Raw genomic sequence first — 56,695 nt, 5'->3', positions numbered from 1 at the left:
ATATAGATCATGTAATTGCCCTGGCTGAGCGGCGCGACAACAAGCGCCGCAAGGCCAGCCAGAATAGCGATTATGCGAAGCGCCTTCATACCGTTCTTCCTTCGGAATCGCCGACCAGTCCTTGCGGGCGCAGCATGATGATGAGGATCAGCAGGATGAGAGGAATTGCCGCGCGATATTGCGCCGACACATACACCGCCGACAGATTGTCGATCACGCCTATGAGAAGGCCGCCGACAAGAGCGCCGCGAATCTGGTTGAAGCCGCCGACGATCGCTGCGGTGAACGCGACAAGGCCGAGCGTTTCACCGTTGGAGAATTTGGCCAGATAGATCGGCGAAATGAGAATCGATGCAATGGCGGCCAGCGCGCCATTGATCAGAAAAGTGTAGAGAACCATGCGCTTGACATCGACGCCGAGAACCTCGGCCACGCGGGGGTCCTGCGCGGCGGCCTGCATCGACCGGCCAGTCCGTGTCCGTTGCAGAAAGAGCTGTAGCGCGATGATCGTGGCAAAAGCGACGACCAGATTTCCGATATCCTGAAGCGAAACCACCGCTCCGAATATTTGAAATGTGTCGCTTGGAAAGAGCGAAGGGAATGGCTGGCCTTGCGAGGAATAGAATTCCTTCACGCTCTCCTTCATCAGGAGGCCGAGCGCGATGGTCGCAATCACTAGGGGTAGTACGCCGTTCGGCAGCATCGGCTCGACGATCAACTTCTTGAAAAACGCGCCAAGCAAAAGGATCGAAAGCAGAAAAGCGACGATAATGGCAAGCCATAGCGGCAGGCCGAACACCGTCATGCCAGCCAGTACGAAGAAGGCGGGAAGCATGACGAATTCGCCCTGCGCGAAGTTGATCGTCTGCGAAGCCTGCCAAAGCAAGGTGAAGCCGACTGCCGCCAGCGCATAGATCGCCCCGGCCGACAGGCCCGAAATTACCAGTTGAAGAAATTCAGCCATTATGACGTCTTCCCTTTTGGGATACACCGGCCCGAAATCGACCCGACCTGCCGCAAGCTGTAAGTCGCGCTGCGCAGCCACAACGAGGCATGCCGGTTCGAAGAGCGGCGGAGCGCTGCCTATTTTGCGTCAATCGTTTGCGGCCGCCACTGATATTTGAATTCGCGGCGGCCGCATCCGGGGAGTATCAGTTGGCTGGCAGAGTTTTGGACACGACCTGCTTGCCGTCCTTTACTTCAACAATGAAGCTTTCGCGGCTCACCTCGCCATTCTCGTCCCAGCAGATCTTCATCAGAACGCCCGGATATTCGGCGGGGTCGAGGCAGAGGCCATGCATCTTGTCGGTCAGCGCCTGGCTGTCGACTTCGCCGACCATTTCAGTGCCGTATTTGATCGAGTACGCGCCGATATAACCCTTGATCGCGTTGTGGTCCGGCAGGTAGCCAAAGCGTTCTTCGAACTTCTTGGCCATTTCCTGCATGGCGGGGATCGGCGCTTCGGCCGTGATGCCCACATGGCTCATCGCGCCATCGGCCGCGCCGCCAGCCAGATCGATCACTTTTTGCGATCCGAGCACCGTATCGCCGACCGTCGGAATATTCAGGTTCTGCTTTTTCGCCTCGATCAGGAAACGAGCGCTTTCCTCTTCCGTCAGATAGACAAAGACGGCTTCCGCCCCGGCATTCTTGATGCGTAGAACATCGGCAGAGAAGTCTGCCTGTCCCTGCTCGGAAGGCACGTCTGCGACGACCTCGATACCTTGTTCTTCCATGACCACGACAAATGCGTCGTGGCCGCCTTTGCCGTATTCGGTGTTGGCCCAAGCAATAGCAACTTTGCTGACGCCGAGTTCGTCCTTCAGAAACGTGCCGATCTTCGGCATGCCTTTTTGGGCGCCGTAGGTTGTGCGGAAAATGTATGGATTGCCCTTGGACGTGATGGACGGAGCTTCCGAGCCAGTGAACTGCGGGATGCCGTTTTGCTGGGCGACCAGCATATTGACCACTGTCGAGGACGAATAGACGGTGCCGAGCAACGCGTAGGCTCCCTCGTCGATCGCTTTCTGCACCAAGGCGCGCGATGTCTGCGGATCTGTCTGGCTGTCATACTCGGAGAACTGGATTTTCTGGCCCAGAATACCGCCATTCTCGTTGATCTCGTCAATCGCCAGATGTACGCCGTCGGCCCAGACGGAACCGGCCGCCGCGCCTGCGCCTGAAAGTTCGGCGATATTTGCAATCCTCACCTCTTGGGCAAGTGCCGGTGAGATGGCGAGAAGCGTTGTGAGGGCCGTACCGGCCATTATCGTTTTCAGCATGATGTTCCTCCCTGTGCTGTATTCGATAGAGCGTGCTCTAATTCAGGTTCTGTCCTGTAAGGACATCCACCAGAAGCTCCGCCTGAGCATCCAGCATGCCTATGCCAGGCATGACCGCGCAGCCTTTCTGCCTGGCGATTTGCAGATGCGGTGTGACTTCCGGTTTGGTGATGCTGTCTGCTACGAATTGGCTGGCCACGTATTTTTCAGCATCGATTGGCATGGGATCGCCGTTCTTCATGCCGACTGGCGTGGCATTGCCGACGAAATCGAAGCCGGTCGGGTCGGGCGATCCGATTCCGACACGCCCTGGAAAGCGTTGTTCAAGACGGGCTATCATTTCGTCGCGGCGCACCTCATCGACATCGTGAATGGCAAGGTGCGCCGCACCGCGGTCCAAAATTTCAAAGGCGATTGCCGACCCTGCTCCACCGACGCCGACAAGCAGAGCGCGCTTGTCCCGTATATCGAACCCACGCTCGGCAACCCCCTGCATGTAACCATGCCCGTCGGTATTGTCGCCGATCCAGCGGCCATCGGCCGTTTTACGCATCACATTGACTGATCCGGCAAAACTGGCGCGCTCGCTTGGCTCGTCGCATGCCTCCAGCGCGGCCCGCTTGTGAGGCACGGTGGCAATCAGACCGCCGACATTGCCGATCCTCGCCATCAGGGCAACGAACGCCGCGAAATCTGCCGGTGCGACATGCATTGGCACCACCATCGCGTTGAGGCCACGGCTTGTCAGAATGTTGGTCAGGATAGGAGGCGATTTCACCTGTGCGATAGGGTCGCCCGCTATCGGAAAGAGAACCGTCTCTCCATCCAGCTGTGCTTTCAGCATGTAGCTGTTCCTCTTACGGTTGAATGGCGGCTGCGCTGACATTCAGTCGTCAGAGTGGGGGCTGTGCTCATCTGTGCGAATGGATTGCAGGACGGTTCGATTGGACAATTTCGTGCAAAGGCAAACGGTTTCATGCGACGCTTTCCCGTGCTTGGGCGACGTCTGGTCGCTCTATCGACAAGCTATTTTTCCATGCTGAAAGGGTGCGGGATATCCCCTCTCTAAGTCCCGTTACAGGCAGGGCATTCAACCAGGGCGCATTGTCTCCGCCACAAAGTTCCTGGGGTATTTTCAGAGGCTTATCGGCTATAGCGACCGCAGCGTCAGGCGCTTGGCCGCGCAACTCTTCAACAAACTCATGAACACTGGCGCCAACCCCATTCAGATCGTAGACCGGGCTGCCGCTGGACAATGCTTCAAGCGCTTGGACGAATGCGCGCGAAACATCTTCCACATGGACAAATCCCACCCTGCCACTGAAGCCGATTTCGGACTTTTGGCCCGATACCGCTGCTCGAATGGCGCGCGAAGGTCCTGAAGCAATCCCGGAACTTATGCCGGCGCCGTAGACAATAGCTGGCCGAAAGCCGACGGAGGCCAGGCCGTGATCGAGCCACGCACAACGCGCCATGCCTTCCAGCGCGAGCTTATGGACGCCGTAAAGGCTTGCCGGTTTCGGCGATATGCCATCGCCGTCACCATAGACACTCGACGATGAAGCGTAGGCGATACGCTTCACACCCTCGGCGATAGCCGCGTTCAGTAGAGTCTGGCCGCCGATCAGGTTGACGCGAAGCGCCGCGAGCGGATCATTGGCGCAGTCGATCGTCATAAGGCCGACCAGATGAACAATGGCGTCGGCGCCTTCCATGGCTCGCTGAAGGGCGTCGCCGTCACAAATGTCACCGGAGATTATGGTGCAGCGCTTGGACAGTCCCGGCTGGACGAAATCGAGCCGATCCCGATTGGGGTGAAGGTCGAATGCGCGCACATTCGATCCCTTCGCCATGAGGTCTCGCACGATATACGCACCGAGAAATCCGGTCGCGCCCGTCACCAGAACCGTTTTGTCGCGAAGATCGCTCATTACGCGACCTGCCGTGCCACCGATATGGCGCTTTTCGCTGCGTGATTGGCGGCAATATATCCAAAGACGATACCCGGACCGATAGTAATGCCCGGACCGGGATAAACGCCGCCCATGATGGAGTTCATATCTGCGCCGCAGGCATAGAGCCCGTCGATGGCGGTTCCGTCCTCCCGCAGAAGTCGGGCGTGTTCGTCGACGACAAGCCCGGTCGCTGCGCCGATATCGCCGGGCCACAGACTGACGGCGTAGAACGGACCTCTGTCGAGCGACCCCAGCGTTGGGTTGGGGCCGTGCGATGCATCTCCATTGGCCCGCTCGTAGATCGTCTCCCCTCGGTGAAAATCCTTGTCGACGCCCTTTGCGACGAAGCCGTTGTAGCGATCCACAGTCGCCTCGAGGGCATCTCCATCGATATCGAGCGCCGCCGCCAGCTCGGCGAGGCTGCCGCCTCTGTTCAGATAGCCATCCGCCAAAAAGGGTTTCAGATTGGTCGTGCCCGGGCGCACCATGCCGAGACCGTATTTTTGAATGGCCCTGGCATCGGCGATGAGAAAGACCGGCATATGCGATCCGTCGTTGTTGGCCGCATACATTGCCGAAACGAACTCGTGATAGCTTCGCGTTTCGTTCGTAAAGCGCTTTCCGTCGCGCCCGACAGCAATAATGCCCGGCTTGGAGCGGTCGAGCACGAAATGAGGAAAAACGGCCTCGCTTCCATCCGCTCTGCGGCGGACAGATACCGGCGCCCAGAAGGCCGGCTGCGCGTTGGTCTCGCCGTAATGAGCGCCTTGGCGAAGGGCGATGTCATGCAGTTCGCCGGTATGTCCTGGAGCTGCTGGCGAATAAGGCGCGGTAGGCTGAGGCAGCATGGCCTCACGCTTCTGCGGATTGCGCCCGTATCCGCCCGTCGCCAAGATGACGCCCTGACGAGCGATAATCTCGCTGCTCGATCCGCGCTGAGATACCTTTAGCCGCCATGAACCGGAGCCGACTGGCTGAAGGTCTTCAGTCTTCGCTTCGACTGCCAGTGCAACGTCGCGTTTTTTCAACTCGCACAGAAAGCGGCCGATCAGCGCATTGCCCATCAATAGGCGCGTGCTGCGTCCGTGGCGTAGCCTCTGCAGATAATATTTTGCGACAAGGCGCATCGAATAGGTGAACGATCCGAATTTCTTCTTCATCGCCAGAAGATGCGGAATATCGTCACGGTCGATCTGCAGGCCGTTAAGGATGGTGAATTCCGGAATAGGCGGTCGTATCAGAGCAAGATCGTCGCCCAACTCCAATCCATCGAATGGCTCAGGCTCCAGCGCCCGTCCAAACGATGTCGATCCTTCAAGCTCATGAAGATAGTCTGGATGGAAGGGCCGCCCTCGAAATTTGACCGACGTCTCGTCATGCAGGGCGTGAATGGCGGACGGGCCGTTTTCAACGAACGCTTCTCGTAGCGCCCGTGGCGCCCGGTTCCCGACCGCGCGATCCAGAAACGCCAGGACATTCTCTTTGCTGTCCTCCGCGCCGAGCATGTCGCGGAAGCGCGTGTTGGGAACCCACGTCGTGGCGGCCGAATAGGCGGATGTGCCGCCGACAAATTTCGTTCTTTCAAGAAGAAGGACGGAAGATCCGGCCATCGCCCCGAAGGTGGCGGCAGCCATGCCCGCTGCGCCCGAGCCGATGACGACGAGGTCGTACTCGGCCTTCTTCGGCAGTCGGATGCTTATCGATCCTGGCACTCGGTTCCTCCCAAATCATGCCGTCAACCATCGGGCACCGGGGTCATATCGCATAAAATAGAATAATATTCAATAATAGAATGCTATTCCATTTTAATTTTTATCGGCTATGTTGATGCTCACGACGGTGAGTTGGGAGGTTTTCGTCATGCAAAAGCGGATTGCCCTGTTCGGTGGAGGTGCGATCGGTCGCACTCATGCCGCGGCAATCGAACGTGCCGCGAATGCGGTTTTGCATGCGATCGTCGATCCCGACCCGGCAGCTGGGCAGCTTGCTGAGCGGCACGGATGCCGTCACGTTTGCCGAACCGAAGATCTGGATGTCACGGCCGTCGATGGCGCGATCATCGCGGCGCCTAACGCTCTTCATGTCCCGCTCGGCGCGAGAATGTTGGAACGCGGCATTCCGCTCCTGATCGAAAAGCCTCTCGCGCACAGTTGTGAAGAGGCTGAAATCATCGCCGCTCAATCGGAGAAAGCCGGTGTGCCGGTGCTTGTCGGCCATCAGCGCCGGCATAACCCAATCATCGAGGCGGCAAGGACCGCCATTGACGAGATGCTGATCGGCGATCTCGTAACCGGCTCCATCAGTTGCACGCTGCTTAAGCCAGACAGCTACTTCGACTTGAAATGGCGCACCGAACCCCAATCCGGCGGGCCGATCCTCATCAACCTTATCCACGAGATCGATCTCATTCGCTTTCTTTTTGGAGAGGTCGAATCGGTTGTGGCGCAGGTGTCGCCGTCACGGCGTGGGCATCTGGTCGAGGACGGCGCAATTATCGGGTTGCGAATGGCCGGTGGTGGCCTGATCTCGATTATCGTGACGGACGCGGGCGTCGGGCCTTGGGCATGGGATCTGACGGCTGGCGAAAATCCAGAACGCTTTCCGTCGATAAACGCCGCCTCGCATATCTTTGCAGGAACCGAAGGCGGGCTCTCTCTGCCCGATCTTTCGTTATGGACCCATGATGGCGCGAGGCAATGGACGACATCCATGTCTGCCAGAGCGCTCCCTCACGCTTCTGCCGACCCCTACATTCGCCAGATCGAACATTTTCTCGACGTCATAGACAATAAGACGCCGCCCATCGCCACTGCGCGTGACGGGGTCATGAATCTTCTTGTTCTCCAAGCCATTCAGCAGAGCGCGCAGTCCCAGCGTACCGTGACATTGCGTGGCGGTTCAGCCACATGATCGATTGGAAACCTTCATTTTTGAGAGGAGACGATCATGGCTAACGTGATGGAGAGGGCTCTTGCGATCCTGGAATATTTGTCGACGCGTCCAGATGGCGCCAGTGTCAGCGTCATTGCCAACGATATCGGCATTCCGGCCTCTGCCGCGCATCGCATGCTGAGAGAGCTGTCGGAACATGGCTATGTGCGGCAGCTTCGTTCGCAGGGTGACTACGGCCTGACTCTCAAGCTGGCGAGCCTGGGCCTCACATATCTCGGAAAGAACGGGATCACTGAGATTGTCCAGCCGATTTTGGATTGGCTTGCTAGCGAAACCAGAGAATTGGTGCGGCTCTCCGTCATCGATGGAGACGATCTCGTATGGGTCGCGGTGGCCCAGGGCGCGCTCGCTGGCCTGCGCTACGACCCCGGCCGCGAGCAGGGTGTAGGTGTCCATCTCGCGACGACGTCCGGCGGTAGGGCTTGGCTTTCCACCATGAGCGACGAAGAAGCGCTCATGCGGGTGTCTGCCCAGAACGCCGCAAACAAGGTCGTCGTCGGCGTACGTGGTGAAATCAAAATCGCGGAATTGTTGGAGGCGCTGGATACGGCGAGGCGGCGCGGCTACGCGACGGCTGTCAGCAGCTACATCGAAGGGATGGCGGCAATGGCTGTGCCTGTAAGGCGTAGTAAGGACGCCAAGGTCATCGGCTGTCTTTCAATTGCCGGCCCAGCCGTCCGCCTCGACGATGAGACCATGGAGACAAAACTGCCAGCCTTGCAGCGCGCCGCCGACGAGATTGGCGCCGCGGCTGAAGGGTCGCGTCTTTTCGCGTCACACTGCGCGGAAGCAGTCGCATCGAGGGCGGTCGCCCAGTGAAGCAGGCCGTTAATACTTCGATTGGCATGGCAACGCGCACCATTGGCGAAAGGGGAGCTTAGAATCGTGAAGTCCTGGCCGTCGGAAGCGGAATATTGCGATGTGCTTGTGGTCGGCTCGGGAGCGTCAGGATTGACCGCTGCCATCACGGCTGCGCATGGCGGTCTTGATGTCGTGGTGGCGGAAAAAGCCAATGTGTTCGGGGGCACATCCGCTTGGTCCGGCGGCTGGCTCTGGATACCGCGAAACTCTTTGGCCAGGGAAGCGCAGATTATCGAGGACAATGGCGAGGCACGCCAATATCTCGATACGCTTCTTGGCAATCGGGCCGATCACGACCGGCTGAACGTATTTCTCGAGAACGGCCCGAAGATGGTCGATTTCCTGTCTCGCATCGGCGCGATGCGCTGGCTCGATGGCAATGGCGTGCCCGACTTCTATGAGCATGAAGGTGCCCGTGCGGGCGGGCGGTCGGTCACGGCGGAACCGATGGACGGTCGCGATCTTGGCACTCTGATCGACAAACTCCGAAAACCTCTCCAACCGCTCACCGTCGCCGGCATGGCGATCAATAGCGGGTCCGACATGGCGCATTTCTTCAAGGCCACGCGCTCTTTTCGTTCGATGATTTATGTGGCCGGCAGACTGGCGAGACACGGCTTCGATCTGGCAACCAAGGGCCGTTCCATGCAACTGGTCGGCGGTAATGCCCTGGTCGCACGACTGCTTAAAAAAGCCAATTCGCTCGGTGTGCGCCTCTGGTCAGACTCTCCGCTGTGCGAACTCATATGCGAAGAAAATCGCGTAATCGGCGCAAAGCTGTGTCGCGGCGGAACAACGCTTCATGTGCGAACACGACAGGGGGTTATTCTGGCGGGTGGCGGTTTCCCTCATGACGGCAAAAGGCAAGGGGACCTGTTTCCCGCCCATGGTCCTACCGGTCATCAGTCGGCCGCGCCGCGGGCCAATACCGGTGAGACGTTGCGGATTGCTGAGGCGGTTGGCGCGCGAACAGATACAACGGTAGCGGAGATGGCGGCCTGGGCTCCGGTTTCGCAATTGCCGTCTGCAGGCGACGAGGCGATTAATTTTCCGCATCTCGTAGACCGCGCCAAGCCGGGTTTCATTGCAGTCAATCGCCGGGGCCATCGGTTCGTCAACGAGGCGGACAGCTATTACGATTTCATGGTCGCCTTGTTCGAAGATACGCCGTCAGGCGAAGACCCCTCATGCTGGCTTATCTGCGACCATCGCGCGCAGCGCCAGTTTGGAATAGGCGCGGCCAAGCCTTTCCCGTTTCCGCTTAAGGCGCACCTGAAGAGCGGATATCTAAAACGGGGCCGCAGTCTGCGCGCCCTGGCAAACCAGATCGAACTGCCTGCCGGTGCGCTTGAGCAAACTGTCGAGACTTTCAACCGCTTCGCCAAAGACGGCCTCGATCCGGAATTTAAAAGGGGCTCGTCGGCTTATAACCGCGTGCAGGGTTGGCCCGACAATCCCTATCCCAATCCGTCCTTGCGCCCGCTTGATAAGGGGCCGTTCTACGCCGTCAAACTCGTGCCCGGCAGTCTTGGCACGTTCGCGGGACTCAGCGTCGACGCGGTAGGCCGCGTTTTAGACGAGGAGCAGCAGCCCATTGATGGCCTCTACGCTGTTGGCAACGACGCTGTTTCAGTGATGGCCGGGCATTATCCTTCCGGCGGTATCACGCTCGGACCGGGCATGACGTTTGGCTACGTCACCGGACGTCTCCTCAGCGGGGAGCCCGTCCTCAGCATTTCCAACCATGAATCCATTTCCAAAGAAAGGATGCATTCCAATGACCTATTATGAGATCGCCACGCTGAAGACGGTCATCTTCGGAGCAGGAAAGGCGGCGCCCGGAATAGAGAGATGGCTGGGCGAGGGAGCGGGAACACTTCTTGGTGCCTTCGCAACGGATATCGGTCCGCTGAACGAGGTGCTGCTGCTGCGCAGCTTCGATTCTCTCGATGAAATGATGGCTGAGCGAGAACGTGCGATCATGGCTGACGATCCGATGGGTTGCATGGAGCATCTCGTCGATCTTCGCTTTGAAAGTTACAAGCCCTTCGATTTTATTCCGGCTGTCGAGGCCGGAGAATTTGGCCCGTATTACGAGTTCCGGACCTACGATGCCAAACTCAACGGCATCAAAACTACCCAGGATCTATGGCGGGGCGCGATCCCTGATCGTTCGGAGTATTCACCTTTGACGGTAGCCATGTGGGGTCTCGATGGCGCGCCCCGCGTTACCCAAATCTGGCCCTACAAATCGCTGGCGGATCGTGAAAAGGCGCGCGCGCAATCGGTTGCAGACGGCAAATGGCCTGCGAAAGGCGGACCCGACTGGCTGACGCCGACCATGACGAGTGCGATCGCCAAGCCATTGCCCTTCTCGCCGCTGAAGTAATCAGAAGATGACCAGAGAGTACTCGCTGGCGTTTCTGACGTGTTGGAGCGTTGCGCCCGATGTTGCGGTCGAGATTGCGGCGGAGGCGGGATACGATGCAGTCGGTCTGCGCCTTCTCCCTGCTGCTCCGGGTGAAAAGGCACCGGCTATCATGACCGATAAGGCTTTGCAGGAGAGGGTGTCGGAAGCGCTTCGACACCATAATGTCCGCCTGGCCGATATCGAGATCGCCCGACTTGGGCACGCAACCGATATTCACCAATTCGAACCGTTTCTCGATCTCGGTGCGAAATTCGGTGCGAAAAATATTCTGGTGGCTGGCGACGACGACGATCACGAGAGCCTGTCGAGACTTTTCGGCGCGTTCTGTGATTTGGCTGCTCCTTACGGTCTGACGGCTGATTTGGAATTCATGCCCTGGACCGGCGTAAAAACGCTTTCTCAGGCGAGATCCGTTGTGGAGCGAGCTGATCGGTCAAATGGCGGCGTTCTGATCGACGCTCTCCATTGGGATCGAAGCGGGGGCACCACTGCAGAGGTGGCGGACATGCCGCCGGCTCTTCTCAACTATGCCCAGCTTTGTGATGGGCGGAAGCCGTTCGATCCGTCAACCGAAGCGATGATCGAAATCGCTCGTGGTCATCGACTGCCCCCAGGCGATGGCGATATCGACCTGACGGGTCTGGTCAACGCGCTTCCGGAAACGCTTACGCTCAGTATCGAGGTTCCGAACGCGGAAATCTCTGGCAGAGATGAGGTTTTTCAATGGGCTGAGCGCAATCTAAGGCAGGCGAAACATCTCATCGCCTAATTCTGCCGGCACACCTCTGTTGCGGTAGAACCGGGGTGTGCCGATCCATCCGGTCGGAGAAATACGAGGCTGAAAGGGCGCTGCAAATTCTCATAGCAGGCCGCCGTCGGCCCGTATCGTTCGCCCGGTGATCCACCGCGCATCATCCGAGACGAGAAACGCGACGAGTCCACTAATGTCTTCCGCCTGGCCGATCCGGCGCAGCGGCGTGTTGGCGCGCAACATATCGCCGCGTTCCTTAACGGCAGCGGCGGTCATATCGGTTTCGATGAGTCCGGGAGCAACGGCGTTGATCGTGATGCCGCGCGGTCCCAATTCCTGACTGAGTGCGAGCGTGAGGACTGACACTGCCGCCTTCGACGCAGCATAAACCGAACTGCCTGGCATTGGACTATCCATCAGGCGCGATGAGAAGTGAACAATTCGGCCTGGATTGTTCATGGCCGATGCAGCGGCGCGCGTCAGGCTGAGCGTGCCGAGAACGTGAGTGTCGAAAAGTGCGCGGTAATGATCGGCGTCCGTCTTTTCCAGAGGACGATACTCCGCCACCCCCGCTGCGTTCACCACAATGTCGAGCTGTCCGTATGTTTCGATGCAGTCACGGACAAGCTGTTCGCAGCTTTCCGGTTTTGCGATATCGACGGCAAATGCTTTCGCTTCGGATCCATGTTCGGCCAACGTCGCGATGACATTCTCGGCGGACGTTTTATCACTGCGATAGGCGATGGCGACCGTGGCGCCGTCAGACGCGATCCGTTTCGCGATAGCGGCTCCAATTCCTCGCGAGCCACCGGTTATGAGGGCCACCTTTCCTGAAAGCTTCGATCCTTTTTCCATAGCGTCCTCCAGATATTGGCGCAGCGTGCTTTAGCCAGGCCGGCTCCATGCCGCTTCAGGCGCCATATCGAGCGCGGTGCGGTAGTCGTCGGTTCGGTTGACCGGAAGTTCGGCCATTTTGAGCGCGGCGGCGGCAAACGCATCGAGATGGGCTTGGCGTTCGTCGTCATCGGATCGCGGCACGCCGTGCGCCACATAGGGAGGCGAAACGTCAAAGCCCATATATTCGAGAGCTAGCCGTTGGATAGGCATCAGTATGGGGCCGATCGGACCGTAAACGCCGTCTTCGGCGAAGCGCGCGGGCGTGCCTCCAGTCGTTACGCTCAACATGGCGCGGCGACCCAGAAAAAGACCCGCGTCGAACCGCCTGCCGTCGACATATCCGAAGCCGTAGGCGAGCACCCGTTCGAGCCAGCCTTTCAGGATGGCCGGCGGCGCGCCCCACCAAAGGGGAAATTGCAGGATGATATTGTCCGCCTCGGCGACCCGCGACTGCTCACGAGCGATGTCATCTGCAAAGGCGTTCTGGCGTGTGGCCTCGGCCTGTTCGGCCTGTATATGAAAGTGGTCCGCATCCGCAATGCTGCTCATATCGTGGCGGCCGATGTCGGCCCGAAAGCCTTCGGCGTAAAGATCGGAAACGATGGCTTTGTGCCCTGCCTCCTGCAGAGTCCGAGCAGCGGCGTGAGCCATGGCGTGATTGAAGGATTTGGCTTCCGGATGAGCCACGACGATGAGGATGTTTCGCTGCGCCGTCACGATCAGAACTCCACCTTGTCGCCGCCCTTGAGGTTGAGGATCTCTCGAGCCTCGTCGGGAGTTGCGACTTCAAAACCGAGATGTTCCACCATCTCCCTGGCCAGGCTCACCTGTTCGGCATTGCTTTTTGCCAGTCTTCCGCGACCGGAATAGAGCGAATCTTCCAGCCCGACTCGCAAATGCCCGCCGAGCAGAACGGATTGCATCGCGATGGGGATCTGGTGGCGACCGGCGCCGAGGACGGACCAGCGGTAATCGCCTCCGAACAGCCGGTTTGCCGTGCGGCGCATATGCAGCACATCCTCTGAATGGGTTCCGATCCCGCCCAGTATTCCGAAGACCGATTGCACGAAGAATGGCGGGGTCACATAGCCGCGGCGCACGAAGTGCTCCAGCGTGTAGAGATGGCCGATATCGTAGCACTCGATCTCGAAGCGTGTGCTGTTATCCGCGCAGGTTGTGAGAATGCCTTCGATGTCGGCGAATGTGTTGCGAAAAACCCGGTCGCGGGAGCCTTCGATGTAAGGCTCCTCCCAGTCGTGTTTGAACTCTTTCATCTTTTCCAGGATCGGATAGATGCCGAAATTCATCGATCCCATATTGAGGGATGCGACCTCGGGCTTGAAAACGACCGCTGGCTTTAGCCGCTCCTCCACTCCCATGGTCGGCGCGCCGCCCGTTGTGATGTTGATGACGACATCCGAGCTTTGTTTGATGACACCGAGAAACGGCTCGTAGGCTTCCGGGCTTTGATCGGGCTGGCCGGTCCGCGGATTGCGAGCATGCAGATGAACGATCGCCGCGCCCGCCTTCCGCGCCTCGAGCGCGGCGTCCGAAATTTCGGATGGCGTGACAGGAAGATATGGCGACATCGACGGTGTGTGGATCGCTCCGGTGACGGCGCAGGTGATGATGATCTTGCGTGACATGAGCGTCCTTAGAACAGCATTTCGGGCAGGAAGAGCGACAGCGCCGGAACGAGGGCAATCAAGGCGAGGACAGCGATGCAGATCGCGACGAGCGGCATCGCTTCCCGGATCACCTTCGTCACCGGCTCTTCCGATATGGCCGCGGCGATAAACAGCAGTATGCCGACGGGAGGCGTGGCCATCCCGATGACAACGTTGAGCACGACCACAGTGCCGAACTGCACCGGGTCCATGCCGATCAGGGCCTGAAATTTCAGCAGGATCGGCATGGTCAGGATCATGATTGAAATGGGCTCGAGAAACATGCCGAGAACCAGCAGAAAGATATTCAGCAACAAGAGGATCATGTACGGCTCGTCCGTGAGCGCGAGCACCAGATCGGCGATATGCTGCGGAACCTGCTCCAGCGTGAATACGAACGACACGATGGACGCCATCGAAGTGATGAACAGGATCGATGCGGAGACGAGGGTCGTCGCTATCAACGATTCCCACAGACGTCGCAAGCTGAGGTCGCGATAGGCGAATCCGACGAGAAGGGCGTAGGCGACGGCGACGGCGGCGGCTTCCGTTGGAGTGAATATGCCCGCCTTGATGCCAACGAGAATAATAGCCGGTAGCATGAGGGCCGGTAATGTCCGCCCTGTCGCTTTCAGCCGGTCGCGCGCGCCCATCCGTTCGGTGATGGGGAAGCCCTCGCGCTTTGCCCGCCAGGATGCATAAATCAGAAGGCCGGTCGCGATTCCGATCCCTGGAACGACGCCGGCGAGGAAAAGCTGGCCGATCGACGTGCCCGACAGGACACCGTAGATAATCATGGTGATCGATGGCGGAATGACCGGTCCCATGACCGATGCCACAGCAATAAGCGCTCCGGCGTAGGCCGGAGGCATTCCTTGCCGGCTCATCGTCGGAATAAGGATGGAGCCAAGTGCCGATGCTTCGGCCGTTGCGCTGCCCGAAATCCCTGCGAAAAAGCCGGAAGACAAAATAGATACCGAGGACATGCCGCCACGGCGGTGTCCGACCATTGCCCTGGCGAAATGCACGATCCGGTCGGTCACACCGCCCACATTCATCAAAGCGCCGGCCAAAAGGAAAAGCGGGATGGTCAGCAGAACGAACTGATCGATACCCGCCATCATGCGCTGCGGCACCATCAGCACCATCATTCCGTTGCCGGAGAGGTAGAGATAGGCGGTGCCTGCAATCCCAAGCGTCAGCGCGATGGGAATGCCGCTGGCCAGAAGCCCGGCGAATATGAGGAAGAATGCGCCCATCAGCCCTGACGCCCCCCGGTGCCGGACAGGTCTCCATCGTCATCCAGACCGTCTTGGGACGCGCCGCGCATGTCGGCGCTGAAACTTGAAACGAGATCGGCGACGACATGCAGGATCATGAGGGCCGAGCCGACCGAGACCGAGATATAGACATAGGCTATCGACAGGCCGAGAGGCCGACCGAAGAGCGCACCCCAGATAAAATCGAGAGCAGGGATTGTCTGGTTGCCGAAGCGGGACGCGTAATCTGCGCCGTAAACAGTAATCAGTGCGAGAAAAGCGATGATCGGCAGGGCCGTTATCGCCTTGAGTATCCACCTTCCCCTGCCGGACAGTGCAGTGGGCAAGAAATCCAGTGCCACAAATTCACCCTTGGAATAGGCCAGGCCCAGCACCAGGAAGGTTTGCCAGATCAGCAGATAACGGCACAATTCCTCGGCCCAGATCAGTGAACCGCCCATGACGTACCGAGACCAGACCTGAGCGATCATGATCGCTACGATCACGGCCATCGACGCGCCGGCGAGAAACCGCAGCACCGCAAGATAGGCGGAAACGGCCTTCGACAGTGCCGAGGAGGGATGCATGGTGCTCATCGAACGGAAGAGGGCGCCACGCTTTTCGTAAGCGCGGCGCCGTTCTCTCAGCTATTTGCGCGTGCAGCTTCGACGAATTCGGCGATGAGTGGGTCCTTCTTCGCCCATTCCGCCGTCAGCGGAGCAACCGTTTCCTGCATTTCGGCGAGGTTTTCGAGTTCGATGATCTCGACGCCCTTCTCGCGCAGTTCATCGCGCCCGGACAGATCCTGCTCTTTTGCATAGGCGAGAGTGGCCGATACGGAGCGTCTGCCGGCCTCGCGCATCGCTTCTTTTTCCTCATCCGACAGCGTATTCCAGAAGCCCGTCGAAACGACGTTCGATGCATGCCAGGGATAGTGGCCGGTCAGGGTAAAGTTCTTGCCGACTTCCCAAAGGTTTTCGCCGAGCATGGACGAAACATTGATCTCCACCGCGTCGATTACGCCGGTTTCGAGCGCGCCATAGACCTCGCCATAGGGCAGGCCGACAGGCGCTGTACCGAGAGCTTCCCAGATGGCCTTGTGCAATGGCACAGGTACGATGCGGGTCTTCAGGCCCTTCATGTCGGCGACCGTACGGACCTTCGAATTGATCGATAGGAAATTTCGCTGTCCGATATCGGCCGTGGCAAGGCCGATGATGCCTGCAGGCTCGAGATCGTCCTGCATTTTCTGTCCGATTGGGCTCAGCGCGAGCTTTTCGAAGTGGTCATAGTCGCGAACGAGGAAGGGGAGCTGCCACGCATCGTATGCGGGGCGGCCAGTGACCAGCGGAATAAGCACGCCCGATACCATCGCCATTTCCAGCGTACCGGCGACCGCGGATTCGAGGTTCTGCTTGTCGTCCCCCAACTGACGGTTGGGGAAGATCGTTACATCGAACGCGCCCGGCAAGATTTCATCGAGCGCTTCCTTGAAGCTCATCGCGAGTTTGTGGCCGGGGTGGATTTCGTTCGAAGCATGCCCCAACCGCACAGTTTTGCTGGCGGCTCGAGCGATGTGCGGCATGGCGAGCGTCGCGCCGAGTATGGCGCCGGTCTGAATAAGGGTTCTTCTGGTCAGCATTTCGGTTTCCTCCCATTGTCGGGCCGGCAGCGCCAACCCTGAATTGAAAAGATGCGTCGTTTCAGGACGGCATCGGGTAATCGTCGGCATTCAGCACCCAGCCGGGCTTTTGCGAAAAGTCCGTACGCGGCGGGCAGAAAATGTCGATGAGTTGATTGCATCTCGATCCGACGGCCTGCGTCGTGTGAATGACCGGAGGCGGGATAACCAGGGCCGAGGGCGAGGACATCGAGACGGTCATGTCTTCACGCCAGTCCGCCATATTCGTTGTCCATGGCCAGCGAAGGTAGTGATTGAAATCTCCCTCGATCGCCAGCGAGCATTGTTCGAAATCATCGTGGTGATGGGGCGACATCTTTGCGGAATCGCGAGGGCCATCGAACGGGTCCAGCACATTGACCATCATCGTCGTGCAGCGGAAAATGCGCCCGAACCGACCCTCTTCCTTCGGCACATCGAGGCTGTAGTGCCGTACCTTCCAGCCGTCTTTGGGTTCCGGCCATGGCGCAAATTCTGGGATATGCGTTCTCGGCGCGTCATATCCGCGTGCGTTGGAGCACTGCTCCGCCAGATCGGTCGATCGTGTCGTAAAGAGTCGTGTCATCGTCCCGCCGTCGGGCAAGGTGACAGTGCTGTCGCCAGCGGGCACGAATGCCAGAGACCATCCCGGAACATCGGTCGTTTCACCATTCCATTCGATCAGAGCGCCGTTATCGGGAAGCAGTACGGCATACTCATCCGGCTGGCTGGACCTTGAGAACCGCGCGCCTGCATTGGCTTCTGACCATGAGAGAACGAAGTTGTGTCCGCGCATCAGCCAGGTCTTGGCGTCCGCATCGGAGATCTGGGGCGCATCCTTGTAGAAATACGCCTCCTGCGGTTCGGCAACCAAGCCCGTTTGCGGGGCGGCGGCTTCGCTCTTCGGTGTCAAAGCCGAGCGGGGATCGGATTTGTCGTACATCTGTCAGTCTTTCCTCGCCTGTCTCACGGCACTCGACATCTTGTCATGCGCCTGCATGGCGGCAGACCGCAGAAAGCCTTGATCTGAAGAGAGCAAGAAGGCCGTTGAGCCGGCCTGGGCCTGTGTTGCAGCATCCTCCGGCGTGCCGGGAAGGATCGCGACAGTTCGGCCAAGCTTGGCCGCCGCCGCATGGACCGTTTCCGTCGCACGGCGGACCATCGCTGCCGGGTCGTCGGTTTCGGCATAGGCGGCCGCGAGATCGCCACGGCCGATAAACACCCCATCGATACCGTCCACCGCTATGATCTCGTCGATATTGTCGATGGCTTCGGGATCTTCGATCATGGCGACGATCGTCACGCGCCGATCTTCGGCGGCCATGTGCTCGGCCTGACTGGCTCGCCCGAAGGTGCCGGCTCGGGTTGTGGGGGCGAAGCCGCGCTTGCCGCCGCTGTAACGGCCGGCCGCGACAATCGCCCGCGCGGTCTCGGCATCTTTCACATGCGGGACAAGAACGCCGTCCGCGCCGCAGTCGAGCACCGACAGAATATTTGCTGGATCGCCGCTTTGCACGCGAACGATTGCGGCCAGACCGAACGCCTTGCAGGCCAGAATGATGCGGTCGGTTGTCTCGCGATTGAAGGGCGAGTGCTCCTCATCGACAACAATAAAGTCGTACCCGAGACTGCCCAGTATCTCGGCGGGCATCGTGGCAGGCAGTTTCAAAAAGGTCCCGTAAAGTGTCTCCTGCGCCAAGAAACGCTCTCGGAAACCGCGTTCATTGCCTGACATCAATTTCTCCCTTGCGTTCTGCCTATCAGAACACTATCCTTATAAACAGAACAATGAGTGAGGTTGTACGTAAAGTCAACCCATTGGGACTTGTCGCAACGGACTGTCGAGATGCCAAAAATATCGTCTGAAAAAACCGAAGGTATTCAAAGTGTTGTTCTAGCACTGACAATTCTGGAGACGTTGGGCCGTGCAGGTAGCCATCTGGGAGTGACAGCGCTCGCCGATGCGCTCGGCACCACGAAGAGCCGTATTCACCGGCATCTTCAGACGCTTGTTCAGCAAGGTTACATCGTTCAGTCGCCGCTGACGGAGCGCTACCGGCTTGGATCCAGGCTCATTGAACTAGGCAATGCAGCGGCGAACGCTTCGGATGTTGCCAGTGTCGCTGCGCAACCCATGCGCGCGCTGCGCGATGTTTCGGATCAGGCTGTCATTCTGGGTCAGATCGAGGATGAGGGCATTCGTATTCTGACGACCCTGCCAGGCAAAATGTCCGTTGAAGTCGGGGTGAGACCCGGCTCGACGCTCCGTTTCAATACGTCCGCGCAGGGAAAAATGGCTCTCGCCTTCATGCCCGAAGCCAACAGGGAGCGCATTCTTGCCGAACCCCTGATAGGCGAGACATCCTATTCGATCACCGATCTGAAGGTGCTGAGAAAGCATCTGGACGATATCCGCAGCCGAGGCTGGGCCGACGCACCGAATGAGGCGGCTATGGGGTTGAACGCTTTGTCTTTTCCACTGCTCGGCGCTGGCGGAGAGCTCATGGGTAGTCTGGCGATCGTCAGCCTGACCCAGTTCATAGGCTCGCCGCCATCGCCCGATCAGATCAGGGCCGTGGGAACGGCAGCCGGCGATATTTCAAAAGCCTTGGGATATATGGGCGAGTTGCCGGGTAACTGGCATTGAGCTTCCGCCGGCAGGCTTCGGCTTCAGTCGTCCAATCCGATGGCCGTAGCGGCATTGGTCGCGACCATCTTGTGGATATCGGCGTCTGAATAGCCCAACTTTATGCAGGTTGCGACGCCCCGCCTCATACCCTCGAGCGGGCCTATGGTTCCAACCTGCCCAAGGTCGGAACAGAGAATTGTCCGGTCCGCCCCCACACAGTCGATGAATTCGCGGAACTCGTCATCGGTGCGGTTCCGGAATTTCGAACCTTCGACGAAGAAGCCGAGCGAATGCTCGACATAGGCGCCCATGGCGGCGATCTCCTTGGTGTCTTCGAAGGAAGCGCCGACGATATCTTCGGGGTGGGTGAAGATCAGACGCTCCACCCCGCGCTTTCGGGCTTCGGCAAAAACGACCTTGGTCTCCGATACGTGGATATGACCGCTTGCCAAAGCCATTCCGGTCTTGGCGACCACATCGAGGATGTCCAACACTTCGGGTCGCAACTTACCGTCTTCGAAGATTGCAATACCGGAGGCACGTCGAATTTTTTGAGTGGAGGCCGGATGCGCCCAGCCGGAGGTCTTTTCCCATTCCAGATGGTTTTCTGCGGCAAGGGTCGGCAACCAGACAATCCGGCCGTCCATCGCGGCGGTATGCTCTACAGCGTATGGATTAAGCCCGCCGACAACATTATTGAGCACGATGCTTGAGAAAATCCGTGTCTTCAGCTCCGGGTGGTGATCGCGGATGAGTTGGGCGCACATTACCCCGGAATAATCGTGATCCTTGGTGACGAAGGCGGCAAACCCGGCGTCCGAATAGACCTTCGCAAGTTCGAGATGATCGATTGCGCGCGGGGCTATCGATGGACCGGTGTGGACATGAGGATCGACCGCACCTTGCAGGATTTCGCTGATCCGGCTCGTTTCCTGCTGCTCTATTGCTTCGATTTCGGTCATCCGTTCCCTCCGGCGTTTCAAGACAAAACTCCGATGATGTTACGAAGAACAGATCAGGGTTCTGCTTATCAGAACACCTACCTAAATATTTTTGCCAGGTTTGCGTGTCAAGGGAGGTTCACGCGCTGCGCCTCAACGCATGGCTCATGAATCGGCCACCCGCTCACCATGCGGGATGCATCCGAACTGGCCCGAAGGAGCAGAGAAAAGGCTCGACGCGCAGGATAACCAGCTCTACGTCGCTTTATGAAATACCGCGCCAGATCTCTTCGAGCGCTACGACCCCGTCATCCGGGGTTCCCAACCAAGTGTCTCGGCTCTGGGCTCCCACGCGACCATCGGCTGTCGTTCTGTTTCGCCAAGGCCATAGGCCCGCCGTCCCGTAACATCGTTGAGAATAACGGCGCTACGCCACGCCGCCATGGAGAGTTGAGGATCGATAACGCCATAGGATCGCCGGCCATGATTAAGGCCGTAAATCGGGTTTTCAGAAGGCCCGTCCCATAGCGCACGGTAATTGTCGCCAAGCGCCAAAGCGCCGTCCGGTTCCTGGGCCAGTCTTCCGGCCAGGCGACGAAGACATCCCGGAACGGCCGCGCGGTAGCCCGTCGCAAGGATCACGATATCGGCTTCAAGTGCTTCACGACGATCATTTGAGGCTCTGGAAACGATGGTCTGACCCCGACCATTCGCCTGAACCTGAACGACTTCGCGTCCCGGATAAAGGAAGACGTCCTCACGGTTGCGAAGATGGCGTCGCTGATAGAGGAGCCGATAGATCGCATCGGCTGTCGAAGGGGTCAGGCCGTCGCTGGCGAACTTCTGCGACGACAGGGCGCGAGCTTGTAATTCCGGCGTCATGGAGCGGTAGGATTCGAGATAATCGGGCGTGAAGAACTGATCGACGAGGCCACCTTCCTGCAAGGTCCAAAATCCGTCTCGCCGGCTGATCCACGATAGAGAATCCGGCGACATCCGATCGTCCTGCTGAAGCAGATGAAGGACGATTTCCGCGCCTGACTGGCCGCCACCAATGACCGCGACGCGCCGTCCCGCAATATCGGGATGCATGTGCAGATATTGACTGGCGTGGAAGCAATCCGGTCCGGTGACGACATTTGCCGGGATCAGTGGTTCCCTGCCGGTTCCGATCGCAAGGGCGCGGGAATAACAGTCGGGTCGGTCCTTAAAACGGAGCCGGAATTGATTGCCCGTAAAATCGATGTCTTCGACACCGGCATCGAGATGCGTCGATGACAAACCGTCGGCGGCCCACGCGAGATAGTCGCTGAACTCCTGCCTGGAGACCGTTTCAAAGCGCGCCGCCATGAAATCGTAGAACCGACCGTTTTCGACCAGATAATTCAGAAAGCTCCATCGGTTTGTCGGACAGACCGGTGTAACCAAGTCTTTCAGCGGTGAGGTTTGCAGGACCGCGTCGGAAAACGTCAGGCCTGCATGCCAGGATACGGTCGGGCTCCGCTCGAAAAACGCAGCGGACAGATCTGGTATGCCATCGGCAAGCGCGGCGAGGCTCAGATTGAAAGGGCCGAGTCCGATTCCTGCCAGATCGACCGTCTTGGTTTCGTCATTCATGATGTGCTCGTCCTTGTCATGGATAAAGCGGGCAGCGCGAGTGCCATCGCAATAGCTGCCAGTGTGAGAGAAAGGCCGGGGCCGGCTGCCAAACTTGCCGATCCAGCAAAGGCCCCGACAGCAAGTCCGCCGGTCGAGACCGTCGCGTTCCAAGCCGTCTGGCTGGTCCCGTGCTGCCCTGAACGGTGAAACGCGCAGTGAAGGTTGTAAGTCAGCAGCATGGCGCTCGCCGCGCCGACGCAGGCCGAAAGACCGATCACCACAGGTGGTGTCGGCATCAGTGCGATGGACATGATAGCTGCCGCACCGGCCATGGCGGCGGCACGCATCCCCATCAGGTCCAGTCTGGCGGTCAGAAAACGATGCGCAAGCAATAGCCCGATATTGGCCGCCGACAAAGCAAGGCCGGCAACCGCCGCTGCCGACAGATCGTCGAACCGAGGTTGCGCCGCCAGGAGCGGTGCGAGCGAGACATGCGTAACGCCGAGGCTGACCTGAACGGTGAAAGGAAGGACCAATCCTCTGCCATGTGGCGGCATGAGGGAGACGCCCCGGCATCGGACCGAACTGTTGGCTCTCTCCGGCCTTGTTTTCAGGAGGCTCCAGATCGCGCCGGCAATCGCGGGGACGACCGGCAGCACTATGCTCATTGCCGCTAAAGGGCCGACGCAGACGGCGCTGATCGCGCGACCGATGCCGGCGAAAGATTGCGTGCGGGCGAGGTGTCCGCGCGAACCGGTCTTTTCGGACAAGCTGACGATCTGGGCATGGATCAATAACGTCGCCGCTGCCGCGCCTTGGCAAAGCCGCAAGGCAAGCAGCCCCGCAAGCGCCGCCGCCGGTGCGACGGGGCTGGCCAGAAGCAAGGCCAGTCCGGCTGAGCAGATGATCATAACGGCAAGGGACGGTCGCAACAGTGCCGCGCTATCGGTCAGTCCGACAAGCGGAATGGTCAGCGTAGCCGCCAACATGCCGAATGCGACGGCCATTCCGACCGCCGAATAGGACAGATCGAAATGGCTGGCGATCATGGGGAGCATCGCCATGAGAGCGGTCTGCTGAAAGCCGTGACCGATGAGCGCTGGGGCAAGCGTATTTTTCATGACGCGGAAAAATTCATACCCGTCGACGGACGTCAAGAAAAATCTTGACTATGACTATCATATTTATAATTTGCGCCTCGTTCGATCCTTGCGAGAGGCGCTTGTCATGAACGAGATCGCAGATATCCCATCGCTCAATGCCTTTCTGAACGCGGCATTGCGGGAAGGCGCGCTGGCCGACGCGCATTTTACGGCAGACCGGCTGCGCTTTCACACAACGGAAGGATCGGCTGTCAGCGTTAGCGTAGAACGGCGTAGTCGGTTTCGATGCAGGTTCTCAGGACCTATCACCATCGATGGGGCGCCGACCACAATCGAAGACCTTCTTCAAAGGCTTGTCAGGAATGCCGACCCTGCCTTTGCGAACCGCGTTGGGGATAGCCTCCTGACGATCCGTCACACACTGGATGCAACGGGCGATCCCGAAAGCTGGAATTTTCAGGATTGCGAGACGGCGCTGCGCTTCGGCCACGTGCTGCATCCGAACCCGCGCAGTCGCGATGGCCTCAGCTCTGAAGAAGCTATGGTCTATGCACCGGAATCGACTGCCACCTTTGCTTTGTCGTGGTTTGCCTGCAGACCGTCCGCGCTGCAAAACGGCGGTATTGCCGCGGAGGGTTTTCAGTCGCTCGCGGCAGCAGATGGAATCGAGACCTTAGCGGGACGTTTTCCCTTTCCCTTCCACCCGCTTCAGCTTGCAAGGCTTTGCGGAACGGAGGCCTTTTCCGAGTTGATCCGGTCGGAGGCGATCCTGCCTCTTGGCCCTGGAAAAGCAGGCTGGAACGCGACAGCCTCCATGCGCGCGGTTCATGCATTTCACGCACCCTTCATGGCGAAATTCTCGCTCAGCGTGCGGCTGACCAATTCCCTTCGCCTCTTGTCGGAGCGGGAGGTGCTGCGTGGCCTTCATGTGACCGATCTTCTGAACAGCGACATCGGCGTGGAGATTGCTGACGCATTTCCCAATCTGACGGTTCTCACCGAGCCAGCCTATGCGGCGCTGAAGACAACTGATGGCACGATGATGCCGGAAACTCTCGTTGTGTTGCGTGACAATCCCTATCGGGACGGTACCCAGTACGGACCGATCGTTCTTGCGGCATTGTGCGAAACACCGCGCCGGGGACTATCGCCCGTTGGACGGATTGTCCGCCGGCTCGCCAAGGGAGGCGATACGACAGGTCTTGCCATGCGTTGGTTCGACCTGTTTCTAGAAACGGCGATCCTGCCCATTCTGGAAATGCGAGCACGGTGGGGCCTTCTCTTCGGATCGCATCAGCAGAATATGATGCTGAAAATCCGTGATGGATGGCCAAGCGGTGTTGCCATTCGCGATTGCCAGGGCACAGGCCATCTGGCGGCTTTTCACGACCGGCTGGCCGCGGTTTGTCCCGGTATTGGCGAAGGCGCCGAAAACATCGTCGGCGAAGAAGAGGGCGATGGCCTCCTAACCTACTATGTCGTCGTCAATTCAGTGATGAATATGCTGGCGACACTCGTCATCGACGGACTAGCCGGCGAGGAAGCGCTCTTTGCGATTTGGAAGCGTTTCCTGGAGCGCGCGGCCAGGCAAACGCCGGGCGACGCGACGCTCTATCTGCGGCTTATGAATCGCCCTGGCCTGATGACGAAAGCCAATTTTGCGACATCGCTTTCCGGCGTCAATGAGGCCGATGGCGGCGCCGAAGGCCAGCTTGCTCAATTCACCGAACTCGACAATCCCATTGCCCAAAGTGAGGCCGCATGACCGCTCTTCCTTCATTCCCTGCCATCGCCGCGCCTCCGATCCTCGATCTCTGGGAGCAGATCGATGCGCTTTTTGCCGCCACCGGCGAAGACCGGATCGAACTGCCGTCCGATTGGCTTACGCGAGGCGACATCGCCCTGCACGATCTGCGCTGCGGGTCATTGCGCGATGATGCGGTGGTGGTGGACCGTGGCGAATTTTACCAATCGGCCGGTATGTGGACGAACCGCCTGCCCCTCGTACCTGTCGCGACCGGTTTGGTGCCGGGGCCTGACGGGCGCGATCATCCTCGACGTCCGGCCAAGCCGGCGGGGCGGTTCTACGAGCGGTTCGACCGGGACGGTGGCTGTGCTGTCAGCTTCGACGTTCTGGAAATCGGCAGCCATCTGGCGCTGTTCCACAAATGGCAGAACGATCCACGCGTCGCCTATTTCTGGGAGGAGGACAAATCGGAGGAGGAACTGGCCGCCTATCTTTCGGAACGGATCGATAACCCCAGCGTGTTGCCGACGATTGTTTGTTTCGATGGCGACCCCGCCGGCTATCTGGAATTTTACTGGGCGCGGGAGGATCGTCTCGGCGCCTATTACGATTCCCATCCGTGGGATCGCGGCTGGCACGGTCTCATTGGCGAAAGGCGTCACCTCGGTCGCCGGAAGACTGCAGCCTGGCTGCGCTCATTGACGCATTACCTCTTCCTCGACTGCCCGCTTACCGAAAAGGTCGTCGGTGAGCCGCGCGCCGATAATATCAAGCTTTTGCGTTACACCGACCCGCTTGCATATCGGAAAATTCGCGAATTCGATTTTCCGCACAAGCGCGCTGCCCTGATGCACTGCTACCGCAATGAGTTTTTCGAAAAGGTGAGGTTCTGACGATGAACCAGATCGTCACCCTCGATCGCTTCCGGGCAATCGGGCGGCGGTGGCTCGCCAAGGCCATCAGTGAGCTGGCCTGGGAAGAAGTGTTCGCCTGCAGCGACAGCCGGCTCGAGCTTACCTCCGGTGTGGTCTACACCTACCGCGCCGTGCGCCGGATTTGGGGCAATCTTGATATCGACGCCGAGACCATCCGGCGCGATGGAGATTATCCCTGTCCGCTGCAATTCGTCATCGATGCGCGCGACGAATTGGGTATGAGCCCGGCAACCGAGGCGATGTTTCTTAAAGAACTCAAGAACACGCTGCGCCAGGATTGTGCCATTGACGCACGGTGGGGTGCTCTAACGGCGGACGAGCTCACCGAACTGCCGACCGACAGCATTCACGCGGCGCTTCAGGGGCATCCCAAGGCCGTGGCGAACAAGGGGCGGCTCGGTTGGGGCGTTGACGACCATGCGCAATACGCGCCGGAAAATTTGAAGCTGATCCGGCTGCAATGGCTGGCGCTTGATCCGCATTTCGTGCGGCGGGGCAGGGGAGCCGGTATTGAAGAAGAGACCCTGTTGCGCGCAGTAATGGGTAGTGAGGAGGCGGACCGACTCTTGGCCGCCGCCGGCCATGCCGATCGCGTGATTATGCCAGTCCACCCATGGCAGTGGGACAATTGTCTGGCGCAAAGCCTCGTCGCCGATATGGCGGATAATCGGGTCGAACATCTCGGCACCTTCGGTCCGGCCTTCGTCGCTTCTCCCAGTCTTCGCACGCTCGTACCGAGAGAGGGCGGGCCGTATGAGATCAAGCTGGCGTTGGCCATCCTCAACACATCTGCCTGGCGCGGAATGCCTGGCAAATATATCGAGCAGGGCGCAGTCATATCGGACTGGGTGGCCGAAATCCTCGCCAGCGACCCGGTCACGGCATCCGTGGTCACGGTGCAAAAGGAGGTTCTGGGTCTTTGGTGGGACGATCCGCTAATGGCGCAAGCGCCTGACGCGCCGTATCGCTGGCACGAGACGCTTGGAGCGATCTGGCGCCAAACCGGGGAATTTGCTTTGCCGAATAAGCGCGTGGTCATGATGGCGACGCTGTTTCACGAGGGCGTCGATGGCGAACCGCTCGCAGCATCCTTCGCCCGCAAGGCGGGTCTGCCGCTGGATGACTGGCTGAGACGTTTGTTCCAGGTCAGCGTCGTGCCGCTCTGGCATATCCTCTGCCGCTATGGTCTGGCCTTCATCGCGCATGGTCAGAACATAAATGTTGTCCTGGACGAAAACGTACCGGTAGGCATCACGGTGAAGGACTTTCAGGGCGACCTCGATCTGGTCGATCAGGACTTTCCCGAGACGGAAAGCCTGCCATCTGCGGCGCGCGCCGTTCTGCCGAGAAAGCCGCCAGCCTATATCGTGCACAATATCCAGACAGCGCATTTCGTGACGGTTCTTCGCTTTCTGTCGACCAGTCTGGCGGGGCGCGGTCTCTTCGGTGAGGAGCGGTTCTACGGCCTATTGCGTGAAACGCTTTGCTCTTACGCCGCCAGACACCCTGAACTCTCGGACAGGTTCGCGCTTTTCGACCTTTTTCAGCCAAAAATGCCGCGCGTTGCGATCAATCGTGTGCGCTTCCGGATCGGCTACGAGGATTCCGCCGTCCGGCCATTGCCGGCGCGCGGGACGGATCTCGACAATCCGCTGGCCGCGTCAACGGAACCGAAGGCCGATTACGAGGCGACCTCGTCGGCTGCCCAGTAGGCCGCGGCGCGGATTTCGGATTTATCGAGCCCGCGCTGGGACAAGGCCCGGCGTGCGAGCGCCACTTCGGATCGCTCGCCGGCAAACCAAACGAAACGGTCGGATAGCGGAAGATCCGTTCTCTCGATAGCCTCGAGAATGCTGTGTCCTTCGCTCCGCAAGAGCCAGCGCAGTTCGACGCCGATTGGTTTCGTCAGTGTCTGAGTATCATCTTCATTACCGACCATGACTGTCGCCATGCCGAGCGTTTCAGAGGGCAATGCAGCAAGAATGCGGGCGATGGCGGGCAGGGCGGTCTCGTCTCCAAAAAGACCGAGCCATGCTGCCCGGGGATACCACTCGCCACCGGGTCCCATAAGTGCGATTTGTTCGCCTGGCTGCGCTGTTTCACACCACTCGCTCACGCGTCCGCCTGCGTGAACGAATACGTCGAAATCGAGCTCGCCGCGCTTAACGTCGATTTCACGAACCGTGTAAACGGGCCGGTGCCAGGCGCTCCTGTCACCCGGCCAATGCGTGCGGCCATCCTCGCCGATTTCCGGCCATTCGCCTTGATGGCCGGGCGGTGCGAAAAGCAGCCGGAAATGAAGACCGCCCCGGGCGAAACGCTGCAGTGACGGGTCGGCAACTCGCAATCGGAAATAGGACGGCGATATGCGCGAACATGAGCGGATCGTCGCAAATGTCATATTTGCAGGCAGCGCGCCTGGATCGGCATGCGACCAGACCATCCGGTGAGCGCTGCCAAGACTGTCGAGATGGCGGTCGACCGTTTCCAGAAGTGTATGCAGCGTCGCGGGGTCTGCTGCACTGAGAGCAATCCGAACACCGCTCTTTTCGCTGGACAGGACAATCGTACCGCTCGGTGTTTCGAGCGTCAGGCACCCGTGATCTTCGGTCAGGGGTAGGCCCAGCCTATTTCCCTTGGAACGAAAGAACTCGAAAACCTGTTCTCGGGGCCAATCGATACGCGTTGCGGTTTGGACTGGGCCGCCATTTCTCTTCGTCATCTACCCACCTGTGCCGCCAGACCGGTCGCCAATATGTTTTTTCGCGCTTCGCCGAGGCAGACGTTGCCAATATGCAACAGCGCTGCTCTCAGCCCATATTTCGCGAATTTATATTCTTGACTAAAGAAGTCATAGTTATTTGAAAGATGACTACATCAATCAAGTTATAACGGCAAGCTGTTGGGGTGTGCCGGTTGAGGGGAACTATGCGTTTTCAAATCAGTTTTCTTGCGCTCTGTCTCGGACTGAATGGCACAATGGCCTGTGCGCAGGCGTTGGATGACGAAACGGCTGGAGACGGTTCCGTCGCGGCTTCGTCCGGCGAGACAACTTTGCTCGAGACAATTATCGCCACGGCGGGGCGGCGCGAAAGCGAGGTCGCCAATGTGGCCCAGAATGTTAACGTCATTGAGCGCGACGAAATCGAGCGGCTGACGGTCGGCTCGGAAGACGCCGCAAATCTCGTTTCTCGGCTGGTGCCGGGCTATCAACCGGATAACCAGACGATCAGTGGAGCGTCGGAGAGCTATCGGGGCCGATCGATCCTTATTCTGGTCGATGGGGTGCCACGCACCACACCGCTGCGCAACAACACCCGCATTCTCTCCCTGATCGATCTCGACACCATTGAGCGGGTGGAGGTCGTGAGCGGCGCATCGAGCCTCTATGGAGCGGGTGCAACCGGCGGCGTCATCAACTTCATTACCAAGCGTGGCGAGGACGAGACGCCCCGTTGGACCGTTGAGACGCGAGTCGAGGCGCAGACTGCCGATCTGGCCGACTCTGCTTCGCCATCCACCACGGTAAGCGTGGAAGGCCGCAAAGGCGATTTCGATTACTTCCTCTCTGCTTCCGGGGACTGGTCGCGCCGGCTCTATGACGGCAATGGCGATGAAATGGCGTCGGACGGCCTCCTCGGTCAGGGTGGCGGCGACCGTACCGGGGTTGGCAACCTCTTCGGCCGGTTCGGCTATGAGGTGGATTCACGACGCTTCGATCTGTCTTTCGACTGGACCTATGCCGAGCAACGGCCCGGCTATTACACCGATTATTCCGGATCGCGCGTGCGCCCGGACTATTCCGACCCTTATGACGGTGAGCCATTGGTCGAAGACAGCAAATATGTCACCGCCCGTTACACCGATGATGCCTTTGCCTTGGGTGGCCTCGAACTGACGGCGTTTTACAACGATATCGAAAAGCAGTCGCCGGAAACCCAATTGAGCGCAGTAAATTCGTCTGTCCTGCTGACCGGGTTGAACCAGACGGTTTTGGAGGGTCAGCGCTTCGGCCTCGGCGCGACGGTGAGGACCCCCACCGATCGGATTTTTGAGGGATCTGAGTTGGTATGGGGCACCGACTACACCTACGACTATATCACGCAGCAGCAGGTCGGATCTGAAGACGATGTGGCCGCGCCGCTCAGCCAGCATCAACTGGGATTGTTCAGCCAGGCAGAGGTGCCGGTTCATGATCGGTTGCGCCTCTCCGGGGGCGTTCGTTTCGACGCCTTTTGGCTGGAAGTCGAGGACTTCACGCGACCGGCGTACACCGTCGACGGTTTTGCGATTCCCCTGCCAGCCATCGATGTCGGTGGCGGCAATTTCGACTACCAGCAGTTCACCTTCAATGCGGGCGCGGTCTTCGATGTCACCGAGGATGCGCAGCTTTACGGAAACTTCTCGCAAGGCTACGCGCTGGCCGACATCGGCGCGTTTACCCGCCGGGCCGGCGTCAATGGCGGTTTCTTCGGCGCCGAATTCTGCGATGCCTACGCGGCCTTCTGCGGTTCGCCTCCTTCCGACTTGTACATAAGCTATGCCGATATCGCGCCCGAGCCGCAGCTCGTAAATACGTTCGAAGGCGGCGTGAGAGGTGATTGGGGCCGGTTTCGGGCGTCCGCATCGGCCTTTATCTCCTTATCGGAAAACGGTCTGACCTATGACGCCAGCACCAACACGGTCACGCAGCAGAAAGAGCGGATCTGGGGCGGGGAACTGACGACCGCTTTCGATGTGACGGATGCATTCACCGTCGGTGGAACGCTTGGCTATGTCGATGGGGAATATGACTCCGACGGTGATGGCGACATCGACGAAGATCTGCCCAACAACCGCATTGCCACGACATGGAAAGGCAATCTTTTCGCCAGCTACGCCTTCGCAAACGGCATCGATACGCGGGCCGATCTTGAATTCTTCTCAGGCCGCGACCGATTACAGGACGACGAGATTGACGGAGCAGCGCTCCTGCACCTCTCTGCACAGAAGACGTTCGAAAACGGTCATAAACTCAGTCTCGGCGTCTACAACGTCTTCGATACGGATTACGCCAATCCAACGGCGACGGCGACACGCGGGACCGAAGTTCCAGGCCTTGGGCGGACCGTCGCCTTCTCCTACAAAGCGGTTTTCTGAGAATGTCGGGAAGGGCCGATCTGGCTCTTCCCGCCTCCGGACCCGAGCGGGATGAGGTGGGCAAAATGGCGCTGACGATCCAGGCCGATGAGCCGACTGACAGGCGTCGGGGGCCGCTCTTTGCCACCCTGGCGGGTCTCTATATCGCCCAGGGCATTCCCACCTATCTGATTGCCGCCGCGCTGCCACCAACCCTGCGGGCCGCCGGTGTGTCTCGAAGCACTATCGGCCTGTTCTCGCTTCTCATGCTGCCCTTGGTTCTGAAGTTTGCATGGGCGCCGCTAGTCGACCGGCTGAGCCCGATCCCCCGCCTCGGCCACCGAAGGGGATGGGTCGTGCCGACCCAATTGCTGACGGCTGCCGGAATCGCCACCATGGCCTTTATCCAGCCAACCGACATCACCGCGCTCTTTGCCATCTGCATGCTTATCGCCCTGGCGATGTCGACACAGGATATCGCGACGGACGGCTACGCCACGCGGCGATTGTCGCCTGGTGACAGGGCCGCTGGAAATGCCATCCAGGGTGGCTCGGTCGCCTTCGGCGTCGTGATCGGCGGCACATTATCGCTGATCCTGTTCGAGCATTTTGGGTGGCAGCCGACACTGCTCATCGTGGCGGCGCTCTGCCTGATGCCGCTCCTCGTGATTCCTTTCATGCGCGAGGAAGAAAGCGGCGAACGGGCTATTCGGCCAAAGCCTTCGCTCCGCGCTTTCTTCAGCCGGCCGGAAGCGAGGGATGTGCTGGTGATCGCTTTGCTGTTTCGCGCCAGCGAAGGTCTGGTGAAGGCTATGGAAGGGCCGTATCTCGTCGATATCGGTCTGCCACTCTCATGGATCGGCTATCTATCCGGCTTCTCGGCGGCCACGGCCGGATTGGTTGGATCGGTCATCGCAATTGGCCTGATAAAGTCGCAGGGCAACGCCAGAGCGTTGATTTCCCTTGGCGCTCTTCGCACCATCTGTTTTGCGCTTTTCGCTTTTCACGCATCCGGGATGGTCGAGCAGAACGAACTCGTGATCGGCGCGGCGGCCTTCCAGACCTTTATTCGGTACATGGAAATCGTCGTTCTCTATTCGATCTATATGAGTGTGGCCTCGACCGATCAGCCCGGCACCGACTTTACCATCCTCGCCTGCGCGCAGATCCTTGTTTATCTCATCGGCTCCAGCCTTTCAGGACTGATTGCCGACCACGCCGGTTACGGAACCCTGTTCGTCGTCGCAACCGCGCTGTCGGGAATTGCCGTTTTCATCGTCGCTCGTTTTCTCGCAAGCCGGTCGACGGAAACGACATCGGCCCTGACGTAATTTTGCCGCTCTGCGCGCTCTAGGCGGTGAATGCCAATTCAAACAGCTATTTTCAGCGGACCTTGATCGGAACCGTGAATGACCATGACGACCGCCCGGCTTCGGACGGTATCGGCGGGAAGGGCGCGGCGCGGCGCACCGCGTTTAATGCTGCACGGTCGGCAGCGGAAGATCCTGAGCTTTTCGATATGCGGGCACCGCTCAATCCGCCGCCGCGACTGACGGTGAAGCTCACATAAACCGTTCCTCGCGCGCCGCCGCGCACCCTGCTGGCGATACGCGACCGGACGCGACCGGGATAGCGGCGAACCGCCGCCGAATTGCGCGATGCCGTCTTGGTCGGGGCTCTCTGGGTTTTACTGCTTTGGCCCTGTCGGCCATTGGCGCTTTGCCTCGCCGCGCGCTTGGTCGGTCGAGACTTTGCTTTTTGGGTGGCTGCCTTTTGCGTGTTTCGCTTGCGAGCCGCCAGCGCTTTGCGTTGTTCCGCCGCACGCTGCTTTGCCTGCTGGGCAGCACGGCGCTCGGCGGCGCGCTGCTGCTCGGCTCGGGCGATGGCCTGACGCGCCGCTTCCTGTGCTGCAGCATCATTAGGCCGTGCGATCGGCAAGGGTATGGCCACCAGTTCTCCGAGGTCTTCGGCAACCACAGCATCACTGACTTCGCTGGCGGCAACAGTTGGCGTTGTTTCGATTTCACTGGCAACGGACACAGCTTCCACAGGCTCGGCGCTATGGTCTCTGGCCGGTTCGGCCACAGCTACGTCGGTTGGATTTGTGTCTGATGGCTCTTCACCCGAATTTTCTTCGGCTTCGTCCGTTATCGAGACAAAAGGATCAACGGGCGCTTCAGGCAATTCGGCGTCAGCGGCTTCGATGCTTTCCGATGCGGTAACTTCAGCCTGTTTGGCCTGCTCCTGCGGGGAAGCAGTTTCCGCCGCCGCGTTATAGATGTCTGCCGCATCATCACTTTCGCTCTGCTGTGCTTTCTCGTCGACCTGCTCTGCCGGTGATGCAACGTCTTCATCGACCGTTGCGCCGTCGATCTGGTCTGCAGTGCTGACGGCGGGCGCTGCGGCAAAAATAGCTTCGGCGCTTTCAACCGTCGCTATGGAAGGGCCGCTGTCAGGGGACGGAGAGGCCGGCATGCCGAAAAAAAACGCCAGGTGAATACCGAGCGACGCAACGACCGCGCCGACCAATCCGATACGGCCTGAAGGGAAGATACTCATGACGATAACTATCCCGCCGCGCCGTCCGGCGCCTCGGCTGCGGCCCTTTCCGTCACCATGATGACGCGGACGGCGCCGGCTGTTCGCAAAGCCGCGACAACCGACATCAGATCACGGGCTGGAAGGTTCCGGTCCACCGCAATACGCACGGGTTCGGAAAGATCGGTATCGGCAATAAAGCGTTCGATCGTCGTGGCAGCGGCTCTTTGATAGAGCGTTCCGTCTGCAGCGATGGCAAGCGCATCGGGCGGGGCGGCTGGAGGAGAAATTTCCGTGCGCACGGTCTCCATATCGCTGGGCAGAGGAGCGGCAAGCGTGCCCGCGATCAGGAAAAAGATCAGCATCAGGAACACGATATTAATCAGCGCAATGGTCGGTTCGGCGTGCTGCCTTTGACCCGGTGCGGTGAGTGCAAAGCGCTTTCGGCTGGTTCTCATCGCGCCACCACCACATCGAGTCCCACTGAGCGGGCGACTTCCAAAGCTGTAACCAGTTGCTGCGACGTCGCGCCGATGCCCACAAGAATCGTGGCGCGCTTCAAACCCTTTTCACGATGCTGGCGCAGGGCCGGCAAAAGATCGCCTTCTACATCGATGCCGTTGACAAGCACACCGTCGGCCCGAAGCGACACGAGCAGATCGGGCGCCGTACCACCGTTCTTTCCCACGCCAGAGCCGCCCAAATCCACGCTGGCATAGCGGGTAAATGTCGATGACAACATGAAGAACAGCAGAAGCAAAAAGATAACGTCGATCAGCGACGTCATCGATAGCGTGCGTCGAGACCGGGACGATACGTCAAGTCGCAAGGCTACTCTCCGCGTCCGGAAGCTCGGACATGGCGCGATCGGTTGAGGTAGTGGAGATGGCTGCCCGGCCCGTGAGAATCTGCGTGACGAGCCCTTCGATCGCGACCCGCTCATCGTCAAGGCGCGATTCCAGCCATGTCAACGCCAGTGAGGTCGGCATGGCGACCGCAAGACCAACGGCTGTGGTGAGAAGCGCAACCCAGATACCGCCGGCAAGAATGGATGGGTCAACCGCATTCCCGGCCTCCTGAAGTTTCTGGAACGCCTGAATCATACCGAGAACGGTGCCGAATAGCCCAAGAAGCGGTGCGATCTGCGCAATGGATTCCAAGACTCGAAAGCCGCCTTTCAACTGGTGCAGCCTCTGATTGGCCTGCTGCGCCACGGACTCTTCGATCTCGGCCATCGAAAGATGCGGCCCGGATTCATAGTCGGTTCTGGACGTTATGCTTACCCGCGACAGCAGCATGGCCCGCGCAACCGCTTGTGCAGAAGCGCTTTTGCCTTCTGCCGCAATGTTGAGCGCTTCGCTCTTCCGTCCACTTGTCCATAGGCAGACCGCTTTTCGCGCTCGATCGGGGCGGCCGATCCGAATGCCGGCGAACTGAATGGCCTTGAAAATGACGACGGCCAGAGCAATCACCGACAATGCGAGCAATAACGCGACCACAGGACCGCCAAGTGTGAGAAAATCGGTCAGCGAACGGGTTGCCGATGCGAATGCGTCGAAAAGATTCATGTCAATGTTCCTAGAGGCCGAACTCGATGTCGGTGCGATTGGATGTTTCCAGCGATTGTTCGCAAACATCCTGCCCGGCACCCTCGCACGCCGATACGTTGTTGATCAGAATCCGCGATATGGCCTCGCAACCGAGGCCAGGCATGTTGAAACGGCGCACGATCGTCTTGCCTTGCTTCATTGCGCCGAAGGCGAACTTCGTCATCCGCTCGATGCCGCCATCTACGCCGAACAGGACCATCTCATATGCGAGAGCGGAGAGATCCGCCGTCAGTCCGTTGCGGGCAACAAAGGTGATGCGACATGCGCCTTCATGGGTATCGAGTTCGTTCAGTTCGAGTTGCAGCGACAGCCTATCCGCCTTGTCCGATGTGCTCCCATCGTTTTCCGCCGCCATGCCGGGCGTACCGGCAAGCACCATCGCTGCCGCGAAGGCGGCGGTCATCGAAACGGGCAATCGAAACACGGCAACTTCCTATTTGATGATAAAAAAGGTCTAGTTATTCGGATAGCAGCCGTTAGCGGACGATGCAATACGTCCTCCTTTTGCGTGAGACGCGGGCCGGGCTTTACTGCAGATTGGTTGGAATCGGTCCGCTCCGCTTGCTTCAAAGCGCGGACATCTCCATAGATTAGGCGCTTTTCGAGCAAAGCAGGATGAGAGGACTAACGATGCCGGCACGCCTTTTTGACTCCCCGGAATACCCCACGATTTCCGCTGGCGGCGATGCTCTCTATCCGGTTCACCGAATATTCTGTGTCGGGCGCAATTACGCGGACCACGCCAGGGAAATGGGCGCGGAGCCGGATCGCGAAGCGCCCTTCTATTTCATGAAAGACGCACAATCTCTGGTATCGTCTGGTGCGACGATTCCCTATCCGCCCGGCACAGAGAATTATCACTATGAGATGGAGCTTGTGATCGCCATCGGCGCACCGGCCTTTAAGGCGACGAGCACCGAAGCCGAAAAGGCGATCTGGGGATATGGCTGCGGGTTGGATATGACCCGACGCGATTTGCAGAAGGCGAATAGCGCCAAGCAGAGGCCGTGGGACCTTGGCAAAAACGCCGAGCACTCGGCTGTCATGACGGCTCTCGTCGCTGCATCCGAATTCGGTGAGGTCGGATCGCAGAGGATATGGCTTTCAGTCAACGGAGAAACGAGACAGGACGCCCATCTCAGCGATCTCATTCATTCGCCGGTTGCGATTATCGAGCACCTGTCACGCTTCTACCATCTGGCGCCGGGCGATCTCATCTATACCGGCACGCCGGCAGGCGTCGGCCCGGTCGAACCGGGGGACGTTATTCATGGCGGGATCGAAGGGTTGCCGGAAATCGAGCTGACAATCGGACAGCCAGAATAAACTGCGTTCGCTTGCTAGCCCGAACGGCCCAATCCAACGCGTGCAAGAATGGATCGGGCGCGTAGGCGTACCGGTTCGTCGATCATCGCTCCGTCAATGGACACTGCTCCATTGCCGGACGCCGCAACGCGTTTCGCCCATTCTATCTCGGCATCCGGCGGCATGAAGGCGCGCTGCACTTCAGGAATCTGACGCGGATGAATGCAGAGCTTGCCCGTCATTCCGACAGCCAATGCGTGAACGGCATCATCATGGGTCTGCGTATCGCTATTGAAATTCGCCGTAACACCGTCGATCGGCGCGGCAATACCGGCTAGCCGCGACGCCAATACGAGTTCGAATCGTGCCGGCGTCAAGACGTCGCGCTGGTGCTCGCAGCCCATATCGGCGCAAAAATCGATCGATCCGAAAACCAGCCGTTCAACGGTCGGCAACGCTGCTATAGCTCTTGCCTGGGTTAAGCCGATGGCCGTTTCGATCAGCGGGAAGATCGAAATCGTATCGTTCAGCGTGGCGCTAACGGTTTTGATTGCGGAGATGTCTTCGGCTTTCGGAAGCATGATCGCTGCGATATCCGGTAAATCGCCGACCGCCGCCAAATCGTCCTCATGCCATGAGGTGCCGGTGGCGTTTATCCGGACAATCACCGGCTTCTTCGTGAAGTCGGTTCGAAGTAAAGCTCGGGCCTCGTCCTTTTCTTCGCGGGCAACCGCATCCTCCAGATCGAGAATGACGGCATCGGCTCCCGACTGCGCTGCCTTGACGAAACGGTCAGGCCGATTGGCCGGCACAAAAAGCGGACATCGAATCCCAGAAAGATCTACCATTCAGCGTTCGCCTCCATCGCAATCGGCCCCTCCATAGATGCTGTCCAAAGCTTGAGCGCCTCGCCATCGTCGGTCGCATTGAGCGTAAAATCCGTGCCGGCGAAGATCGGCGCAACACTACGGAAGCTGAACCGCGCGGGAGCACGTCCTTTAAGTTCCTGCGCATACTGCACAAGCAGCATGGCTTGCATCGGGCCATGTACGATGAGGCCAGGATAATGTTCGATCTCGGTGACATATGGTGCGTCGTAATGGATGCGATGACTGTTGAAGGTCAGCGCGGAATAACGAAACAGCAAAACCGGCGATGCATCGATGCGTCGGTGCCGCTCGCCTTGCGGCGCGGCTTCGACCGGTTTGCTGCTGGCGCTGCCCGCCTTGTTGGCATCCCGATAGACGATGTCCTGCCGTTCGGTCAGAATATCGCGCCCTCCTGCCGTGATATGATGGCTAACCGTGACGAAGCATAGTATTCCCGTACGACCTTGCTTCACTACGAGATCGTCGATGACGGACCTGCGCGTTACCTTTTCACCGATGCGCAGCGGAGAGTGAAAGGTGAGAGCGCCGCCCGCCCACATGCGGCGGGGTAAGGCGACAGGCGGAAGAAAACCGCCGCGTTTCGGATGGCCGTCCGGACCCAATGCGGAGGTTGGTGCGGCGGGCTGACAAAGGCAATGATGAATAAGAAGAGGCGCTTCCGAACCGCTCTCCGTTGGGCCTTCGCGGTCCAGCGTCGCGTTGAACCGTTCGACCAGCGCGGGCGTCAACAGTTCGGTCGCCGTCTCCTCCTTGCCGATCCATTGACGCAGATGATCCAGATCGAGTTCCATAGTCAGGTCTCCAGCGGGTTGAGGGCGGGAACGGGGCCGTATTCGGCCGTTTCGCCAGCCCAGACCGGCGCTGGTGCGGGATAGGATACCGGTCCGTTGGGCGTATCCACCGTAATGCGCCGCAAATGGGGATGGCCTGCAAGACCACCCATGTCGTTGACGGTTGCCAGCGCCACATCGGCCTCGAGCAATGCCGCAATGGCCTCTTTGCCACTTCGTCTCGCAAAGCCTTCCGCGACGAGTGCATCGGTTTCGTCGCGCCGCTCCATTCTCGCGACATTGGTGGCAAAGCGTGGATCTGTGCCGAATTCGGCTTGCCCCAAAAATACTGCGCAGAGTTTTCGCCACTCGCGGTCGCTCTGCACGGAAAGCAATATCTGCGAGCCGTCCTGAGCGGTGAAAACGCCATAGGGCGCGATGGAGGGATGCGCCATCCCGATCCGTTGGGGTGTCCGGCCACCCTCATGATTGAGGAGAGGCACTGTCAGCCAGTCCGCCATTACGTCGAACATGGAGATCGAGATATTGGCGCCTTCGCCGGTTGCGCCGCGCCGGATAAGCGCTTCCAGGATCGCGGCATGGGCCGTCGCCCCGGTGGCAATGTCGACAAGCGATATGCCGACGCGCGCCGGTTCCGACGGGCCCCCCGTGATCGAGCAAAGGCCGGATTCGGCTTGGACAAGAAGATCGTAGGCTTTACGGTCGGCCATCGGCCCGTTCTCGCCATATCCGGAAATCGAACAGCAGATCAGTCGCGAATTGCTCTCGATCAATCGTTCGAAGCCGAAACCCAGCCGGTCCAGAGCACCACGCTTCAGATTTTGCACAACGATGTCGGCCTCGCCAATAAGCCGCGCCAGTTCCGCCTTGCCATCATCCGAGGCCAGATCGAGCGTAACCGATGTCTTACCGCGATTGAGCCAGACGAAATAGCTGGACTGGCCATTGGCGGCATCATCGTATCCACGGGCGAAATCACCGTCGGGCCGTTCGATTTTGATGACCTCCGCCCCTGCATCGGCCAGACGGGATGTGCAGAAGGGCGCGGCGACAGCCTGTTCGATCGAGACGACCTTGATGCCTTCCAGCGGTCGCATCAGAACGACCGCGGCAGGCCGAGCACATGTTCGGCGACGTATGACAGAATGAGGTTGGTGGAGATTGGCGCGACCTGGTACAGGCGGGTTTCGCGAAACTTTCGCTCCACATCGTATTCGCAGGCAAAGCCGAAGCCGCCGTGAAACTGGATGCAGGCATTGGCTGCTTCCCAGCTTGCCTTGGCTGCGAGATACTTCGCCATATTGGCTTCGGTCCCGCAGGGTTCGCCGGCATCGTAAAGGGTGCAGGCCTTGCGGCACATCAGATTGGCCGCTTCGATTTCGATATAGGCCTCGGCAATTGGGAACTGAACGCCTTGGTTCTGCCCGATGGCGCGCCCGAACACATTGCGCTCGCTGGCATATTTCACGATCCGTTCGGTGAACCAGTAGCCATCACCGATACATTCGGCTGCGATGAGCGTCCGCTCCGCATTGAGCCCGGTGAGGATGTATTTGAAGCCCTTGCCCTCTTCGCCGATCAGATTTTCTTCCGGAATTTCCAGATTGTCGAAGAACAGCTCGTTGGTTTCGTGATTGACCATGTTCGGGATCGGTTGAACCGTCATGCCCGATTGCATGGCCTCTTTGATGTCCACTAGGAATATGGAAAGTCCTTCGGATTTCTTCTTCACGTCCGACAGCGGCGTCGTTCGCGCCAGCAGGATCATCAGATCGGAATGCTGAACCCGGCTGATCCAGACCTTCTGACCGTTGACCACATATTTGTCGCCTTTCTTCACCGCAGTGGTCTTGAGCTGGGTCGTGTCGGTGCCTGTCGTCGGCTCTGTGACGCCCATGGACTGCAATCGCAACTCGCCCGAGGCGATTTTCGGCAGATATTGGCGGCGCTGCTCTTCCGAACCGTGCCGGACCAGCGTGTTCATATTGTACATCTGGCCATGGCAGGCTCCGGAATTGCCGCCCGCCCGGTTGATCTCCTCCATAATGACGGCAGCCTCGGTCAGTCCGAGACCTGAACCGCCATATTCTTCCGGTATCAGCGCAGCCATCCAGCCGGCCTTCGTCAACGCATCGACAAACGCTTCCGGATAGGCGCGTTCCTCATCGATCCTGCGGTGATATTCATCGGGAAATTCAGCGCAAAGTCCGCGCACGGCATCGCGAATGTCCTGATAGTCGTCCGTATCCTGCTGACGCAACTTTCCCTCCCAAATCGGCCGGTTTCACAACGAAATAAGAAATTCGCGCGATCATCGGTCCGGCGCTCACATAAATCAAATATCTGAATGGCCTTACAGATATGCCGATTTGATATGAGTTTTGGTCGGGCTTGCAGGTCTGTTTTTATCTGCGGGGCGGGTTAAACCGGATCCCAACAGAACACATCCGCCGATACATCGAGCGGCATGAAGCTCGACCGTAGTGCTGGCATGGCATGGCTCCGGACGCTATCGAAGTCCCATCCTTCGCCTCGATGGACGGAACGAACCGGACGCGGCTGCGACATCAGAAAGATTTCATTATTTCGCACTGCGAATATCTGGCCTGTCGTGTCGGCGCCCGCGTCGGAGGCCAGATAAAGCGCAACAGGGGCAATCTTCTCCGGCGACATTTCCTTCATGCGATTGACCCGCTCTTCCTGTTCTGGGCTGTCGACTTTGATGGACGACGTCATTCGGCTCCATGCAAAGGGGGCAATGCAGTTCGAACGGATATTCCAGCGCTGCAGATCGAGCGCCAGCGATTTCGAAAGCGCGGCGATGCCGAGCTTCGCCGCAGAATAGTTGGCCTGGGCCAGATTGCCGACAAGGCCTGACGTCGAGGTCATATGAATAAGGCTACCGGCGCCCTGTTCGCGCATCACATCGGCGGCCGCGCGGCTGACATTAAAGGTGCCGTAGAGATGGACCTTCACCACCGCGTCGAAATTTTCATACGTCATTTTGTGGAAGAAGCTGTCGCGCAGAATGCCCGCATTGTTGACGACCGCATCGAGCCGTCCGAACGCGTCGGTCGCCTGCTGCACCATGGCCTTGGCTCCATCCGGATTGGAGACGTCATCGCCATTGGCGACAGCGCGCCCGCCATTCTTCTCGATCGCCGTCACGGCTTCGTCCGCAGCCTCCCTCGACTGGCTCTGCCCGTCGAGGGAGGCTCCGATATCGTTCACCACGACCGCTGCGCCCGCTTTTGCCGCCTCCATGGCGATTGCACGCCCGATGCCGCCTCCGGCTCCGGTCACAAGAACGACTTTTCCATCCAGCGGTTTTGTTGCGGGCATGACGCCTCCCTTCCCTCTTCTAATTTCTATTCAGTCTTTCGGCCAAAAACGCAGCGTTCGACCTGGTCGGCGGCTTGCATCAAGGCGCCTGCCACTTCGTTCAGGCTGTCCTCGTCCTGCTGGCCGGCAATGATGATGCTGCTCATGCCGATACGCGGAATGTCGTCCGCGTCCCGCGCCAGCGTCGCTACGATGTCGAGACCCTTGAACAATTGCCCCCGATCCTGCGCCGTGCCTGTCTGCCGGGCGGCAATCACGTCCTGCCAGTAATTTTCAAAGCCGGGCTCATTCTGCCAGCGCACGGCCTTGTAACCCTTCCGGGTTGCCGCTTTTCCAAGGCCGAGACTCGCGGCGTAGCAGCGCCCGATCGCCCCGGCGAAAACGGGAAGCCTGCTGTTTCTTGCAACGACCGCCTGAACGATATTCGGCGCGGTGAAGCGGTCGATCAGGACAATCCGCTCGTTGGACGTAATGTGCCAGAGCGCGATCATGACCTGATGCTCCTGAGCGATCGCCGCCAATGTCGGCCGCAGGAGATCGGCAGGGTTCGCGCCGAGGAGCGGCGCGGCGAACTCCAGCAGTCCCATCCCGATACGATAGGTCTTGGCTTCGGGATCGAAGCTCAGAATGCCGTCATGGCTCAGTGTGCGCAGGATGTTGAAAGCGGACGATACGTTCAGTCCGGTTTCCCTCGCGATCTGCGTTGCGCCCAGCGGGTGACCGCTAGCGGCCAGTAGTCGCATGATCATGATCGCGTTCTGCACCGCGGGTACGAATTTCTGGCCTTGATCGTCGGGCATATTATTTCTCTGACAGAATTGCATTTACTATAAAGAATGACTTTGCTAGGGCAAGAGCCGGTGAATACGTTCACGGGGAGGAATAAAAGATGACGCGCGGCGTGGATAGCGATGTCTTTGAACAGCTGGTCGAGACGGTCGGCCGTTTCGCACGTGAACGCCTCATTCCCGCCGAGCGTCGCGTAGAAGAGGAAGACGCTGTTCCCGACGAAATCATTGCGGAAATGAAGGAGATGGGTCTGTTCGGTCTCTCCACACCGGAAGAGTTCGGCGGCATCGGTCTCAACGTCCCGCAAGAGGCGCGTCTCATCGAAACGCTTTGTTACGCCTCTCTGACTTTTCGTTCGCTGATCGGCACCAATGTCGGGATCGGCGCGCAGGGTATCGTCATGGACGGCACGCCTGACCAGAAGCAGGAATGGCTTCCGGGGATCGCAAGCGGCGATATCATCGCCTCATTCGCTCTGACCGAGCCGGATAACGGTTCCGACGCAGGCGGCATCAGGACATTGGCGCGGCGGAACGGTTCCGATTTCGTCATCAACGGCACCAAACGCTACATCACAAACGCGGTTCGTGCCGGCGTCTTTACTGTTTTTGCGCGTACCGACCCTGACAAGCCGGGCGCCGATGGCGTTTCGGCATTCATCGTCCCGGCGGATACGCCCGGCATCACCGTGGCAACGCCGGACCGCAAGATGGGCCAGCGGGGCACCAAGACATCGGACGTGATCTTTGACGATGTCCGAGTGCCGGAGGAGGCAATCCTCGGCGGGTTGGACCGGCTCAATCAGGGATTCAGGACGGCGATGAAGGTTCTGGATCGCGGCCGCATCCATGTCGGCGCGATGGCGGTCGGTCAGAGCCAGCGGATGCTGGATATCGCGACCGACTACGCATTGGAGCGCAAGCAGTTCGGCAAGCCGATCGGCGAGCACCAACTCGTCCAAGGGCTTTTGGCCGACTGCCAGGCGGAATTGCATGCCGCCCGCGCCCTCGTCCGCGCGAGCGCCGAGACCTTTGACCGAGATGGAAAGGCCATCATCGAGGCGTCCTGCACCAAATATTTCTGTACGGAGGCCGCCGGGCGCATTGCCGACCGCGCCCTGCAGATCCATGGCGGCGCAGGCTATATGGCCGAATACGACATCGAACGGCTGTACCGCGACATTCGCCTGCTGCGCATCTACGAAGGCACGAGCCAGATCCAGCAGCTCGTCATCGCGCGCCGGACGCTCGCGCAGCGGGCCGATTGCAGATGAGCGATCGGCCGACACGCAGCCTGGACGAGATGCCGCCGCCTTCGAATTTTTCGGAACATCTCGGCATTCAAGTGACCAAATGCGTACCCGAAGAAGTGGTCTGCCGGATGATCGTCACCGAAGAGATGGCGAACCGCAACGGTGTTCTGCACGGCGGCGCGTTGATGACGCTGGCGGATACCGCGGCGGGCACCTGCGCCTTCATCAACAGCCCGGTCGACATCTCCAACACCACTGTCGAAGCCAAGACGAACTTCATTCGGCCGGCGAGGGTGGGCGACACGCTCACCGCCCGTTGTGAGGCGCTTCATGTCGGTCGTGCGACGCTGGTTCTTCAGGTCACGATAGCACGCGACGACGGCAAGACCGTAGGCGTGACCTCGCAAACCCACCTGTTCCTGGGTTGGAAAGATTGAGCGGAAAATCGGAGGAGTGAGGTGAGTGAGATCGAAAGAGACGAAGCCGGACCGCAGGCCAATTACGAAGCCTTCCTGGCCGAGGGCCGCTTCATGCTCCAACGGGCCGGAAGCACCGGAGAATATGTATTCTGGCCGCGCGTCACGACACCGTCCGGCGCCACCGATCTGGAATGGGTCGAGGCGTCAGGTGGCGGCACGATCTACGCGATCACGATCAATCGATCTCGTAAAGGATCGTGGAACGTTGCGCTGATCGATCTGGATGAGGGCGTACGCATGATGTCCACCCTGCCGGAAGTCGAAACCGCCGAAATCGGAGCGCGGGTGAAGGCACGTATCGAGCAGGCGGAGGACGGCCCGCGCGTCGTTTTCGATCTGGCGGCGGAGGATGCGGCATGAGCGAGCGGTCAATGCGGGGCAAATCGGCGATTGTCGGAATGGCGACTGCGGGAGTGGGCGAAGCGCCCGGCTTCTCCGCCATGGAATTGCTGGGACAGGCGGCCATCGCGGCGGTCGGGGAAGCAGGGCTGAAGCTGCAGGATATCGATGGCGTTTTCGCCGCGACCAGCAGTCACGCTTTTCCCACCATGAGCGTCGTCGAATATCTCGGTCTGACACCGCGCTTCTTCGATGGAACAAATGTGGGCGGCTCGAGCTTCGAATTGCATTTGCTGCAGGCGACGCTTGCGCTCGACGCGGGGCTCTGCGATGCGGCGCTGGTCTGCTACGGTTCGAACCAGCGGACAGCCGGCGGCAAACTGGTTTCCATGAGCGAGCCGCAATGGCACGAAATGCCTTATAGGCCGCGTCATCCGATCACAGCCTATGCACTGGCGGCCAGCCGGCATATGGCGCAATTCGGCACCACACGCGAGCAATTGGCCGATGTGGCGCTGGCGGCGCGGGGCTGGGCCAATCTCAACCCGGAAGCGTTTGCGCGTGGGCCTTTGACGAAGGATGAGGTCCTCTCCGCGCGGATGGTCTCCGATCCTCTATCGAAAGCCGATTGCTGCCTCGTGACCGATGGCGCAGCAGCATGTGTTCTTGTCAGGGCGGACCGGGCGAAGGATCTCTGCGAAAAACCAGTCTATTTTCTCGGTGCGGGCGCGGCGAATTATCATCGCTCCATCGTTGCCATGCCCGACCTCACCGTCACTGCCGCGACCGATAGCGGCCAGCGTGCGCTTGAGATGGCGAAGGCTGGACGTGACGAACTCGACCTCGTCATGCTCTACGACGCTTTCACCATCAACACGATCCTGTTCCTGGAAGATCTCGGTTTCTGCCCGAAGGGAGAGGGCGGCCGCTTTGTCGAGGACGGGCGGATCGCGCCGGGTGGCGAATTGGCGGTCAACACCAATGGCGGCGGTCTTTCCTGCGTGCATCCCGGCATGTACGGACTTTTTCTCATCGCCGAAGCAGTTGCTCAGATCCGGGGCGAGGCGGGCGAGCGGCAGATCGAAGACTGCGAACTGGCGCTCTGCCACGGCAATGGTGGCACGCTGTCCAGCCAGTGTACGGCGATCTTGGGGTCGGAAGCGACGCTATGACGACCCTGCCGCATATCGATGGGTTGGTCGCGCCGCGTTCGGTCGCCGTCGTCGGCGCAACGAACGATGTCACCCGCATCGGCGGACGGCCCATCGCGGCGATGCTCCATGCGGGTTATGGAGGGCGTATTTTTCCGGTCAATCCAAAGCGGGACGCCATTCAGGGCCTGCCTTGCTATGCCGGTATCGATGCTTTGCCGGAAGCGCCGGAGGCGGCGCTGATAGCGGTGCCGGCAAAGCTCGTGCCAGAGACCATCGAAGCCTTGGGGCAAAAGGGCTGCATGGCCGCGACGCTGTTTTCCGCAGGTTTTGCCGAGACCGGTGCGGAAGGCGAAGCGGCGCAGCGTGATCTATTGGCCATCGCCGGTCGGCACGGCATGCGACTCCTCGGGCCTAATACGCTCGGCGTCTATAATGTCGACATCGGCTATTATGGCACCTTCTCTTCTTCTCTCGACACCGGCTACCCGAAACCGGGCAATATAGGCATCGCAAGCCAGTCCGGCGCATTCGGCGCCCATCTCGGCGCGCTCGCTCGCGACAGGGGGCTGGGCTGCTCGGTGCTCATCACAACTGGCAATGAAGCGGACATCACCGTCGCCGACGCCATCCGCTGGATGGCCGAAAGCGAAACGACCGATGTGATCTGCACCTACATGGAGGCCATCAACGATGCCCCGGCTCTATTGGAGGCGCTGGATATAGCGCGCGACGCCGGCAAACCGGTCCTCGCGCTGAAGTCTGGCCGCTCGGCGGTCGGCGCGCAGGCCGCAGCGTCGCATACGGCCTCGCTCACCGGCGATGCAGTGGTAGCCGATGCGGTCCTTTCGGCCCACGGCGCGATCATGCTGCGCGATCCCGAAACCATGATGGATATCGCCTATGCAGCCTCCAAAACGGTTTTCCCCACGCGCCACTCGCTCGGCATCATCACGGTCAGCGGGGGCGCGGGCATTGTTGCGAGCGATGAGGCCGAGCGCGTCGGTTTGCCGATGCCGCCAATGCCGGATGAGGCACAGACAAGGCTCAAGGAATTGCTGCCATACTCATCGGCAGTCAATCCGCTGGACTGCACTGCGCAGGCGCTGAACGATCCATCCCTCCTGGAAAGCTTCACCCATACGGCGCTGGAGGATGGCGGATATGGCGCCGTTCTTTGCTTTCTCACCTACGTCGCCGGCAGCGAAGCGATGTCGGACGCGATATTGAAGGCGATAGCGCCGCTCCGTGAGGCTTATCCAGACCGGATTATCGCATTCTGCGCACTCGGTGCTTCAAAAATTCTGAGCCGCTACGATGACGCCGGTATCCTGATTTTCAACGACCCCTGTCGCGCGGTACGCGCGCTTGATGCGGTTCTGCGTCTGGGTGCAATCGGCGCCGAGGCGAGGCCAGTTCGGCCTGCGCCGATTTCCGTAACTCTCCCACCTGCCAGCCCGGACGAAGCCGCTGCCAAGGCCATTCTCGCCGAGGCCGGCATTGCCGGCGCGCCCGAACTTGCTGTCCACGACGCCGAAGAAGCCGTGAGGGCCGCCGAGGATTTGGGCTATCCGGTCGTCCTGAAAATCCTGTCACCGGACATTCTCCACAAATCCGATATAGGTGCGGTACGGCTCAATCTCGGCGATGCCGGAGGGGTTCGGGCAGCGCATGACGCGATCCTCGACGCCGTAAAAAGCGACGCCCCGGACGCTGCCATCAACGGCGTTCTTGTCGCCAAGCAATTGTCAGGCGGCGTCGAGTGCCTGATGGGCGTCAATTGCGATCCCGCCTTTGGCCCCGTAGCCGTTTTTGGTCTCGGCGGAATCTTCGTTGAACTGCTCAACGATGTGGCTGTCAAAGCCTGTCCGTTCGGTCCAGAAGCCGCGCGTGAGATGATCCTGTCGATCAGGGGCGCCGCCATATTGCAGGGCGCGCGGGGCCGACCGCCAGCCGATATCGATGCTCTGGCGCAAATGCTTTCGCGGATTGCGGTTTTCGCCGCGTCTGCGGGAGATCGCCTTAAATCCATCGACCTCAATCCTGTCATGGCGATGCCGGAAGGGCAGGGCGCGTATGCCCTCGATGCGGTTATTGAACTGGCCGAGCAGGAGGGCGAGGACGGTGCCGATTGACTATAATCGTCTGATGAATTTCGACATTCCGGAAGTCCGCCAGACCTACGGTCCGGAAGAGGTGGCGCGTTACGGCCTTTCGGTCGGTCTCGGACAGGACCCGATGGATTTGCGCCAACTCGCTTTTGTGGGCGCGCTGGCCGATGATCGCCGCGTCATGCCAGCCATCGTCAACGTGCTGGGCCATCCGGGCTTCTGGCTGAGCGATCCGGCAACCGGCGTCGATGCTGTCAGGATCGTGCACGGCGAGCAGGGCATGACGATCCACCGTCCGGTCCCGCTTAAAGGAACGGTGACCGCCAAGACCCGCGTGACCGGCCTCATCGATAAGGGGGAGGGCAAGGGCGCGCTGCTCTATTATGAAAAGCAGGTGCGCGACGCCGATAGCGGAACACATCTCGCGACGTGCCGTGGAACGACCTTTCTGCGCGGCGATGGCGGCTTTGGCGGCCCGAGCGGGACGGTCAGGCAGCCTCATCAACTGCCCGATACCGAGCCGGATCGAATATTTGAAACGAAGACGCGGCCGGAACAGGCGCTCTACTATCGCTGGAACGCCGATCCAAACCCGCTGCATCTCGATCCACGCGTCGCCATGAAGGTTGGCTTCGAGCGTCCCATTTTACATGGCCTTTGCAGCTTCGGCTGCGCGGCTCATGCTCTGCTGGCTGTATTTTGCGACTACAACTCCGAGCTCTTCGGATCGATGGATGCCCGATTCACGTCACACGTCTTTCCGGGTGAGACGCTGCGTACCGAAATGTGGAACGATGGCTCATTTCGCACGCGTGCTGTCGAGCGTGACAAGATCGTGATCGGGAACGGGCTTTTCCAAAAGATAAGCTCAGCCTGAACGTTTCGTACTCACCGCGTAAGCCTCGACGATGTCGAGCTAGAGCGTTGTGCCGGGCCATTGGCCGGACGTCACCATGTTCTGAACCTCCGCCGTCAAAAACTCGGCGAAGCTGTTTGTCAGGCGCGATCCTGGATGGTTGAGCGGCGTCATCAGAACAAGGGTGCGGTTGATGGTTGGCCGCTTCATCGGGCGGGCAACGAGACGACCGGCGCTTATATCGGGGGCGACGCTGACGAGCGGCAGAATTGTGCTGCCAAGGCCCCGCCCGACGAAGTCCAGCATCGTCGGTAAAATATCGATTTCGAGCACGACATTCAGATCGATCCGCGCGTCATGAGCGATGCTCTCGACGCGACCACGCAGCCCATGTTCGGGGTTTGGGAGAATAAGCGGTTCTTGCAGCGCTTTGCGTGTCGAGATGGGCGTGCCGTCCCCTGCGCCGGCCGTTTTGGCGGACTGGATCAGAAACAATTGTTCGACGATAATGGGCTGGGCTTTGATCGAAGGCGATTTCTGCCCCTCATACGCAACGCCCAGATCGATCTTGCCGCGCATGAGCCAGTCCTGAACATGACCGCTGAAACCGGAAACGATGCGCAGTTTGACCTCCGGATAAGTCTCCATCGTCCGCTCGATCAGATGAGTGGCCAGAATTTCCGATACGGTTGGCGGCAGCCCAAGGGTAACAGTGCCATTGAGCGGCGCCTGATGTCCTGAAATGTCGGCGGCCAGATCTTCCAGATCGTCCAGGATGGCCTTTGCCCGGTTCGCCAGACGAATACCTTCTTCAGTCGGCATCACGCCGCGCCCATGCCGGCGCAATAGCGGGACGTTCAACTCCGACTCCAGCGTCTTGACCTGTCGGCTTAGGGCCGGCTGAGCGATGTTCAGGCGCTCCGCTGCTGCGGTGATGCTGCTCAGTTCGACGATATAGATGAAATTGCGAAGTTGCCGGAATTCCATTCATGCCTCGGTTGTATCGCTGTTATGTCTATAATGCATTTGAATTATGTCTGCCAATGCCTCACTATTCTCTATGGAGAAAGACGTTTTCTGTTCTATAATCGCCGTTCAGGCGCATGGGCGGGCCTGAGGCCGGAGGAGGATCGGCCTGGCTGGACGGACTTTCACGAATGAGGAGGATCACTATGGATACCAGAATTCGTTTCGGGACGGCGCTTGCCGGCCTCATGGCGCTGTCGATGGTCTCGGCGAGCGCTCAGGACCTGCCGAATACTATGGTCTGGACGTCTTATGACGTCGGCTCGGCGGGATATGCGGAAGCGTCGGCCATTGCCGATGCGTTCGGCAAGGAGTTTGGAACCCGCGTCCGCATCCAGCCATCGGGCAGCGGTATCGGTCGTCTGCAACCTCTTTTGCAGGGTCGGGCCGATTACGCGTTTCTCGCGACTGAGGCCTTCTTCGTCGCCGAAGGGGCGTTCGATTTCGCCAAACCGGATTGGGGTCCGCGCAATCTGAGGGCCGTCGCCGGTCGTCCGGCAGGCATTACGCTGATTGCCGCAGGCGATGCCGGGATCAACACGGTCGAGGATGCACGCGGAAAGCGGATCGCCTTCGTGGCCGGCAATCCCTCGGTGAATGTGAAGTGCGAGGCCATTCTCGCTTTCGGCGGTCTTACGCTGGACGATGTCGAGGTCATAACCTTTCCCACATATTCGGCTGCGATGTCCTCGATGACGCGCAACGAATCCGACGCTACCTGCACCACGCCGACCACCAGCCAGTTGTATGAGCTGGCCGAAAGTCCACGTGGAATCCAGTACGCCCCTCTGGAGGCGGACAACAAGGAGGGCTGGGACAAGCTCCTGAAGGTTCTGCCGATCATGGCGCCTTCCGATGAGGACGTTGCGGCGGGCCTTCCGGAAGGCGAGATCGCCAAAATGGCTGCCTATCGCTATCCGGTCATTACGACGACCGCCGAGAAATCGGCCGATGAAGTTTATGCCTTCATCAAGGCGCTGGACGAAACTTACGACCTTTACAAGGACGGCACAGCCGCGATGAAGCGGTGGTCGCTCGATATGTCCGGTAAACCGGCTATCGACGTGCCATTCCACGAAGGAGCCGTTCGTTATCTCAAGGAAAAGGGCATCTGGACCGACGAGGACGAGTCCTGGAACCAGAAGCGCATCGAACGAATGGACGCGATGGCGAAAGCCTGGGACGAGTTCAAATCGCAAAACGAGAGCATGGGCGAAGACGAATACGCCGAAGCCTGGATGGCGAAGCGTGCTGAGGTTGCCGCTGGCCTGAACTGAGCCGAACGCTCCTTTGGCTCCCCGTTGGCGTGATCGCACCGGGGAGCCATTCTTGGCAGATCAGGACATGGCGATGGCTTCCGAAGACAGGATAGAAGGACCAGCGGCTGTCGCGCCGCCTCTCGATAAACCGGTCGATCCGACTCGGCCTCTCGCCGTCCGTATCGTCATCATGGCGCTTGGCGCGATTGGCGTGGCGCTGGCCATCAATCAGCAATTTCTCCTGAACATTTTCGGATTTCAGCCGCTCGGTAATGCTTACCTCTATTATCTCATCGGCATCTTCCTGGCGCTGGCCTTTCTGACCCTGCCACTCAGTCCGACCCACCCTGACCGTTTCTGGTGGCTGGATGGCGGCCTTGCTATTGCCGCACTGGTCACGGGCGGATGGCTCGGCTTTCACGGCCTCGACATCATTCAGCGGGGTTGGGAATACGACGCGCCGCTAACCGCCGACATTATGGCGGCCATCCTTATTGTTCTGGTGCTGGAGGGTGTGCGCCGTGCCGGCGGGCCGATCCTGCTTTTTACGGCAGTTCTGTTCGGCACCTATCCCCTCTACGCGGACTATATGCCGGGTTTTCTCTGGGGCACGCAATATTCGCTGATCGGCACGATCCGCGCCCATGTGCTCGGTGTCGAGTCGATCATCGGCATTCCGATGCAGGTCGTGGCCGAACTGGTCATCGGTTTCGTCATATTCGGCTCGGTGTTGGTCGCGACCAAGGGCAGCGACTTCTTCATGGAACTGGCGTCGGCCCTGCTCGGACATAGCCGGGGCGGTCCCGCCAAGGTGGCCGTGATGGGATCGGGAATTCTCGGATCGCTTTCGGGCAGCGTGATTTCCAACATTCTGACATCCGGCCCATTTTCGATCCCGACGATGCGCAGAGTCGGGTATTCGGCCAATTACGCAGCCGCTATCGAAGCCTGTGCGTCCACCGGCGCGACCCTGATGCCGCCGGTCATGGGAACGGTCGCCTTCGTCATGGCGTCGTTCCTGGGCGTTCAATATTCGACCATCGTGATCGCCGCGATCATCCCAGCGCTTCTTTTCTACGTTGCGCTGCTTTTCCAGGTGGATATGTACGCCGCCCGCCGTGGGCTGGAGGGGCTGCCGCGCAGCGAAATTCCCCCTATCTGGCCGGTGCTCAAGATGGGCTGGCCCTACCTTCTCAGCCTTGCCGTCCTGATCTTCGTCCTGATGGGTCTGCGCATGGAAGCGCGCTCGCCCTATTATGCGTCGCTGGTGATGCTGGTCGCGACGAGTTTCCGCAAGGAAACCCGCATGACCCTTAGCCGCGCAAAAGGGCTTCTGATCGATATTGCCGGCAATGTCGCGGCCCTTGTCGCTGTCCTTGCCGGCATTGGACTCGTGATCGGTGGTCTGTCCTATACTGGCGTTGCTGGAGCGTTCTCGCGCGAACTCTTGCTCTACGCCGGCGGCAACACGGCTCTGATGCTGGTTGCCGGAGCGGTGACGAGCTTTGTGCTTGGCATGGGTATGACCGTCACAGCCTGTTACATCTTTCTGTCGATCCTCCTGGCCCCGGCGCTCGTGCAGGCTGGCCTGAACCCGATCGCCAGCCACCTCTTCATTCTCTATTGGGGCATGCTGTCCTACATCACGCCGCCAGTTGCGCTTGCCGCCATCACGGCTGCGAATGTCGCTGGCTCGAAACCCATGCAGACCGGTTTCAACGCCATGCGTCTCGGCATGCCGCTGTTCATTCTGCCATTCATCTTCGTCTACGACCCGGCGCTGATCATGCATGGCACCTGGCTCGAAATCATCGAACGCGTCGCGATCACGCTGGTCGCGATCTGGGCCATAACGTCCGCCTTCGAAGGATGGATCTACAAGGTGGGACGGATTGGCGTTCTAAGCCGGCTCGCATTCGGGATTGGCGGCATCCTCATCATTTTCCCCGAATTGACGACCAGCCTGGTTGGCGGAGGCGTGCTCGCTGCGGTGATCGCCGTCAATTACGGGATCGGGTCGCGCAAGAGCGCGACGCAGACATAGGAAACGAAAACGCGTATGGATAAAAGCGTTGCGGATTTGGCGAACGCTGTCGCGCCTATCGGCGATGGCGCGTCCGTGATGATCGGAGGCTTCGGATCGTCTGGCATACCCTTCGGACTAATCGATGCGTTACTGGAAACCGGTGTGGCCGGGCTGACGGTCATATCCAACAATGCCGGCGCCGGCGAAACCGGTATCGCCAAGCTTCTCAAAGCCGGTATGGTCGCCAAGGTGATCTGCTCCTATCCCCGCTCGCCCGGTTCGGTCTGGTTCGAACGGCGCTACGAGGCGGGTGAAATTGAGCTGGAAGTGGTCCCGCAAGGCACTTTGGCCGAACGCATCCGCGCGGCGGGCGCGGGTCTCGGCGGCTTTCTAACGCCGACGGCCTATGGCACGCTGCTCGCCGAAGGCAAGGAAACCCGGATCATTGATGGGCGCGGTTATGTACTGGAAGCACCGCTCCACGCCGATTTTGCCCTGCTGCGGGCTGAGCGCGGCGACAAATGGGGAAATCTGAGCTTCCATGCCACGGCCCGTAACTTCAACCCGGTCATGGCGTCCGCCGCGAAGCGCACCATCGCCGAAGTAAGATATCTATCCGACGAGCCGCTCGATCCTGAAGCAGTCGTGACGCCGGGCATCTTCGTTCAGAGCGTGGTGGAATACGGGGTGCGGCCATGAAGTCCCTGACCGACAGCCAACTCGCCGCCCGTGTGGCGCAGGACATTCCCGATGGCGCTTATGTCAATCTCGGCATCGGCAAGCCGACCCATGTTTCGGGTCATGTGCCGGAGGGACGGGAGGTCATCTATCATTCCGAAAACGGCATTCTCGGCGTCGGTCCGACACCGAATGCGGGCGAGGAAGACGTCGAACTGATCGACGCCAGCAAACGCTACATCACCACTGCCGCCGGTGCGTCGTTTTTCGAACATTCAGACAGTTTCGCCATGATGCGCGGCGGCCATATCGATATCGCCGTCCTCGGCGCCTATCAGGTGGCGGAAAATGGCGATCTGGCCAACTGGGCGACATTGGACGAGAAGTTTCCGCCCGCTGTTGGCGGTGCGATGGACCTCGTCGTCGGCGTGCCGACAGTGTTCGTCATGATGAAGCACGTCAATCGCGATGGCGGCCCCAAACTACTGAAGCAATGCACTTATCCGCTGACCGGCCTCGGTGTCGTCAGCCGAGTCTATACCGACCTGACCGTGCTCGACGTGACGCCCGAAGGCTTTCGTCTCGTTGAACTGACCGACGGCAACAGTCTCGATGAAGTTCAGGCTGTCACGGAGGCGAAAATTCTGACCTGATGGGACGGATTGAGACAGCACCCGAGAACGGCCAGCGCGCGACGAATCCGCCGGTCCAAAGCCATGTGCCGGACAGCCGTGGCAACAATGTCTACCGCGCCGATCCGGCTTTCGCGGCGTTGTTGTCGATCTATCTGCCGGAAGCGCTTCGCTCCGTTCTCGAACCGCAGCTCGACTCCCTGGGCGAACTCGTTGGCGACCGGCTGGAGCGCCTTGCGCTGACGGCGGACAAGAATCCGCCGACCCTGACCCTGCGCGACCGCACGGGCGAGCCCTGCCAGCGGGTCGAGAAACATCCTGCCTATGAGGAGATGGAGCGTATCGCCTTTTCCGAATTCGGTCTGGCGGCAATGTCGCATCGCGGCGGCGTGTTCGAACAGAACGGCCCGCTGCATCCCATGGCGAAATACGCGTTGGTCTATCTGTTCGTGCAGGCGGAGTTCGGTCTGTGCTGCCCGCTCAGCATGACGGATTCGCTGACGCGCACATTACGCAAATTCGGCTCCGAAGAATTGATCGGCCGCTATGTCGATCGTTTGACCAGTCAGGACATGGACGAGCTTTATCAGGGCGCGATGTTCATGACGGAGCAGGCGGCCGGCTCCGACGTCGGCGCGGTCGAAACCATTTCCCGTCAGGAAGATGGCGTCTGGAAACTTTACGGCGACAAATGGTTCTGCTCCAACCCCGACGCGGCGCTGGCGATGGTGCTGGCCCGTCCGGAAGGGGCAGGTCCCGGAACGAAAGGTCTGTCGCTATTTCTTCTGCCCCGCCACCGCCCCGACGGAACATTGAACGCCTATAGAATCGTTCGGCTGAAGGACAAGATGGGTACGCGCTCCATGGCATCTGGCGAGATCGTCCTGGAAGGCGCGGAAGCTTATCTGGTGGGCGACGAGGGCCAGGGCTTCAGGCAGATGACCGACATGATCAACATGTCGCGCCTCGCCAACGGTGTGCGGAGCGCGGGGCTGATGCGCCGTTCGGTGTCCGAGGCGCTGTTTATCGCTCGCCACCGTTCCGCCTTCGGCAAATTGCTGATCGATATGCCGCTGATGCGTCGGCAACTGGTCAAGATGCTGCTGCCGACCGAGCAGGCGCGGAGCATGGTGTTCCAGACGGCCCGCGTTCTGCATGCAGCGGATCAGGGCGACGAGGCCATGGCGAAGGTGCTGCGCATACTGACGCCGCTCGTCAAATTTCGCGCCTGCCGCGATGCCCGCAAGGTGACCGGCGACGCGATGGAGGTGCGCGGCGGCTGCGGCTACATCGAAGAATGGTCCGATGCGCGGGTGCTGCGCGACGCCCACCTTGGTTCGATCTGGGAGGGCACCAGCAATATCGTCGCGCTAGATGTGGCCCGCGCGGCGCGGCGGGAAGGCGCACTTGAAGCGTTGACGAACTATCTTCGCTCATGCCTTCAGTCGGTCGATGCAGAACTGGAGGAGCCCATTGGCGCGGCGCTGAACCGTGCCGGCGAACTGATCTTGGCAGTCGCGCGAACGGATGGTCCGGCCTGCGAAGTGGAAACAAGACGCGCTGCGACCGCCCTTTACAATGTGACCTCAGCGGCTTTCCTTGCCTGGGAGAGCGCCCAACTTGCCGGTACGGTGCCGGACATCGCAAAGGATCGCGCCCGGCTGGCCGGCATGGTGCTGACCGAACGGCTTGGCGCACGTGACCCGCTTGCGCTTGCGGAGGCGGAACCGGACTGGCTGACTGGCCTTCTGATACGCGCGGGCCGCGATGCGAACCATGCCGCCATGGCTGCCGAGTGAGGAAAAGTATGACCATTGCGCAAAACTTGGGCGCATTTGCCGCCAGCCCAATCGATGCCGATGAACGCATTGAACGTTTCGTACGCTTTTCGCTATTCGACTGGGCGACGGTCGGGCTGGCAGGGCGGAACGAACCCGTTTCCCGCGCCGCTCGCGAGATGGCAATGAGCGCGGCAGCATCTCCGGACGGCGCGACCCTATTGGGTGGCGGGCAGGTGACAGCCAGTGCCGCCGCTCTGGCCAACGGTGCGACAAGCCATGCGCTCGATTATGACGACACCCACTTCGGCCATATCGGCCATCCGAGCGTCGCCATCGTTCCGGCTACTCTGGCGATGGCCGAGACGCGGAAGGCTGATGGCAAGATCTTTCTCGATGCCTTGAGCGTCGGTCTGGAAACCGCCTGCCGGATCGGCGCATGGCTGGGCCGGTCGCACTATGAGGTAGGATTTCACCAGACCGGTACATCCGGCGCATTCGGAGCGGCAGCCGCTGCGGGCCGCATCCTAAGACTCGATGAAGACCGGATGATGCAAGCGCTGTGCCTGACCGCGACCCGCGCTGCCGGTCTGAAAAGCCAGTTCGGCACGATGGGCAAACCGCTCAATGCAGGCTTCGCCGCAGAAGTGGGCGTGACCTGCGCTTTGCTGGCCGAAGCAGGCGCACAATCGACGCCTGACGCCATTGAGGGACCGCAGGGTTTCGGCCCGACCCATGCCGGCGTGGCCGACGATGCTGCTTTCGATACGCTGGGGCGCGAATGGCTGTTTCCCGGCATCTCCTACAAGTTTCACGCATGCTGCCACGGCCTGCACGCCATGCTGGAAGCGGCACGGTCACTCACTATCGAAGGGTTGAACGCCAGCGATGTCGAGGCGGTGGCAATCCGAACTCATCCGCGTTGGTTGGCGGTCTGCAACCAGCCCGAGCCCCAGACAGGCCTGCAGGCGAAATTCAGCTATCGCCTCACAGCGGCGATGGCGCTGGCCGGGATCGATACCGCTGCGCTGGACGTCTATAACGACGAGACCTGCG

General features: G+C 59.7%; 54 protein-coding genes (2 of these 54 running past the window's edge). 24 read left to right on the top strand and 30 right to left on the bottom strand.

Annotated elements, in window-relative coordinates:
* The 6 genes from NIM86_RS02765 to NIM86_RS02740 all read right to left on the bottom strand — a co-directional run.
* Positions 1 to 89: the beginning of a branched-chain amino acid ABC transporter permease gene (locus tag NIM86_RS02765; RefSeq protein ID WP_253378917.1), read on the bottom strand. 883 nt of this gene lie to the left of the window's left edge; the window shows 89 of its 972 coding nt (coding positions 1-89); the start codon lies at positions 87 to 89; its stop codon lies beyond the left edge, outside the window.
* Positions 86 to 964, bottom strand: coding sequence for a branched-chain amino acid ABC transporter permease (locus NIM86_RS02760; RefSeq protein WP_253378916.1), 879 nt, complete (start codon positions 962 to 964; stop codon positions 86 to 88). The genes NIM86_RS02765 and NIM86_RS02760 overlap by 4 nt, the downstream gene beginning before the upstream one ends.
* 187 nt (positions 965 to 1,151) lie before the next feature.
* Positions 1,152 to 2,282, bottom strand: a complete 1,131-nt coding sequence (locus tag NIM86_RS02755) for an ABC transporter substrate-binding protein (RefSeq protein ID WP_253378911.1) — start codon at positions 2,280 to 2,282, stop codon at positions 1,152 to 1,154.
* A 37-nt stretch (positions 2,283 to 2,319) separates the two neighbouring features.
* Positions 2,320 to 3,126, bottom strand: coding sequence for a shikimate dehydrogenase (locus NIM86_RS02750; protein WP_253378909.1), 807 nt, complete (start codon positions 3,124 to 3,126; stop codon positions 2,320 to 2,322).
* 130 nt (positions 3,127 to 3,256) lie between these two features.
* Complete coding sequence (locus tag NIM86_RS02745; protein ID WP_253378908.1) at positions 3,257 to 4,213, bottom strand: NAD(P)-dependent oxidoreductase; 957 nt, start codon at positions 4,211 to 4,213, stop codon at positions 3,257 to 3,259.
* A complete protein-coding gene (locus NIM86_RS02740; RefSeq protein ID WP_253378907.1) occupies positions 4,213 to 5,949 on the bottom strand; it encodes an FAD-dependent oxidoreductase in 1,737 nt (578 codons plus the stop codon). Before NIM86_RS02740 ends, NIM86_RS02745 begins: the two co-directional genes overlap by 1 nt.
* 115 nt (positions 5,950 to 6,064) lie before the next feature.
* Between NIM86_RS02740 and NIM86_RS02735 the strand changes: the two genes are divergently transcribed.
* From NIM86_RS02735 to NIM86_RS02715, 5 genes are all read left to right on the top strand, one after another.
* Positions 6,065 to 7,147, top strand: a complete 1,083-nt coding sequence (locus tag NIM86_RS02735) for a Gfo/Idh/MocA family protein (protein ID WP_253378905.1) — start codon at positions 6,065 to 6,067, stop codon at positions 7,145 to 7,147.
* 36 nt (positions 7,148 to 7,183) lie between these two features.
* On the top strand, positions 7,184 to 8,008 hold the full coding sequence (locus NIM86_RS02730) for an IclR family transcriptional regulator (RefSeq protein ID WP_253378904.1): 825 nt from the start codon (positions 7,184 to 7,186) through the stop codon (positions 8,006 to 8,008).
* 66 nt (positions 8,009 to 8,074) lie between these two features.
* A complete protein-coding gene (locus NIM86_RS02725) occupies positions 8,075 to 9,841 on the top strand; it encodes an FAD-dependent oxidoreductase (protein ID WP_253378903.1) in 1,767 nt (588 codons plus the stop codon).
* Positions 9,828 to 10,439, top strand: coding sequence for an NIPSNAP family protein (locus NIM86_RS02720; protein WP_253378902.1), 612 nt, complete (start codon positions 9,828 to 9,830; stop codon positions 10,437 to 10,439). The genes NIM86_RS02725 and NIM86_RS02720 overlap by 14 nt, the downstream gene beginning before the upstream one ends.
* 7 nt (positions 10,440 to 10,446) lie before the next feature.
* Positions 10,447 to 11,250: a sugar phosphate isomerase/epimerase gene (locus NIM86_RS02715; RefSeq protein WP_253378900.1), complete on the top strand. Its 804-nt coding sequence runs from the start codon at positions 10,447 to 10,449 to the stop codon at positions 11,248 to 11,250.
* A 90-nt stretch (positions 11,251 to 11,340) separates the two neighbouring features.
* Here NIM86_RS02715 and NIM86_RS02710 read toward each other — a convergent pair whose 3' ends face one another.
* The 8 genes from NIM86_RS02710 to NIM86_RS02675 all read right to left on the bottom strand — a co-directional run bounded on the left by NIM86_RS02710 (position 11,341) and on the right by NIM86_RS02675 (position 18,450).
* Positions 11,341 to 12,087, bottom strand: coding sequence for an SDR family NAD(P)-dependent oxidoreductase (locus NIM86_RS02710; protein WP_253378899.1), 747 nt, complete (start codon positions 12,085 to 12,087; stop codon positions 11,341 to 11,343).
* A 30-nt stretch (positions 12,088 to 12,117) separates the two neighbouring features.
* Positions 12,118 to 12,846 (bottom strand): NAD(P)H-dependent oxidoreductase, encoded by a 729-nt coding sequence (locus NIM86_RS02705; RefSeq protein ID WP_253378897.1) that lies wholly within the window; start codon positions 12,844 to 12,846, stop codon positions 12,118 to 12,120.
* A 2-nt stretch (positions 12,847 to 12,848) separates the two neighbouring features.
* The gene (locus NIM86_RS02700; RefSeq protein ID WP_253378896.1) at positions 12,849 to 13,775 is read right to left on the bottom strand and encodes a 3-keto-5-aminohexanoate cleavage protein; all 927 of its coding nucleotides are present in this window, start codon (positions 13,773 to 13,775) and stop codon (positions 12,849 to 12,851) included.
* A gap of 8 nt (positions 13,776 to 13,783) precedes the next feature.
* The gene (locus tag NIM86_RS02695; RefSeq protein ID WP_253378895.1) at positions 13,784 to 15,055 is read right to left on the bottom strand and encodes a TRAP transporter large permease; all 1,272 of its coding nucleotides are present in this window, start codon (positions 15,053 to 15,055) and stop codon (positions 13,784 to 13,786) included.
* A complete protein-coding gene (locus tag NIM86_RS02690) occupies positions 15,055 to 15,651 on the bottom strand; it encodes a TRAP transporter small permease (RefSeq protein ID WP_253378894.1) in 597 nt (198 codons plus the stop codon). Before NIM86_RS02690 ends, NIM86_RS02695 begins: the two co-directional genes overlap by 1 nt.
* A gap of 47 nt (positions 15,652 to 15,698) precedes the next feature.
* Positions 15,699 to 16,697, bottom strand: coding sequence for a TRAP transporter substrate-binding protein (locus NIM86_RS02685; protein ID WP_253378893.1), 999 nt, complete (start codon positions 16,695 to 16,697; stop codon positions 15,699 to 15,701).
* Between the two features lie 61 nt (positions 16,698 to 16,758).
* Positions 16,759 to 17,658 carry a hypothetical protein gene (locus tag NIM86_RS02680; protein WP_253378892.1) on the bottom strand — a complete coding sequence of 300 codons (900 nt, stop codon included), beginning with the start codon at positions 17,656 to 17,658 and terminating at the stop codon, positions 16,759 to 16,761.
* Between the two features lie 3 nt (positions 17,659 to 17,661).
* Positions 17,662 to 18,450, bottom strand: coding sequence for an HpcH/HpaI aldolase/citrate lyase family protein (locus NIM86_RS02675; RefSeq protein WP_253378890.1), 789 nt, complete (start codon positions 18,448 to 18,450; stop codon positions 17,662 to 17,664).
* Positions 18,451 to 18,561: 111 nt separating this feature from the next.
* Between NIM86_RS02675 and NIM86_RS02670 the strand changes: the two genes are divergently transcribed.
* Complete coding sequence (locus tag NIM86_RS02670; RefSeq protein ID WP_253378888.1) at positions 18,562 to 19,362, top strand: IclR family transcriptional regulator; 801 nt, start codon at positions 18,562 to 18,564, stop codon at positions 19,360 to 19,362.
* 23 nt (positions 19,363 to 19,385) lie between these two features.
* Here the strand turns inward: NIM86_RS02670 and NIM86_RS02665 are convergent, their stop codons facing one another.
* From NIM86_RS02665 to NIM86_RS02655, 3 genes are all read right to left on the bottom strand, one after another.
* Positions 19,386 to 20,306 carry a DUF6282 family protein gene (locus NIM86_RS02665; protein ID WP_253378886.1) on the bottom strand — a complete coding sequence of 307 codons (921 nt, stop codon included), beginning with the start codon at positions 20,304 to 20,306 and terminating at the stop codon, positions 19,386 to 19,388.
* 276 nt (positions 20,307 to 20,582) lie between these two features.
* A complete protein-coding gene (locus tag NIM86_RS02660) occupies positions 20,583 to 21,902 on the bottom strand; it encodes a lysine N(6)-hydroxylase/L-ornithine N(5)-oxygenase family protein (protein WP_253378884.1) in 1,320 nt (439 codons plus the stop codon).
* On the bottom strand, positions 21,899 to 23,005 hold the full coding sequence (locus NIM86_RS02655; protein ID WP_253378883.1) for an MFS transporter: 1,107 nt from the start codon (positions 23,003 to 23,005) through the stop codon (positions 21,899 to 21,901). The genes NIM86_RS02660 and NIM86_RS02655 overlap by 4 nt, the downstream gene beginning before the upstream one ends.
* Before the next feature lie 106 nt (positions 23,006 to 23,111).
* Here NIM86_RS02655 and NIM86_RS02650 point away from each other — a divergent pair, with 106 nt between their 5' ends.
* Genes NIM86_RS02650 through NIM86_RS02640 form a run of 3 tightly spaced genes read left to right on the top strand, consistent with a single transcriptional unit; the run spans position 23,112 to position 27,381 of the window.
* Positions 23,112 to 24,752 carry an IucA/IucC family siderophore biosynthesis protein gene (locus NIM86_RS02650; protein ID WP_253378882.1) on the top strand — a complete coding sequence of 547 codons (1,641 nt, stop codon included), beginning with the start codon at positions 23,112 to 23,114 and terminating at the stop codon, positions 24,750 to 24,752.
* Entirely contained in the window at positions 24,749 to 25,627 is an 879-nt protein-coding gene (locus NIM86_RS02645) for a GNAT family N-acetyltransferase (RefSeq protein ID WP_253378881.1), read from the top strand. Before NIM86_RS02650 ends, NIM86_RS02645 begins: the two co-directional genes overlap by 4 nt.
* Before the next feature lie 2 nt (positions 25,628 to 25,629).
* The gene (locus tag NIM86_RS02640; protein WP_253378880.1) at positions 25,630 to 27,381 is read left to right on the top strand and encodes an IucA/IucC family siderophore biosynthesis protein; all 1,752 of its coding nucleotides are present in this window, start codon (positions 25,630 to 25,632) and stop codon (positions 27,379 to 27,381) included.
* Here the strand turns inward: NIM86_RS02640 and NIM86_RS02635 are convergent.
* Positions 27,351 to 28,391 (bottom strand): siderophore-interacting protein, encoded by a 1,041-nt coding sequence (locus NIM86_RS02635; RefSeq protein ID WP_253378879.1) that lies wholly within the window; start codon positions 28,389 to 28,391, stop codon positions 27,351 to 27,353. The two genes, NIM86_RS02640 and NIM86_RS02635, sit on opposite strands and share 31 nt — an antisense overlap.
* Positions 28,392 to 28,597: 206 nt before the next feature.
* Here NIM86_RS02635 and NIM86_RS02630 point away from each other — a divergent pair, with 206 nt between their 5' ends.
* Both NIM86_RS02630 and NIM86_RS02625 read left to right on the top strand, forming a co-directional pair.
* Positions 28,598 to 30,808 (top strand): TonB-dependent receptor, encoded by a 2,211-nt coding sequence (locus tag NIM86_RS02630; RefSeq protein ID WP_253378877.1) that lies wholly within the window; start codon positions 28,598 to 28,600, stop codon positions 30,806 to 30,808.
* Between the two features lie 2 nt (positions 30,809 to 30,810).
* Entirely contained in the window at positions 30,811 to 32,118 is a 1,308-nt protein-coding gene (locus NIM86_RS02625; RefSeq protein ID WP_371872825.1) for an MFS transporter, read from the top strand.
* Between the two features lie 52 nt (positions 32,119 to 32,170).
* Here NIM86_RS02625 and NIM86_RS02620 read toward each other — a convergent pair whose 3' ends face one another.
* The 5 genes from NIM86_RS02620 to NIM86_RS02600 are packed head-to-tail and all read right to left on the bottom strand — an operon-like array spanning position 32,171 to position 35,359.
* A complete protein-coding gene (locus NIM86_RS02620; protein ID WP_253378875.1) occupies positions 32,171 to 33,346 on the bottom strand; it encodes a cell envelope integrity protein TolA in 1,176 nt (391 codons plus the stop codon).
* A gap of 8 nt (positions 33,347 to 33,354) precedes the next feature.
* Positions 33,355 to 33,783: a biopolymer transporter ExbD gene (locus NIM86_RS02615; protein WP_253378873.1), complete on the bottom strand. Its 429-nt coding sequence runs from the start codon at positions 33,781 to 33,783 to the stop codon at positions 33,355 to 33,357.
* The gene (locus NIM86_RS02610) at positions 33,780 to 34,154 is read right to left on the bottom strand and encodes a biopolymer transporter ExbD (RefSeq protein WP_256478321.1); all 375 of its coding nucleotides are present in this window, start codon (positions 34,152 to 34,154) and stop codon (positions 33,780 to 33,782) included. Before NIM86_RS02610 ends, NIM86_RS02615 begins: the two co-directional genes overlap by 4 nt.
* Complete coding sequence (locus NIM86_RS02605) at positions 34,144 to 34,893, bottom strand: MotA/TolQ/ExbB proton channel family protein (RefSeq protein WP_253378869.1); 750 nt, start codon at positions 34,891 to 34,893, stop codon at positions 34,144 to 34,146. The genes NIM86_RS02610 and NIM86_RS02605 overlap by 11 nt, the downstream gene beginning before the upstream one ends.
* Positions 34,894 to 34,903: 10 nt before the next feature.
* Positions 34,904 to 35,359, bottom strand: a complete 456-nt coding sequence (locus tag NIM86_RS02600; RefSeq protein WP_253378867.1) for a hypothetical protein — start codon at positions 35,357 to 35,359, stop codon at positions 34,904 to 34,906.
* Positions 35,360 to 35,565: 206 nt separating this feature from the next.
* Between NIM86_RS02600 and NIM86_RS02595 the strand changes: the two genes are divergently transcribed.
* On the top strand, positions 35,566 to 36,261 hold the full coding sequence (locus NIM86_RS02595) for a fumarylacetoacetate hydrolase family protein (RefSeq protein WP_253378865.1): 696 nt from the start codon (positions 35,566 to 35,568) through the stop codon (positions 36,259 to 36,261).
* 14 nt (positions 36,262 to 36,275) lie between these two features.
* Here NIM86_RS02595 and NIM86_RS02590 read toward each other — a convergent pair whose 3' ends face one another.
* The 6 genes from NIM86_RS02590 to NIM86_RS02565 form a co-directional block, all read right to left on the bottom strand.
* Positions 36,276 to 37,088 carry a CoA ester lyase gene (locus NIM86_RS02590; RefSeq protein WP_253378863.1) on the bottom strand — a complete coding sequence of 271 codons (813 nt, stop codon included), beginning with the start codon at positions 37,086 to 37,088 and terminating at the stop codon, positions 36,276 to 36,278.
* Positions 37,082 to 37,921 carry a MaoC family dehydratase N-terminal domain-containing protein gene (locus NIM86_RS02585; protein ID WP_253378861.1) on the bottom strand — a complete coding sequence of 280 codons (840 nt, stop codon included), beginning with the start codon at positions 37,919 to 37,921 and terminating at the stop codon, positions 37,082 to 37,084. Before NIM86_RS02585 ends, NIM86_RS02590 begins: the two co-directional genes overlap by 7 nt.
* Positions 37,922 to 37,923: 2 nt before the next feature.
* Positions 37,924 to 39,018: a CaiB/BaiF CoA-transferase family protein gene (locus NIM86_RS02580; protein ID WP_253378848.1), complete on the bottom strand. Its 1,095-nt coding sequence runs from the start codon at positions 39,016 to 39,018 to the stop codon at positions 37,924 to 37,926.
* Positions 39,018 to 40,181 carry an acyl-CoA dehydrogenase family protein gene (locus tag NIM86_RS02575; RefSeq protein ID WP_253378847.1) on the bottom strand — a complete coding sequence of 388 codons (1,164 nt, stop codon included), beginning with the start codon at positions 40,179 to 40,181 and terminating at the stop codon, positions 39,018 to 39,020. The genes NIM86_RS02580 and NIM86_RS02575 overlap by 1 nt, the downstream gene beginning before the upstream one ends.
* Before the next feature lie 161 nt (positions 40,182 to 40,342).
* Positions 40,343 to 41,263 (bottom strand): SDR family NAD(P)-dependent oxidoreductase, encoded by a 921-nt coding sequence (locus NIM86_RS02570; protein ID WP_253378846.1) that lies wholly within the window; start codon positions 41,261 to 41,263, stop codon positions 40,343 to 40,345.
* Positions 41,264 to 41,289: 26 nt separating this feature from the next.
* A complete protein-coding gene (locus NIM86_RS02565; protein ID WP_253378845.1) occupies positions 41,290 to 42,063 on the bottom strand; it encodes an IclR family transcriptional regulator in 774 nt (257 codons plus the stop codon).
* A gap of 89 nt (positions 42,064 to 42,152) precedes the next feature.
* Between NIM86_RS02565 and NIM86_RS02560 the strand changes: the two genes are divergently transcribed.
* From NIM86_RS02560 to NIM86_RS02535, 6 genes are read left to right on the top strand one after another with little or no spacing between them, the layout of a single operon-like run.
* Positions 42,153 to 43,325, top strand: a complete 1,173-nt coding sequence (locus tag NIM86_RS02560) for an acyl-CoA dehydrogenase family protein (RefSeq protein WP_253378844.1) — start codon at positions 42,153 to 42,155, stop codon at positions 43,323 to 43,325.
* The gene (locus NIM86_RS02555; RefSeq protein WP_253378843.1) at positions 43,322 to 43,741 is read left to right on the top strand and encodes a PaaI family thioesterase; all 420 of its coding nucleotides are present in this window, start codon (positions 43,322 to 43,324) and stop codon (positions 43,739 to 43,741) included. The genes NIM86_RS02560 and NIM86_RS02555 overlap by 4 nt, the downstream gene beginning before the upstream one ends.
* Before the next feature lie 21 nt (positions 43,742 to 43,762).
* Complete coding sequence (locus tag NIM86_RS02550; protein WP_253378841.1) at positions 43,763 to 44,143, top strand: OB-fold domain-containing protein; 381 nt, start codon at positions 43,763 to 43,765, stop codon at positions 44,141 to 44,143.
* Positions 44,140 to 45,294: a thiolase gene (locus tag NIM86_RS02545; RefSeq protein ID WP_253378839.1), complete on the top strand. Its 1,155-nt coding sequence runs from the start codon at positions 44,140 to 44,142 to the stop codon at positions 45,292 to 45,294. Before NIM86_RS02550 ends, NIM86_RS02545 begins: the two co-directional genes overlap by 4 nt.
* Positions 45,291 to 47,408 (top strand): acetate--CoA ligase family protein, encoded by a 2,118-nt coding sequence (locus NIM86_RS02540; RefSeq protein ID WP_253378837.1) that lies wholly within the window; start codon positions 45,291 to 45,293, stop codon positions 47,406 to 47,408. The genes NIM86_RS02545 and NIM86_RS02540 overlap by 4 nt, the downstream gene beginning before the upstream one ends.
* On the top strand, positions 47,398 to 48,261 hold the full coding sequence (locus NIM86_RS02535; RefSeq protein WP_253378836.1) for a MaoC/PaaZ C-terminal domain-containing protein: 864 nt from the start codon (positions 47,398 to 47,400) through the stop codon (positions 48,259 to 48,261). The genes NIM86_RS02540 and NIM86_RS02535 overlap by 11 nt, the downstream gene beginning before the upstream one ends.
* Positions 48,262 to 48,300: 39 nt before the next feature.
* Here the strand turns inward: NIM86_RS02535 and NIM86_RS02530 are convergent, their stop codons facing one another.
* On the bottom strand, positions 48,301 to 49,227 hold the full coding sequence (locus NIM86_RS02530) for a LysR family transcriptional regulator (protein WP_253378834.1): 927 nt from the start codon (positions 49,225 to 49,227) through the stop codon (positions 48,301 to 48,303).
* Positions 49,228 to 49,412: 185 nt separating this feature from the next.
* Between NIM86_RS02530 and NIM86_RS02525 the strand changes: the two genes are divergently transcribed.
* The 6 genes in view from NIM86_RS02525 to NIM86_RS02500 are tightly spaced (at most 52 nt apart) and all read left to right on the top strand, a layout consistent with a single transcriptional unit that may run on beyond the window.
* Entirely contained in the window at positions 49,413 to 50,543 is a 1,131-nt protein-coding gene (locus NIM86_RS02525) for a TAXI family TRAP transporter solute-binding subunit (protein ID WP_253378833.1), read from the top strand.
* Positions 50,544 to 50,595: 52 nt separating this feature from the next.
* The gene (locus tag NIM86_RS02520) at positions 50,596 to 52,569 is read left to right on the top strand and encodes a TRAP transporter fused permease subunit (protein ID WP_253378832.1); all 1,974 of its coding nucleotides are present in this window, start codon (positions 50,596 to 50,598) and stop codon (positions 52,567 to 52,569) included.
* Between the two features lie 15 nt (positions 52,570 to 52,584).
* Complete coding sequence (locus NIM86_RS02515) at positions 52,585 to 53,250, top strand: 3-oxoacid CoA-transferase subunit A (protein ID WP_253378831.1); 666 nt, start codon at positions 52,585 to 52,587, stop codon at positions 53,248 to 53,250.
* A complete protein-coding gene (locus NIM86_RS02510) occupies positions 53,247 to 53,882 on the top strand; it encodes a 3-oxoacid CoA-transferase subunit B (RefSeq protein WP_253378829.1) in 636 nt (211 codons plus the stop codon). Before NIM86_RS02515 ends, NIM86_RS02510 begins: the two co-directional genes overlap by 4 nt.
* Positions 53,882 to 55,660 carry an acyl-CoA dehydrogenase family protein gene (locus tag NIM86_RS02505; protein WP_253378828.1) on the top strand — a complete coding sequence of 593 codons (1,779 nt, stop codon included), beginning with the start codon at positions 53,882 to 53,884 and terminating at the stop codon, positions 55,658 to 55,660. Before NIM86_RS02510 ends, NIM86_RS02505 begins: the two co-directional genes overlap by 1 nt.
* A gap of 8 nt (positions 55,661 to 55,668) precedes the next feature.
* Positions 55,669 to 56,695 carry the 5' portion of an MmgE/PrpD family protein gene (locus tag NIM86_RS02500; protein WP_253378827.1) on the top strand. 293 nt of this gene lie beyond the right edge of the window, so only the first 1,027 of its 1,320 coding nucleotides appear in the window; its start codon is at positions 55,669 to 55,671; its stop codon lies beyond the right edge, outside the window.

The organism is Notoacmeibacter sp. MSK16QG-6 (assembly GCF_024158145.1).
Taxonomy (GTDB): Bacteria; Pseudomonadota; Alphaproteobacteria; order Rhizobiales; family Rhizobiaceae; genus Notoacmeibacter.
The sequence above is the reverse complement of the archived record's forward strand: the minus strand, read 5'-3'. Positions and strand labels throughout refer to the sequence as shown.

What these genes read in the sequence shown, in the direction of transcription:
- NIM86_RS02655 (WP_253378883.1), bottom strand. Translation starts at nt 23,005, where the DNA reads ATGAAAAATACGCTTGCCCCAGCGCTCATCGGTCACGGCTTTCAGCAG.
- NIM86_RS02670 (WP_253378888.1), top strand. Translation starts at nt 18,562, where the DNA reads ATGCCAAAAATATCGTCTGAAAAAACCGAAGGTATTCAAAGTGTTGTT.
- NIM86_RS02645 (WP_253378881.1), top strand. Translation starts at nt 24,749, where the DNA reads ATGACCGCTCTTCCTTCATTCCCTGCCATCGCCGCGCCTCCGATCCTC.
- NIM86_RS02620 (WP_253378875.1), bottom strand. Translation starts at nt 33,346, where the DNA reads ATGAGTATCTTCCCTTCAGGCCGTATCGGATTGGTCGGCGCGGTCGTT.
- NIM86_RS02585 (WP_253378861.1), bottom strand. Translation starts at nt 37,921, where the DNA reads ATGGAACTCGATCTGGATCATCTGCGTCAATGGATCGGCAAGGAGGAG.
- NIM86_RS02590 (WP_253378863.1), bottom strand. Translation starts at nt 37,088, where the DNA reads ATGGTAGATCTTTCTGGGATTCGATGTCCGCTTTTTGTGCCGGCCAAT.
- NIM86_RS02565 (WP_253378845.1), bottom strand. Translation starts at nt 42,063, where the DNA reads ATGCCCGACGATCAAGGCCAGAAATTCGTACCCGCGGTGCAGAACGCG.
- NIM86_RS02735 (WP_253378905.1), top strand. Translation starts at nt 6,065, where the DNA reads ATGCTCACGACGGTGAGTTGGGAGGTTTTCGTCATGCAAAAGCGGATT.
- NIM86_RS02745 (WP_253378908.1), bottom strand. Translation starts at nt 4,213, where the DNA reads ATGAGCGATCTTCGCGACAAAACGGTTCTGGTGACGGGCGCGACCGGA.
- NIM86_RS02650 (WP_253378882.1), top strand. Translation starts at nt 23,112, where the DNA reads ATGAACGAGATCGCAGATATCCCATCGCTCAATGCCTTTCTGAACGCG.
- NIM86_RS02665 (WP_253378886.1), bottom strand. Translation starts at nt 20,306, where the DNA reads ATGACCGAAATCGAAGCAATAGAGCAGCAGGAAACGAGCCGGATCAGC.
- NIM86_RS02605 (WP_253378869.1), bottom strand. Translation starts at nt 34,893, where the DNA reads ATGAATCTTTTCGACGCATTCGCATCGGCAACCCGTTCGCTGACCGAT.
- NIM86_RS02545 (WP_253378839.1), top strand. Translation starts at nt 44,140, where the DNA reads ATGAGCGAGCGGTCAATGCGGGGCAAATCGGCGATTGTCGGAATGGCG.
- NIM86_RS02695 (WP_253378895.1), bottom strand. Translation starts at nt 15,055, where the DNA reads ATGGGCGCATTCTTCCTCATATTCGCCGGGCTTCTGGCCAGCGGCATT.
- NIM86_RS02690 (WP_253378894.1), bottom strand. Translation starts at nt 15,651, where the DNA reads ATGAGCACCATGCATCCCTCCTCGGCACTGTCGAAGGCCGTTTCCGCC.
- NIM86_RS02580 (WP_253378848.1), bottom strand. Translation starts at nt 39,018, where the DNA reads ATGCGACCGCTGGAAGGCATCAAGGTCGTCTCGATCGAACAGGCTGTC.
- NIM86_RS02680 (WP_253378892.1), bottom strand. Translation starts at nt 17,658, where the DNA reads ATGTACGACAAATCCGATCCCCGCTCGGCTTTGACACCGAAGAGCGAA.
- NIM86_RS02640 (WP_253378880.1), top strand. Translation starts at nt 25,630, where the DNA reads ATGAACCAGATCGTCACCCTCGATCGCTTCCGGGCAATCGGGCGGCGG.
- NIM86_RS02595 (WP_253378865.1), top strand. Translation starts at nt 35,566, where the DNA reads ATGCCGGCACGCCTTTTTGACTCCCCGGAATACCCCACGATTTCCGCT.
- NIM86_RS02615 (WP_253378873.1), bottom strand. Translation starts at nt 33,783, where the DNA reads ATGAGAACCAGCCGAAAGCGCTTTGCACTCACCGCACCGGGTCAAAGG.
- NIM86_RS02635 (WP_253378879.1), bottom strand. Translation starts at nt 28,391, where the DNA reads ATGACGAAGAGAAATGGCGGCCCAGTCCAAACCGCAACGCGTATCGAT.
- NIM86_RS02530 (WP_253378834.1), bottom strand. Translation starts at nt 49,227, where the DNA reads ATGGAATTCCGGCAACTTCGCAATTTCATCTATATCGTCGAACTGAGC.
- NIM86_RS02710 (WP_253378899.1), bottom strand. Translation starts at nt 12,087, where the DNA reads ATGGAAAAAGGATCGAAGCTTTCAGGAAAGGTGGCCCTCATAACCGGT.
- NIM86_RS02700 (WP_253378896.1), bottom strand. Translation starts at nt 13,775, where the DNA reads ATGTCACGCAAGATCATCATCACCTGCGCCGTCACCGGAGCGATCCAC.
- NIM86_RS02685 (WP_253378893.1), bottom strand. Translation starts at nt 16,697, where the DNA reads ATGCTGACCAGAAGAACCCTTATTCAGACCGGCGCCATACTCGGCGCG.
- NIM86_RS02505 (WP_253378828.1), top strand. Translation starts at nt 53,882, where the DNA reads ATGGGACGGATTGAGACAGCACCCGAGAACGGCCAGCGCGCGACGAAT.
- NIM86_RS02660 (WP_253378884.1), bottom strand. Translation starts at nt 21,902, where the DNA reads ATGAATGACGAAACCAAGACGGTCGATCTGGCAGGAATCGGACTCGGC.
- NIM86_RS02715 (WP_253378900.1), top strand. Translation starts at nt 10,447, where the DNA reads ATGACCAGAGAGTACTCGCTGGCGTTTCTGACGTGTTGGAGCGTTGCG.
- NIM86_RS02755 (WP_253378911.1), bottom strand. Translation starts at nt 2,282, where the DNA reads ATGCTGAAAACGATAATGGCCGGTACGGCCCTCACAACGCTTCTCGCC.
- NIM86_RS02630 (WP_253378877.1), top strand. Translation starts at nt 28,598, where the DNA reads ATGCGTTTTCAAATCAGTTTTCTTGCGCTCTGTCTCGGACTGAATGGC.
- NIM86_RS02540 (WP_253378837.1), top strand. Translation starts at nt 45,291, where the DNA reads ATGACGACCCTGCCGCATATCGATGGGTTGGTCGCGCCGCGTTCGGTC.
- NIM86_RS02625 (WP_371872825.1), top strand. Translation starts at nt 30,811, where the DNA reads ATGTCGGGAAGGGCCGATCTGGCTCTTCCCGCCTCCGGACCCGAGCGG.
- NIM86_RS02760 (WP_253378916.1), bottom strand. Translation starts at nt 964, where the DNA reads ATGGCTGAATTTCTTCAACTGGTAATTTCGGGCCTGTCGGCCGGGGCG.
- NIM86_RS02750 (WP_253378909.1), bottom strand. Translation starts at nt 3,126, where the DNA reads ATGCTGAAAGCACAGCTGGATGGAGAGACGGTTCTCTTTCCGATAGCG.
- NIM86_RS02560 (WP_253378844.1), top strand. Translation starts at nt 42,153, where the DNA reads ATGACGCGCGGCGTGGATAGCGATGTCTTTGAACAGCTGGTCGAGACG.
- NIM86_RS02555 (WP_253378843.1), top strand. Translation starts at nt 43,322, where the DNA reads ATGAGCGATCGGCCGACACGCAGCCTGGACGAGATGCCGCCGCCTTCG.
- NIM86_RS02525 (WP_253378833.1), top strand. Translation starts at nt 49,413, where the DNA reads ATGGATACCAGAATTCGTTTCGGGACGGCGCTTGCCGGCCTCATGGCG.
- NIM86_RS02510 (WP_253378829.1), top strand. Translation starts at nt 53,247, where the DNA reads ATGAAGTCCCTGACCGACAGCCAACTCGCCGCCCGTGTGGCGCAGGAC.
- NIM86_RS02515 (WP_253378831.1), top strand. Translation starts at nt 52,585, where the DNA reads ATGGATAAAAGCGTTGCGGATTTGGCGAACGCTGTCGCGCCTATCGGC.
- NIM86_RS02730 (WP_253378904.1), top strand. Translation starts at nt 7,184, where the DNA reads ATGGCTAACGTGATGGAGAGGGCTCTTGCGATCCTGGAATATTTGTCG.
- NIM86_RS02570 (WP_253378846.1), bottom strand. Translation starts at nt 41,263, where the DNA reads ATGCCCGCAACAAAACCGCTGGATGGAAAAGTCGTTCTTGTGACCGGA.
- NIM86_RS02720 (WP_253378902.1), top strand. Translation starts at nt 9,828, where the DNA reads ATGACCTATTATGAGATCGCCACGCTGAAGACGGTCATCTTCGGAGCA.
- NIM86_RS02675 (WP_253378890.1), bottom strand. Translation starts at nt 18,450, where the DNA reads ATGTCAGGCAATGAACGCGGTTTCCGAGAGCGTTTCTTGGCGCAGGAG.